Source organism: Psychrobacter sp. M4, from assembly GCF_055699795.1.
This window is the reverse complement of the sequence record NZ_CM146740.1, coordinates 1,960,834-2,018,504: the sequence shown is the minus strand read 5'-3', so window position 1 is coordinate 2,018,504 and position 57,671 is coordinate 1,960,834. Positions and strand designations below refer to the sequence as shown.

44 protein-coding genes and 1 tRNA gene (1 of these 45 running past the window's edge) are annotated in these 57,671 nt (G+C 43.3%); 22 read left to right on the top strand and 23 right to left on the bottom strand.

Going from position 1 to position 57,671, the window contains the following annotated elements; genetic code table 11:
• The 11 genes from ACR63N_RS08205 to ACR63N_RS08155 form a co-directional block, all read right to left on the bottom strand.
• Positions 1–1,012: the 5' portion of a sensor histidine kinase gene (locus tag ACR63N_RS08205; protein WP_472781828.1), read on the bottom strand. Its footprint begins 335 nt before the window's first position; only the first 1,012 of its 1,347 coding nucleotides appear in the window; it begins with the start codon at positions 1,010–1,012; the stop codon falls past the left edge of the window.
• 98 nt (positions 1,013–1,110) lie between these two features.
• On the bottom strand, positions 1,111–1,797 hold the full coding sequence (locus tag ACR63N_RS08200; RefSeq protein WP_367110122.1) for a response regulator transcription factor: 687 nt from the start codon (positions 1,795–1,797) through the stop codon (positions 1,111–1,113).
• Positions 1,798–1,840: 43 nt separating this feature from the next.
• Positions 1,841–3,538, bottom strand: a complete 1,698-nt coding sequence (locus tag ACR63N_RS08195; protein WP_472781827.1) for a phosphoethanolamine transferase — start codon at positions 3,536–3,538, stop codon at positions 1,841–1,843.
• A gap of 354 nt (positions 3,539–3,892) precedes the next feature.
• Positions 3,893–5,224 (bottom strand): alpha/beta hydrolase, encoded by a 1,332-nt coding sequence (locus ACR63N_RS08190; protein ID WP_367104331.1) that lies wholly within the window; start codon positions 5,222–5,224, stop codon positions 3,893–3,895.
• Between the two features lie 352 nt (positions 5,225–5,576).
• A tRNA-Ile gene (locus ACR63N_RS08185) sits at positions 5,577–5,653 on the bottom strand.
• Positions 5,654–5,731: 78 nt separating this feature from the next.
• Positions 5,732–6,550, bottom strand: a complete 819-nt coding sequence (locus ACR63N_RS08180) for a pteridine reductase (RefSeq protein ID WP_367104332.1) — start codon at positions 6,548–6,550, stop codon at positions 5,732–5,734.
• Between the two features lie 3 nt (positions 6,551–6,553).
• Positions 6,554–7,729 carry a tRNA nucleotidyltransferase gene (locus tag ACR63N_RS08175; RefSeq protein ID WP_472781826.1) on the bottom strand — a complete coding sequence of 392 codons (1,176 nt, stop codon included), beginning with the start codon at positions 7,727–7,729 and terminating at the stop codon, positions 6,554–6,556.
• Between the two features lie 149 nt (positions 7,730–7,878).
• On the bottom strand, positions 7,879–10,212 hold the full coding sequence (locus ACR63N_RS08170; RefSeq protein WP_472781825.1) for an NADP-dependent malic enzyme: 2,334 nt from the start codon (positions 10,210–10,212) through the stop codon (positions 7,879–7,881).
• A gap of 271 nt (positions 10,213–10,483) precedes the next feature.
• On the bottom strand, positions 10,484–11,950 hold the full coding sequence (locus ACR63N_RS08165; protein ID WP_367106919.1) for a protein adenylyltransferase SelO: 1,467 nt from the start codon (positions 11,948–11,950) through the stop codon (positions 10,484–10,486).
• 386 nt (positions 11,951–12,336) lie between these two features.
• Positions 12,337–13,740, bottom strand: coding sequence for an acyl-CoA desaturase (locus ACR63N_RS08160; RefSeq protein WP_367104336.1), 1,404 nt, complete (start codon positions 13,738–13,740; stop codon positions 12,337–12,339).
• Between the two features lie 255 nt (positions 13,741–13,995).
• Entirely contained in the window at positions 13,996–14,823 is an 828-nt protein-coding gene (locus tag ACR63N_RS08155) for a glycerophosphodiester phosphodiesterase (RefSeq protein WP_367104337.1), read from the bottom strand.
• A 356-nt stretch (positions 14,824–15,179) separates the two neighbouring features.
• Here ACR63N_RS08155 and ACR63N_RS08150 point away from each other — a divergent pair, with 356 nt between their 5' ends.
• Entirely contained in the window at positions 15,180–16,154 is a 975-nt protein-coding gene (locus ACR63N_RS08150; protein ID WP_367104338.1) for a hypothetical protein, read from the top strand.
• A gap of 134 nt (positions 16,155–16,288) precedes the next feature.
• On the opposite strand, the gene ACR63N_RS08145 is transcribed toward ACR63N_RS08150, so the two are convergent.
• Positions 16,289–16,915 (bottom strand): cob(I)yrinic acid a,c-diamide adenosyltransferase, encoded by a 627-nt coding sequence (locus ACR63N_RS08145; protein WP_367110062.1) that lies wholly within the window; start codon positions 16,913–16,915, stop codon positions 16,289–16,291.
• A gap of 159 nt (positions 16,916–17,074) precedes the next feature.
• Here ACR63N_RS08145 and cysS point away from each other — a divergent pair, with 159 nt between their 5' ends.
• From cysS to pdxH, 8 genes are all read left to right on the top strand, one after another.
• Complete coding sequence (gene cysS / locus ACR63N_RS08140; RefSeq protein ID WP_367109209.1) at positions 17,075–18,550, top strand: cysteine--tRNA ligase; 1,476 nt, start codon at positions 17,075–17,077, stop codon at positions 18,548–18,550.
• A 159-nt stretch (positions 18,551–18,709) separates the two neighbouring features.
• On the top strand, positions 18,710–20,623 hold the full coding sequence (locus ACR63N_RS08135) for a mechanosensitive ion channel family protein (RefSeq protein WP_367109210.1): 1,914 nt from the start codon (positions 18,710–18,712) through the stop codon (positions 20,621–20,623).
• A gap of 158 nt (positions 20,624–20,781) precedes the next feature.
• Positions 20,782–22,761, top strand: coding sequence for a mechanosensitive ion channel family protein (locus ACR63N_RS08130; RefSeq protein ID WP_472781824.1), 1,980 nt, complete (start codon positions 20,782–20,784; stop codon positions 22,759–22,761).
• Positions 22,762–22,916: 155 nt separating this feature from the next.
• Positions 22,917–24,389 (top strand): IMP dehydrogenase, encoded by a 1,473-nt coding sequence (guaB, locus tag ACR63N_RS08125; RefSeq protein ID WP_367106926.1) that lies wholly within the window; start codon positions 22,917–22,919, stop codon positions 24,387–24,389.
• Positions 24,390–24,594: 205 nt separating this feature from the next.
• Positions 24,595–25,956, top strand: a complete 1,362-nt coding sequence (gene glmM, locus ACR63N_RS08120) for a phosphoglucosamine mutase (RefSeq protein ID WP_367106927.1) — start codon at positions 24,595–24,597, stop codon at positions 25,954–25,956.
• Between the two features lie 135 nt (positions 25,957–26,091).
• Positions 26,092–26,796 carry a glycoside hydrolase family 19 protein gene (locus ACR63N_RS08115; protein WP_367106928.1) on the top strand — a complete coding sequence of 235 codons (705 nt, stop codon included), beginning with the start codon at positions 26,092–26,094 and terminating at the stop codon, positions 26,794–26,796.
• Complete coding sequence (locus tag ACR63N_RS08110) at positions 26,796–27,338, top strand: hypothetical protein (RefSeq protein ID WP_367109212.1); 543 nt, start codon at positions 26,796–26,798, stop codon at positions 27,336–27,338. Before ACR63N_RS08115 ends, ACR63N_RS08110 begins: the two co-directional genes overlap by 1 nt.
• Positions 27,339–27,485: 147 nt before the next feature.
• Positions 27,486–28,148, top strand: a complete 663-nt coding sequence (pdxH, locus tag ACR63N_RS08105) for a pyridoxamine 5'-phosphate oxidase (RefSeq protein WP_367109233.1) — start codon at positions 27,486–27,488, stop codon at positions 28,146–28,148.
• 111 nt (positions 28,149–28,259) lie between these two features.
• On the opposite strand, the gene ACR63N_RS08100 is transcribed toward pdxH, so the two are convergent.
• The 7 genes from ACR63N_RS08100 to ACR63N_RS08070 all read right to left on the bottom strand — a co-directional run bounded on the left by ACR63N_RS08100 (position 28,260) and on the right by ACR63N_RS08070 (position 36,007).
• Positions 28,260–29,465 (bottom strand): HlyD family secretion protein, encoded by a 1,206-nt coding sequence (locus ACR63N_RS08100; protein WP_367104347.1) that lies wholly within the window; start codon positions 29,463–29,465, stop codon positions 28,260–28,262.
• Between the two features lie 79 nt (positions 29,466–29,544).
• Entirely contained in the window at positions 29,545–31,236 is a 1,692-nt protein-coding gene (locus tag ACR63N_RS08095) for an efflux MFS transporter permease (protein ID WP_367104348.1), read from the bottom strand.
• 155 nt (positions 31,237–31,391) lie between these two features.
• Positions 31,392–32,027 carry a glutathione S-transferase family protein gene (locus ACR63N_RS08090; protein ID WP_367106930.1) on the bottom strand — a complete coding sequence of 212 codons (636 nt, stop codon included), beginning with the start codon at positions 32,025–32,027 and terminating at the stop codon, positions 31,392–31,394.
• A gap of 54 nt (positions 32,028–32,081) precedes the next feature.
• Complete coding sequence (locus ACR63N_RS08085; protein WP_472781823.1) at positions 32,082–32,759, bottom strand: type 1 glutamine amidotransferase domain-containing protein; 678 nt, start codon at positions 32,757–32,759, stop codon at positions 32,082–32,084.
• 104 nt (positions 32,760–32,863) lie between these two features.
• Positions 32,864–33,913: an NADP-dependent oxidoreductase gene (locus tag ACR63N_RS08080; protein WP_472781822.1), complete on the bottom strand. Its 1,050-nt coding sequence runs from the start codon at positions 33,911–33,913 to the stop codon at positions 32,864–32,866.
• 77 nt (positions 33,914–33,990) lie between these two features.
• Positions 33,991–35,214, bottom strand: coding sequence for an iron-containing alcohol dehydrogenase (locus tag ACR63N_RS08075; protein WP_367106933.1), 1,224 nt, complete (start codon positions 35,212–35,214; stop codon positions 33,991–33,993).
• 148 nt (positions 35,215–35,362) lie between these two features.
• Entirely contained in the window at positions 35,363–36,007 is a 645-nt protein-coding gene (locus ACR63N_RS08070; RefSeq protein ID WP_367107010.1) for a TetR/AcrR family transcriptional regulator, read from the bottom strand.
• Between the two features lie 312 nt (positions 36,008–36,319).
• Between ACR63N_RS08070 and ACR63N_RS08065 the strand changes: the two genes are divergently transcribed.
• The gene (locus ACR63N_RS08065) at positions 36,320–37,816 is read left to right on the top strand and encodes an aldehyde dehydrogenase family protein (protein WP_367106934.1); all 1,497 of its coding nucleotides are present in this window, start codon (positions 36,320–36,322) and stop codon (positions 37,814–37,816) included.
• 190 nt (positions 37,817–38,006) lie between these two features.
• Here ACR63N_RS08065 and ACR63N_RS08060 read toward each other — a convergent pair whose 3' ends face one another.
• Positions 38,007–38,237: a hypothetical protein gene (locus ACR63N_RS08060; protein WP_367106935.1), complete on the bottom strand. Its 231-nt coding sequence runs from the start codon at positions 38,235–38,237 to the stop codon at positions 38,007–38,009.
• Between the two features lie 218 nt (positions 38,238–38,455).
• Here ACR63N_RS08060 and ACR63N_RS08055 point away from each other — a divergent pair, with 218 nt between their 5' ends.
• The 4 genes from ACR63N_RS08055 to ACR63N_RS08040 all read left to right on the top strand — a co-directional run bounded on the left by ACR63N_RS08055 (position 38,456) and on the right by ACR63N_RS08040 (position 42,367).
• Positions 38,456–39,808 carry a DASH family cryptochrome gene (locus ACR63N_RS08055; RefSeq protein ID WP_472781821.1) on the top strand — a complete coding sequence of 451 codons (1,353 nt, stop codon included), beginning with the start codon at positions 38,456–38,458 and terminating at the stop codon, positions 39,806–39,808.
• A gap of 73 nt (positions 39,809–39,881) precedes the next feature.
• Positions 39,882–40,328 (top strand): DUF3429 domain-containing protein, encoded by a 447-nt coding sequence (locus ACR63N_RS08050; protein ID WP_367110055.1) that lies wholly within the window; start codon positions 39,882–39,884, stop codon positions 40,326–40,328.
• 179 nt (positions 40,329–40,507) lie between these two features.
• Entirely contained in the window at positions 40,508–41,752 is a 1,245-nt protein-coding gene (locus ACR63N_RS08045; RefSeq protein ID WP_367110054.1) for an NnrS family protein, read from the top strand.
• A gap of 60 nt (positions 41,753–41,812) precedes the next feature.
• Complete coding sequence (locus tag ACR63N_RS08040; RefSeq protein WP_367106939.1) at positions 41,813–42,367, top strand: Rrf2 family transcriptional regulator; 555 nt, start codon at positions 41,813–41,815, stop codon at positions 42,365–42,367.
• A 124-nt stretch (positions 42,368–42,491) separates the two neighbouring features.
• Here the strand turns inward: ACR63N_RS08040 and ACR63N_RS08035 are convergent, their stop codons facing one another.
• The 3 genes from ACR63N_RS08035 to ACR63N_RS08025 all read right to left on the bottom strand — a co-directional run bounded on the left by ACR63N_RS08035 (position 42,492) and on the right by ACR63N_RS08025 (position 45,202).
• Complete coding sequence (locus ACR63N_RS08035; RefSeq protein ID WP_367110053.1) at positions 42,492–43,319, bottom strand: carbonic anhydrase; 828 nt, start codon at positions 43,317–43,319, stop codon at positions 42,492–42,494.
• Between the two features lie 250 nt (positions 43,320–43,569).
• A complete protein-coding gene (locus ACR63N_RS08030; RefSeq protein ID WP_367110052.1) occupies positions 43,570–44,316 on the bottom strand; it encodes a hypothetical protein in 747 nt (248 codons plus the stop codon).
• Between the two features lie 139 nt (positions 44,317–44,455).
• Complete coding sequence (locus ACR63N_RS08025) at positions 44,456–45,202, bottom strand: hypothetical protein (protein WP_367104361.1); 747 nt, start codon at positions 45,200–45,202, stop codon at positions 44,456–44,458.
• Between the two features lie 246 nt (positions 45,203–45,448).
• Between ACR63N_RS08025 and ACR63N_RS08020 the strand changes: the two genes are divergently transcribed.
• The 8 genes from ACR63N_RS08020 to ACR63N_RS07985 all read left to right on the top strand — a co-directional run bounded on the left by ACR63N_RS08020 (position 45,449) and on the right by ACR63N_RS07985 (position 57,657).
• A complete protein-coding gene (locus ACR63N_RS08020; protein ID WP_367104362.1) occupies positions 45,449–46,531 on the top strand; it encodes a hypothetical protein in 1,083 nt (360 codons plus the stop codon).
• Between the two features lie 696 nt (positions 46,532–47,227).
• Positions 47,228–48,412: an MFS transporter gene (locus ACR63N_RS08015; RefSeq protein ID WP_472781820.1), complete on the top strand. Its 1,185-nt coding sequence runs from the start codon at positions 47,228–47,230 to the stop codon at positions 48,410–48,412.
• Between the two features lie 253 nt (positions 48,413–48,665).
• Positions 48,666–50,330, top strand: coding sequence for a fatty acid--CoA ligase (locus ACR63N_RS08010; RefSeq protein ID WP_472781819.1), 1,665 nt, complete (start codon positions 48,666–48,668; stop codon positions 50,328–50,330).
• Positions 50,331–50,591: 261 nt separating this feature from the next.
• Positions 50,592–52,619, top strand: a complete 2,028-nt coding sequence (locus tag ACR63N_RS08005) for a propionate--CoA ligase (RefSeq protein ID WP_472781818.1) — start codon at positions 50,592–50,594, stop codon at positions 52,617–52,619.
• A gap of 95 nt (positions 52,620–52,714) precedes the next feature.
• Entirely contained in the window at positions 52,715–54,202 is a 1,488-nt protein-coding gene (locus ACR63N_RS08000; RefSeq protein ID WP_367104374.1) for a CoA-acylating methylmalonate-semialdehyde dehydrogenase, read from the top strand.
• Between the two features lie 139 nt (positions 54,203–54,341).
• Entirely contained in the window at positions 54,342–55,502 is a 1,161-nt protein-coding gene (locus tag ACR63N_RS07995) for an acyl-CoA dehydrogenase family protein (protein WP_367109228.1), read from the top strand.
• A 65-nt stretch (positions 55,503–55,567) separates the two neighbouring features.
• Entirely contained in the window at positions 55,568–56,350 is a 783-nt protein-coding gene (locus tag ACR63N_RS07990) for an enoyl-CoA hydratase (protein ID WP_367110050.1), read from the top strand.
• A gap of 59 nt (positions 56,351–56,409) precedes the next feature.
• The gene (locus tag ACR63N_RS07985; protein ID WP_367110049.1) at positions 56,410–57,657 is read left to right on the top strand and encodes an enoyl-CoA hydratase/isomerase family protein; all 1,248 of its coding nucleotides are present in this window, start codon (positions 56,410–56,412) and stop codon (positions 57,655–57,657) included.
• Positions 57,658–57,671 lie beyond the last annotated feature (14 nt).

Sequence of the window (57,671 nt, the reverse complement as noted above, 5' to 3'; positions counted from 1 at the left end):
GTGCCATTTTTAGCAGTTCAGGCCGTACATAGGCGAAATACTCTTGTTCAGCGGCTACAATATAAGTCACCGTTTTATAACGCAGCAAATATTTCAAGCGCTCCACTTCATTGTTAGCAATGCTATTGATAGAGGTTTGCGGAGCGTCCAGTTTTTCAGGAGCACGCGAGAGTAGTAATAACGCGCTGATAATCTCAGAGGTTTCTTTGGCAGTAGTACTAATACGATTAGTAAACTCGCTCAAACGGCTATCGCCTTCTAACTGGGAAGCCAGTACTTCTGATGCACCCATGATAATCGTCAAAGGCGTGCGCAGCTCGTGGCTAACATCTCCAGTAAATAGCTGCTCACGTTTGAGATACTGCTCCAGCTTATGATTCTTCTCATCAATAGCGCGTGCTAATACGCCAACCTCGGAGGGTAAATGGGTCAATTCAGTTAAATTTTGATGATCGGTTTCTACTGCTTTTTTTAAGTCTAATAAAGGTTTAGTAATTTGCCTAGAGGATAGCTGAGAAAATATTGCGGCAATTAGTAAGCTTAAAATAACGGCAACTCTTAAGGCATTGGCAAAGATATCTTCTAGGTGCTCAAAGATGGCAAGGACAGGGTAGTTCCCCATTACCATCTCAGTGTCTTCTAAATAGGTTAAAACATAGCGTTGTTTATTTTGCTGATAGATGAAGAAATGTAGATTAGTTCTAACATCGCCATCTTTGGTGGGCACGGTTACGGGCATCTCTTGCACTGTCTCGGTTGCCAAAGCTTTTAAATTATCAGGTGCATGATTATAGCGATAAATTTTTATGCCCGGATCTGCAGTGTAGACAGGCTGATCGCCATCCTTTTCTTGACTAAGCTCTAGCTGTTGCAGTAAGCGAGCTTTGACCAACTCTTGCTCCATCCTTGTCTCAGCGTACATAAAAATACTGACGAAAGCAGCGCAAAGTAATATGGCAAATAAAAAATATGACAGTCGAAATTTATTAGCGATAGAGTCGAGGCTGAACATGGCATTTACTTCATAGTATAAGGTAGTAGAAAGAGGGTAGGAGGTATAACTAGGACGACTCTTAATCAGATTGAGTCTGTAAATCGTACTAAGATATTTTATACTTTATCGGGATCAATAATCTGATAACCCACTCCAGGCATGGTCATTATCATAGGTTTGGCAAATGGCTTATCGACTTGTACGCGCACACTATGCATATGAGTCCGTAGCGCATCGCTACTTGGAATATCCTCACCCCATACCTTTTCCTCAAGCTCACTTTTACTGACGACTCGTGGCGACGCATTCATTAATGTTTCTAAAATTTTAAACCCTGTTGGTGTCAGTTTTAGCGGTTGATTTTCGCGTGTAATAGTATGCTCATTAGCATTTAAGGATAATGGTCCGACAGCTAAGCTGTGCTCAAAATGCTCATCTTGGTGTCGACGGATAAGCGCTTTAATCCGTGATTCTAATTCAATGAGTGAGAAGGGTTTGACCAGATAATCATCAGCGCCACTATCGAAGCCTGCGACTTTATCCAAAATCGTATCACGAGCCGTCAGCATCAATACGGGGGTTTTATTATGTAGCTCTTCTCTCAGTTTTTTACATAGCTTGGTGCCGTCCATACCAGGTAGCATTACATCTAATAAAATAACGTCATAGCGATTATTCGCGGCTAGCGTCAAGCCGCTAATGCCATTATGAGCGTTGTCCAGCTCAAAACCTTTTGGTTCAAAAAAGGCATAAATATTGGCGACAATATCGGGATTGTCTTCGATGATGAGTATCTTGTACATAGTGGTCTCGTGCATAAATGCTAGCAGGGCTTAGATTTAAATCTTAATGAACAGACTTAAAAAAGGTTGGCGCTCCTTTTACTTCCTTAGTAGTAATACCGAAAAAGTTAAGTAAAGTTGGCGTAATAAAGTCATGTGATACGGGCTGATTTATCATGTTGACAAGGCTGCTTTTATTTACACTATTAGCATCAATATTGTTGCTAGTCGGTGACCAAATGATGACAGGCACCTGCTTTTGCGCATCAGGTGCGATAGCGTAGGGCATGCCATGCAAGTAAATATTATTCTCGCCTAAACTTTCGCCATGATCGCTAATATATACCATTACGACATCATAGTCCTGCTCATACTTTTTGAGCGTATTAATCACGTTATTTAAGAAATAATCTGTATAACGAATGGCATTGTCATAAGCATTGATGACGGACTGATCGTCACATTTGGACAGCTCATTCGTCATGCATACGGGCTTATATTCCTCAAATGCTTTGGGATAACGCTTAAAGTAAGCAGGACCATGATTACCCATTTGATGCAATAAAATAAGCGTATCTTTGGCAGGTGTATCTGACTTAACTAAAGCATCAAAACCATCAAGCATACCGATATCACGACACTCCTCATCACAATTTGGGTTAACATCAGCTGTCTTGTAATCCTCAAAGGTCACCCTATCAGCAACCCCTTTAGAGCTCGAATTATTATCACGCCAAATCACATTCACGCCTCGTTTATTCAATGTGTCTAATACGTTTTCATTATAGTCTGCCGTATTATTGTCATAACTCTCTCGATTGGAGTAGCTAAACATACAGGGAACGGAGTAAGCAGTAGAGGTGCCGCAAGAGGTGGCGTTTTTAAAGCTATAGATATCTGGCTGGCTAACAAGTAAAGGCGTAGTGTCGCGCTTGTAGCCATTAAGAGCGATATGATCGGCGCGAACCGTTTCACCAACGACAAATACCATAAGTTTAGGCTTTGCTTCACTAGTCCCAGCAGTAGGAGTTATACGTTTGGCGTCTGTCGCATGCAATATCAAAGTATCAGGACGACGGAGCTCCTCAACGTAATCGGTACCTAATTTGATGACAGAGTAGATAGGGGTAATAGGGTTTGCGTAACTGCGGACTATTTTGTGCTGACGAAAAAAGGTCGCGTATTGATCCCCAAAGGGTAGTAGGCAGACAGCTATTAAGGCGATAGATGAGGTTAAGGTTAACGCTTTTTGCCATAGCGCTCGACGTAAAGGTACTTTTTTTATGCGGATTTTAGCAATAATAACTGCGGGTATAACACCTAGCAGGAACACTCGTATAAAGAAGCTTAGCGACATCAGCCCCATCGCTTCACCTTGATCGGTTTGCATACTATTAATCAGCATATTAGTATCAAATATAGTGCCATAAGCGTCTGTAAAATAACTACATATGGCCGCTATCATAACCATAGCAATTAAAACTGGTTTGGCAATAGGGCGATAGCACAACAATTGGATGAGTAGCCACATCAAGCCGAACAATAAGCCTGTGATAGAAATTATGAAGCCAATATTAGTGCTAAAGGAATAAATGCTGAGCACTTGCGCAAAGAAACCAAAATTTGCAGTAGCGACTAAATAAAGCGCAACAATAATAATTGAAAAGTTAAGATTAATTTCATGATTAAAAATGCTGTTTAAATAGCTTTTTTTGGTAGGAGCTTTGGTGATTTTAGTGCTAAGTGCTTGAGAGGTTGACATAAAGGAGCTTCTCAACAGGATAGTAAGTAGTTTGATTCCTTACGATAACAAGTGTCCTGTTAAGAAGACGTTAAGATAATATATCCCCTTTTTTGTGGCTAGCTACTCGACGCTTTATCAGCCAACCAAGAATGATAACTATAGTAAGCAATAAAAAAATCCTTGAATAAGGTGCTAATGCTGTTTCTATAAACTCATAGTTTTTGCCAAAGTGATAACCTACAAGCATTAGTAAGATTGTCCAGACACTAGAACCTAGAGCAGTTAATGCTAGAGTGAAAAACGTTTTTGGCAAACATAGCAAAGACAATACCTAAACAATCGAATCTTGTCATAACGCCAAGCACTCATTTATTAATTTGGCTTATTGATTATCTGACGTACAAAGATAGCGAACTTGTCAATGATATTATATGTTTCGCGCCCAGCGCCTCGGTGTACACTCATTAAATCTATGAAGCCATGCGGTGCGCCAAGTACAGTATGAGTCTGTACATTTATACCATTATCTTGTAGCTGCTTGGCATAAGCCAGAGCTTCATCACGTAAAATGTCCAATTCAGCGGCGACGATATAGCTTGGACATACTTGTGTGTTATCACCATGTATGGGCGAAAGAAGAGCGTGCGGTTGCTTTAGGGAGCTATCTTGTAGATAAGCGGCATGAAACACTTTAATGTCGTTATAATCAAGTATTAAGCCTTGACCATATAATTTCCAGCTTGGATAGTCTTCTCCAATATCCGTGACAGGATATAATAATAGTTGGGCCAGTGGACGCGGTAGATTCTCTAGTTGCTGGAAAATATCAATAGTGAAGTCATCAAGCGTATTCATGTATTTTTGTCTATCAAAGGATCGGCTGATAGTGGCATTGCTTACCTGCTGCGCGACCAATGCTGCAAGACCACCGCCCGAGCTATCACCTGCTAAGATAATACGATCGGATGACGCGCCAAGAGTATGAGCATGTTTAGCCAACCAGCTATAAGCCTCAAGGCAGTCTCTAATAGCGGTAGGAGCAGGGTGTTCTGGTGCTAGTCGATAGTCGACACTGACAATCGCCCAGCCAGTGTGCGCACAAACGGCGTGACAAAACTCATGATCTGTATCGACATTGCCAAGACAGAATCCGCCACCATGAAAAAACAGTACAACTATTTTTTCATCGTTATTATAGCCATAATGATTCTGTTCATAGCTTTGGGCGGCACTAGACTTGGCATGATAACAACGAATAATCATCTCGCCACCATCAGCATTGGCAATAGTTTTATCTTGCCAGCTCACCAAATTACCGTTTTTTATATTATTACTGTCTTTACTTTTAATGTTGTCACCAGTATTTGGTTGTTGCCATACATTTGGAGACTGCATAGAGACCATCTCGGCGACAAATTTTTGCCGTAACTGTACTAAATTCGCAATTTGTATAGGCGGCTTAAGCTTGTGGTTCAAGCCGATAATTAGTCTCATATGCGCATCAGCGTAAGGATACTGCTCAGCTGTAGGAGCCCTTAGAGCGTGGTTGAGTTGCTCAAGGACTATCGTTGGTAGATCACCTAGTCCTTTGAGAAAGTAATGCAGTAGGTGTCGCTGATTAGCATGTTCAAACGCAGTAGTTTCTACTACTTTTATTACTTTTGTTAGTTGTGCATCTAGCGGTGGTATGGGCAATATTTTCATAGATCACCTCATTTTGTTAAGGCTAGCATTAGTTATTATCTGATTATAAAGTGAAGGCACTCAAACCTTAACTTTCACTAAGTTACCTGATAAAAATATATAAATAATAGTTATATTACAAGGCTGATACCTGTTGCCAAATCCATAGTATGAGTTAACGACGTGTTGGTATAATCTATACCAAAAAATATACCAATATTCTATACGGTTCGCCACATACTAGAATATTTTAAAACCTTGCAAAACCCCATAAGAAAAGGCTTGCCGCATCGCTGCAAACAAGCCTTCTTCTAAAACAACAAAAAACCCTTACAAGCCAATGCCTGCAAGGGTTTCTGTTGTTTCTGATATATGGTGGGCCCAGTAGGACTTGAACCTACGACCAAAGGATTATGAGTCCTCTGCTCTAACCAACTGAGCTATGGGCCCGGTAGACGCATTATAATACCTGAATTTTTTAAATTTTCAAGTAAAAGATAGTAGGTAAGTCATATTATTTATCTGTTCCTAATTATTATGACCAGCTAACGTCAAGCTACGACCGCCATCAACGCTAATAATTTGTCCGGTGACGTAGCTGACCTGCGCCAAATAAAGCACACTGTGCGCGATATCTTCAGGCGTACCGATGCGCTGCATAGGGATAGAATTGATAATACTTTGCTGCTGCGCGTCATCAAGTGCTTGGTCGCTATCCGCTTCTGGTAAAACATTAACTCCAGGTGCCACGCCGTTAACTCGTACCAGAGGCGCCAACTCCAAGGCTAAAGACTGTACCATCATCCGCTGCGCCGCCTTTGCCATATTATAGACCGTGTAGTGTTTAAAAGGTTTATCATGCGCATGAATATCAAGTAGGCTAATGATACAGCCTTGCCGTGCTTGCAAATAGGGTAGCAATGCTTGGCTTAACAATAATGGCACTTTAGCATTGGTCAGCATTAGCTCATCCCACTGCTCGTTTTCAATACTATTTATAGGGGTGGGGTAAAACCGGGAAGCATTGTGCACCAAGACGTCAAGCTGACCAAAAGCATCCATTACCTTTTGCGTAAATTGGGTTAATGCTTCATCGTCATTAATCAATGCTAAATCTGCTTTTATGACCGCAGCACTATTAGCACGGCTATTATTCAGACTAGCAGCTAAGGCATCGGCCTCCTCTTTACTGTGATGACAATGGATAATGACGCGGTAGCCGTCGTCATGAGCCGCTTTGATAATAGTGGCACCAATGCGCTTAGCGCTGCCAGTGACTAGCATTACTGGTGCACTATTAGTATGAATTTTGGGATAATCAATAAGGCTTTGCGTGATTGCACTCATAGACTAAAACTGACCTTCTTGAGCTTGCAGATGCTCAATGCGGGCCTCTCGCAGAGCCGTACCGATAGCTGCGCCTTTTAAATTGGCATCGATATCATCCATACCGATAGCGTGGAAGCTCTCTAGTGCAAGCATCATCTCACGGTGCTGGATTGCCAGTTTTAACACCTGACTGGTAACCAGTAGCTGCGAGAGTTTTTCGGGCTCCTTATGAGCGCTACAAGCTTGAATAAGGTCTATCTTTTCGGCGGCACTTAGTTTATTGATAGCACGTAGCTTATTAGCTTGGCTAACAAACAAACTGGCAAACTGAGTTTGCGCTTTGGGCACCTTAGCGCTATTACCTATCTCAATGATGTTTTTAGTAGCCGTTGTTTCATCTTCTTTTGAATTAAATAAAGAGAGATCAAGACTTGCCATAAGTAGCGCCCAGCGTTGGGAGAGGTTTAATTGCATTTGTCCAGCAAAGTACAGTGCGGTTTGGACAATCTCTCGAACATGATCGTTTTGCCAAGCACGATCCAAAGGCGCGAAGTGATCGTTTAATGCATCAATTTCAAACAGCTGCTGCCAATAAACATGTGGAGAGGTTTGCATCGTCGCACGGCTAGACTCTTGCCAAATGCGCTCGCTACTTAAATGCGTAAGCTCACCTGATTTTACTAATTGCCGCATGAGATCTATAGTCTCATTAGCGATGTTAAAGCCTAACTCGTAATAACGCCCATAGAATCGTGCGGTGCGCAGTACGCGTAGGGGGTCTTCACTAAAGGCAGGCGAGATGTGACGCAAGATTTTGCTGTCGATATCATCAAGACCATCATAATAGTCGATAATGTTGCCAGTAATAGGGGAGTCGTCAGTAAGGCTTTTGACTTCTATCGCCATAGCATTGATAGTCAAGTCACGACGCTGTAAATCATCCAGCAAAGTTACATCGGGACTGGCCTGCACGCTAAAACCTTGATAACCATGCCCTTGCTTGCGCTCAGTACGGGCAAGAGCGTATTCATCATGAGTGTCAGGGTGCAAAAATACAGGGAAGTCGGCACCCACTTGCTGAAAACCTGCTGCTAACATCTCATCAATGCTTGCACCCACTACCACAAAATCCTTATCTGTCACAGGACGTCCTAGCAGCTGATCACGGACAGCGCCGCCAACAAGATAGACTTGCATAGTAATCTCTCATATATTATTTATGGTTATAAAAAAACCAGTCGCTGCTGTTAAAGATAGCATGGACTGGTTTTTTATAAACGCCTGCTAATACTGATTATTAGCAGGCAGTAGCTCTAAACTTTTTTTATGATTTTTTACGGTTCAGTTTACTGCTGCTCTTCTTCTAAATCTTGCGCTTCTGTTACTGCAAGAGCTGTCATATTGACCACACGGCGCGCCGTTGCAGATGGCGTTAAGATATGCACAGGTTTATCAGCACCTAATAATATTGGACCGATAGAGGCACTATTGGTAGCAGTTTTAAGTAAATTAAAAGCGATATTTGCCGCATCAAGCGTTGGTAAAATAAGCAAGTTTGCCGCCCCTTTAAATTGACTTGAGGGCATATCTTCTAAACGAATACGTTCGTTTAGAGCTGCATCTCCTTGCATCTCACCATCAAAATCAAAGTCAACATTCATCTCAGATAATAATTGGTAGACTTTGCGCATTTTCTTTGCACTAACACTGTCAGAAGCCCCAAAGCTAGAGTGTGATACCAAGGCAACACGAGGGGTTATACTAAAGCGACATAGTTGTTCTGCAGCCAGTACAGTCATCTCAGCCAATTGCTCAGCTGTAGGGTCTTCATGAATGTAAGTATCAGCAATAAAGATATTACGATCTTGCATGAGTACAGCGTTCATAGCATAGAAGTCGTTAACCCCTTCTTTTTTACCAACGGTGTTTTTGACATACTTTAAGTGCATTTGGTAAGGACCGAAAGTACCGCAAATCATACCATCAGCATCACCATTATCCACTAATAGAGCACCGATAAGTGTGGTCTTGCGGCGCACATCACGACGAGCTAGCTCGACACTAACTCCGCGACGCTTGTTTTTTTCATAATAGCCTTGCCAGTATGCTTTGTAACGTGGGTCATCATCTGGATTGACGATAGTCATGTTAACGCCATCTTTTAAACGCAAACCAAGCTTTTCAATATTGGTTTCAATCACTGATGGTCGGCCTACCAAAATAGGCTGAGCCAGTTTTTCATCAACGACAACTTGTACGGCAAGTAAGACATTGTGGTCTTCACCTTCGCAGTAAGCAATACGTTTTGGATCGGTTTTGGCACGAGCGAAGATAGGCTTCATCACAAATGCTGAATTATAGACAAATTCAGATAAATGTTGACGATAGGTACTCATATCTTCAATAGGTAAGGTGGCTACCCCTGAGTCCATAGCAGCCTGAGCAACTGCAGAAGCTATCTCGATAATGAGATTGGGCTCAAGTGGTCCAGGAATCAGGTAGTCACGACCAAACCTACGCATGCTATCAACGTCTTTTACAACGTTAGTCGTTGGTGTTGCCTCTACATGTGCCATCGCAGCAATAGCCCGTACGCAAGCGATCTTCATCTCTTCGTTGACAGCGGTAGCACCGACATCTAAGGCACCACGGAAAATATAAGGGAAACACAAAGCATTGTTAACTTGGTTGGGATAATCTGAGCGACCTGTCGCCATGATCACGTCTGGGCGTACCGAATGCGCAAGCTCTGGCATGATCTCAGGCGTTGGATTAGCAAGTGCAAAAATAATAGGGTCTTTTGCCATGCGCTTGACCATATCAACGCTTAGGATACCAGGCATTGATAATCCTAAGAACATATCGACATCATCCATAACTTCATCAAGTGTAGTAGCATCGATATCACGGACATAGCGCAGTTTGCTTTCGTCAAGATGTTCACGCTTAGTATTGACCACACCGCGTGAATCTAGCATAACTACATTGTTTTTATTTACGCCAAGTGCGCAGATAATATCTAAACAAGATATAGCTGCCGCTCCAGCTCCTGAACAGACCACTTTAATATCTTCAATCTTTTTGCCTGTCAACAACAAAGCATTGAGCATCCCTGCGGCCACAATAATTGAAGTACCGTGCTGATCGTCATGAAAGACTGGGATGTTCATGCGCTCGCGCAGTTCACGCTCAATCTTAAAACACTCCGGCGCTTTAATATCTTCCAAGTTAATGCCACCAAAGGTAGGCTCAAGCGCGGCTACTGCTTCGATAAACTTATCAGGATCGTTTTGGGCCACTTCGATATCAAAAACATCAATACCAGCAAACTTTTTAAATAGTACCCCTTTACCTTCCATCACAGGCTTTGAGGCCAATGGACCAATATTACCCAAACCTAGTACAGCAGTACCATTAGTGATTACCCCAACTAGATTACTACGCGCCGTATATTTGGCAGCCAGTTTTGGGTCTTTTTCAATCTCAAGACAAGGGACAGCAACACCAGGTGAGTAAGCTAATGCCAAATCGCGTTGGTTGGCCAACTGCTTAATAGGGGTAACTGAGATTTTACCGGGTCTTGGAAACTCATGATAATGCAAGGCAGCTTTTTCAAACTGCTCTTTTTCATTGTAATCATTTTTATTTGCAGGGGTATCGTCATTCATAGTAATGGCCATGGTTAGAATAAATTAGATAAGAGAGATTGACGTTCTAAGTCTCAAACAAATGAAGACAGCAACAGATAGTCAATAACTAAGGCTTACAACTAAAAAGTAGCTAAACTACAGCGAGTTCTAATCAAAAACAGTGTGCTAAAAAAACAACTATTCTAACATCATTGTCAAGCAACTGACTAGTCAGAAGCTATGAAAAATGGAAGTGATATAATAAAATGATAACGAACATTTAGTTGCATGATAGAGTTTTAAGAGTATAAATCTTGCATGCCTATGAAGAGCAGCTGATCGGTAGCTGCGGTGCATCTGGAGCAGGGGGCATAGTATCAAGCCCAGTTGCGATATCCTGTACGTTATAAGGATTAGCAAGTAGATTATATAAGCGCTCCACTTCTGTAAACTGACCCTGCTCAGCGGCCACAATAGCCCGCTGCGCCATACTGTTACGCAGGACATAAACTGGATTATTATTCTGTAAACTATCAACAACTTCAGCTTTTGTTAAGGTAGCTGTTTTTGTCAAGTAACGCTCACGCCAGGCTTGATAAAGGGTTAGTGCTTCTGGTGGTAGCTCATTGATCATAGTGACTAGCAATTGCTTTTCATAAGGGTGCGTATCGGGGTCAATTAGACCTAATAACCCGCGAAAGCCGTTGGTATAATCGAGCAAGTTATCTTCTAACAAGGTCAAAAAATCAAAAGCCAGTTGTAAGCTATCGGTCTCATGAGTTAAACCAAGCTTACGGCAAAGCCCCTGCTGATAATGCTGCATAAAAGTAGCTTCATAAGGAGCTAGGCACTCTGCTAGAGCTTCGCGCGTGACATCTGGTAGGCGCATAAAATGTGGCAGCCAAACGTTAAGGTTCCAATAGCCAATAGCAGGCTGATTTTGATAAGCATAGCGTCCAGTATGGTCGGAGTGATTATTAATCCAAGCGGGATTGAAGCGCTCCATAAAACCAAACGGACCAAAGTCTAGCGTACTTCCTGTAATGGATAGGTTGTCAGTATTCATTACCCCATGAGCAAAACCAATCAATTGCCAATCGGCGATCATACGCGCCGTACGCTCAACTACCTTTTGTAAAAAGGATAAGATAGGGCTATCGCTATCACGGCACTCAGAATAATAAGTGTCGATCATATAGTCGGTAAACTCGCCCAGCAGGTCTGGTGCAAAGCTTGCAATCCATTCAATATGACCAAGCCTAACATGACTATCAGCCACACGCATCAATGCCGCACCAGCTTCCATCCGTTCGCGGCGTACTGGCGTATCAGACACCACAAAGCCCAGCGCATTGGATGAGGGAATCCCTAACGTGGTCAAAGCATGACCGCATAGGTATTCGCGTATAGTACTACGCAATACCGCTCGTCCATCACCCATACGCGAATAAGGGGTGAGGCCGATACCTTTAAGATGCAAATCTTGTAGTGTATCGCTATTATCTAATACTTGCGCCATAAGAAGGCCACGGCCATCTCCAAGCTGACCGGCCCACTGTCCAAATTGATGCCCAGCGTACGCCATAGCCAAGGGTTCAAACTCAGTGGGCACATATTGGCCGCCTAAGATATCCACCCAACGGCTCATTAAATCTTCATCCTCAGTCCAGCCAAGCTTTTCTGCTAGAGCCAAATTAAAGTGTCCGGCACGCGGGTTTTTCAGCGCTGTTGGTGGCTGCTTATGGTATAAACGTGGGTCTAGATTGGCATAAGTATTTTGATAGCGCATATATGCTGTCCTATTAAATAAGGTTTTAATCGCCTGCTTGTATCATTAGTGATACCAATTACAAATTACTAAGTTAAGTGGCATTTTAATAAGCGATATCTCAATGAATGACATTTTAAATCGTGTTAACAGTCAATAAGTCTACTATAGCATAGCTGTAGCACGTAGCTGTTAGACTGTGTTTTTATCCTGTAATGCACACTTGTTGTAAACGTTTGCAGGCGCACCTACGTTATTACTACTCTTATTGATAAACCAACTTTAATAACAAAAAAACCCTCCATCTATTTAAGATGAAGGGTAGATGTTTAAAGTAGTTATTAAAATCACAATGTTAAGAAAGTCACGATGTTAAATTGATGTTAAATCAACGTAAGTCGTACTTATTAAGCGGCCTTTTTAGAATGACCAATTGTGCGAAAAGCAATCTTTAAGTTGTCATTATGCTCAAAGATTTTTCGTTCAATCTTGGCATATTCGTGCTTAAGATTATCATCGACTTCATGCAAGCGATCTGCAAATTCTGTCTTTTTCATCTCAATGGCTTTAGCTTTTAGCGCTTGCCATTCTTCAACGGTTTTGGTAAAAGCATCATACTCAAACTTAATCCGGTCTTGGAAGCTCTTCATAACGTGAGGAAGATCAATACCGCTCGCGTTAACGTTATCAATCTGCTGCTGCGCCTGCTTAAATTGCATTTGCACCTCAGCGTGCTTGATCGTAGTATCGTCAATAGTACGCAAATCAGTAGTTAGGCCTACCTTTGATAGACCAGCGATCAACCATTTAGTTGGATCATACTGCCACCATTTCACCCCGTTGCGGTAGTCGTATTGGAAGAAATGATGATAGTTGTGGTAGCCTTCGCCCCAAGTAAAGATCGCTAAGATAAAGTTATCACGTGCTGTATTGGTATCGGTATAAGGACGAGTGCCAAACATATGGCATAGCGAATTGATAAAGAAAGTAAAATGATGAGTCAATACCAGACGCAATAAGCCAGCAAGTACCAAAGTACCCCAGACGTCACCAATTAACCAACCCACTGCAGCGACCAAACCTACGTTTGCAGCCAAAACCCAAAGACCATAATATTTATGCTGGATTTGGAGCACTTTGTCCTTAGTTAAGTCTGGAATATTCTTATAATCAAAGTTACCGCTAGGATAATTGCGCAGCATCCAACCGATATGACTAAAGAAAAAGCCACGTTTCGCTGAATACGGATCATCCATAGGATCGTCAACATGACGATGATGACTACGGTGACCGGAGACCCAATCAAAAGCTGAGCCCTGTACGGCAAGCGTCGAGCCTAGTAGTAAAAAGTTTTTGACCACGGGATGCGCTTTATAAGCACGGTGCGCCAGCAGGCGATGGTAGCCAGCAGTAATACTGATACCTGTCCACACCATAAACGCGCCAAATACACCCCAAACCGGTGCACTCACTTGATGAGTAAATAAATACCACGGCGTAATGATTGCAGCAGCAATTGGTGTTGCCACCAAAATAGTCGCTGGTATCCAGTTAATAGGCGCTTTTTTAAACTCAAGCTCACGTAAGTCGACTGGCTGACTCTTAGTAGAAACATCGCTTTGATCAACCAAGCTTGCACGACTAAGGTTCGTGGCTGGCTGCTCATTAAGCGCGCTCTTAGTTTTAGTACTATCAAACCATGTTTTAAAACGTGTCACTTGCGTAGTAGCATGACGCAGCACAGTGTCACCAGATCTGATAGCGAAACCTAAGCTCTTAAGCGGTAAGTCAATTGCTTTTTTTGCAATCATATAATATTCCTAACGGTATTAGTTTCAGGCTCTATATTACCCTAAAAGCTAAAGAAAGTGAACGTTTATACACTAGAAAAATAGTAAGAAATAACAATAACTTGTATGAGTTATATCTCACTATATTGTAAATACCCTGTTAGGTATCAGGAATTGAGGGAAAGTGTAAACAAAGCTACTATTATGTTAGTGTGTTAAATAATAGCTACATAATGTAAAGCGTTATTACAATGTTAATATTCAGCTCACTTGTAGTCATAGCATCTGTGTTGGAATATCTGTAATAATTACATCAACCTGCCACTGAGCTAGCTGTTTAGCTATTTCGATGTCATTTACGGTCCATGCGCTTACCAGTAAATTATAACGGTGGGCTTCTTGAATAATAGCCTGAGTAATTAGCGGGTGATATATTCCTAGCTGAACACAGCCCAACTGTAATGCAGTATTAGAAGCTGTAGCTAGCAGTTCTGGTAGACGTACTAACAACCCGCGCGGGATGGTTGCCAAAAACTTGTTATGTCGCAATTGGTTAAGGAGTTGCACGTCAAAAGTGGTCAAAACAATAGGGAGGCTGGCAAGAGGGGTATCAACAAAATAGTCTATCAGTGCTTGAATAAGCTTAGAATGAGGAGTGCGACTATGAGTTTTGATTTCTAATTCGATATGAGTAAATTTAGATAGGGGAGAATCAAAGCAAAGGTTCTTAAATAAGAAATAATTAGGAGCTACAAAGCCTTGACTCGATACTTCATGCTCTGGGAGCCATGATTGAGAAGAATCTGAGAGCTTTTGTGCTAGTTTATCTAAAGTGATAATCTGATGCCCTGATTGTAGATGGCGCTCAATCTCTGCAAGGCTAAGTTGGTCTACTCGTGATTGTACCCCGCATAAGCGCTGTAGGGTCTCATCATGGAACACTATTAAATGATTGTCAGCGGTTAGCTGCACATCAAACTCTACGCCAGCCAAGCCGCGTGCATGCAAACCATGAGCGTGCTGAAAAGCAGATAGTGTATTCTCCAACGCTTCGTTACGAGCGCCGCGATGACCTAAGATTCTAGTGTTGCCAAGTTTTACCATAAGTATTTACTACCCCATGGTTATTAATTATCAGTAGCATTTTGAGTCAATAGCTCATACAAGTTACTAATGATGAATAACTCATTTTAAGTACAAATTAGGAGCTTATACAAGGGTTTTGACAAGTTTTTGTTATTTTTTTGCAACTAAAGCGGATATTAAGCTGCTTGATAGGATTTATTTGTATATCAATGGTCTACAGTGGTGACCATCTTCTACAAACCTCGTATAATATCCTGATTTTGAGGTCTATCGTCCAAAATTATTGAGCCTTTGTGGCAACGCGGACGACAATTACAGCAATGCAGACGACAATGCTAGTTACAAATAGCAGAGTAAATGGGGAGCAAAAAAAGATGAGCGTAGTAAATAAAGAACGGTTCAAATGGCAGCAAGTAGCCGGTATTGGTGTGATATGCGGTTTGGCCGTTGTAGGTTGTGATCGCTCGGACAAAGAGGCAGAAACTGAAAGTGCTACTGAGACAGCACAGATCACTACTGAAGAGCCTACAGTGAGTGAAAAAGAAACGCCGCCAGCTGTTAGCTGCGATAATCCAATGGTACAGGAACGTCTCAAAACCGCTCTAAAAAGTACGCTTAATCAACAAGCTCAAACGTTGGCAGCCAATTATGCTAGCGCAGCTGAAGTCAGTATAGACAATAGTGTCATTAGTAGTAAGGTCAATGGTATCTTAATTGATATACAAAATACTGCGGTTTTGCAAGAAGCTAACGCTAATGGTATGACTACCTGTCAAGCTAGTGTCAGTATGACACTACCTAGTGAAGATCTGTATCAAGCCAGTCAAATAGGTGCTGCTAATAATCAGCCTAGTTTGCAAACACGCTTGGCTCAGCAAAACATTCGTATGAATAATAATATGTTAGTCGATGATGCCTTTGCTTATGTTGCAGGCACGCGCGGCGGTCAGATACAAGTGCGTATGGCCGGACAACCCGCCTTAGTCACTATCGTAGCCGATGTGGTGGCAAGCTCAACTGTCAAGTCAGCAGTGGATACACGTCAAGCTGCACGCCGAGCCCAAGAAGCCGAGCGTCAAGCTGAACAGGCAGCAAGACGTCGTGAAGCGGCGCGAATTGAGAGAGAGGAGCGCGCTCGTCAGCCCATTGTCGTGACTCCTATAGAGCCTACGCGTCCAGCTGAACCTGCTGCACCGCCAACACCACCTACTGTTAACGAAAATAATAGTCAAGCAGCGCTACCTAGTGTTGATGCGCAGGCACCTACAACACCGGAGATGCCTAAAGCTGCGCCCAATGATGACAGTATAGATATGGTCATTATCGAGGATGAAAGCGCGGTTTATTAACAACGTCTTTCGTTAAAACCGAAGAGATAAAAATGCTCGTGCTCCAAATGGATGGCGAGCATTTTGTTTTTCGATTAGCTTTTTAATTAGCTTTCTCAGATAGCTTGCTTAAATAGCTTTAGATGATTTCTCAATTATTGCTTATCAATCTTCAAATCCTGTAATACTTGATTGTTCCATAATACCTCAGAGACCTGTGCCGGGTCAGTGCAAAAACGCGCGGCCACAAACAACCAGTCAGACAAGCGATTAATAAAACTAACTGCGGTAGGGCGAATTGCCTGCGCGCGCTGCTGCTGCAACATAACAGCTTGGCGCTCGCTTCGGCGACACACGGTACGGGCTACATGGAGCTGACTGACAAGCACTGAGCCTGTTGGCAAAATAAAATCCTTGAGAGGCGGTAAGTGGTTATTCATGGCATCGATTTGCTGCTCAAGCCAACTGATATGGTCGGCATTGATACCTTCGTATTCTGGCATAGCAAGCTCGCCGCCGATATTGAATAACAAGTGCTGAATAATGATTAAGACTTGAGTAAAATCTATCTCTTTATGCTCTTGTAGGCGCTGCGGTAATCCTTGATCGTTAGCTATTTGTGCTAGATGCGCGCGTACTAAGCCTATGTGCGAGTTGAGCTCATCGATATCCCCCATAACGCTAAATAGACTGTCCGCTTTACTCACGCGGCTACCATCTGCCATCCCTGTACTACCATCATCTCCAGTACGAGTATATATCTTACTTAAACGATTACCCATAGATCGATCCTTTTTATAACTGAATGTTTATTGCTTGTGCGCCTCTTATAGTATTTCATAGTTATTTTCGCTAAGATACAAGGTTATAAAAATGAGCAGCGTTTTAACGCGGTTTATAACGATTAATTCTTCATACTGTAATCAAAAGGTTATTTTATTATGACTACCCCACTTGCCAAGGCGATGTCGCAGCTGTCTATTTACGACTCTTTGTCTGGACGTAAGCAATCATTCAAACCTATCAATGCTGGACAAGTAGGGATGTATGTGTGCGGTATGACGGTGTACGATTATTGTCACATTGGTCATGCTAGGCTGATGGTCGCTTTTGATATGGTCGTACGCTGGCTTACGCAGCTTGGGTACGACGTCAATTATGTGCGCAATATTACTGATATTGATGACAAAATCATTGCCCGAGCCAATGAAAATGGCGAGGCTATTGGGACTTTGACTCAGCGTTTTATCAAGGCCATGCATGAGGATTTTGCCGCTTTGGGATGTCTGGCGCCTGATAGCGAGCCGCGTGCCACTGACTATATTGATGAGATGCAGCAAATGATTGAGACGCTAGTCAATAGCGACTACGCTTATACTGGCAATAACGGTGATGTCTACTACGCTGTCGATAGCTTTGCTGATTATGGCAAACTATCTAAACGTAATCTTGAAGACTTGCAAGCAGGATCACGGGTTGACGTAGAGAGTGACAAGCGTAGTCCCTTTGATTTTGTATTGTGGAAAGCGGCCAAGCCTGATGAGCCGCAATGGGCATCGCCTTGGGGTCAGGGACGTCCAGGCTGGCATATTGAATGCTCAGCCATGTCCACCAAGTCTTTGGGTAATACCTTTGATATCCATGGCGGTGGCCACGACTTGCAGTTTCCGCATCACGAAAATGAGATTGCCCAGTCAGAGGCGGCCACGGGCTGTGAGTATGCCCGTTATTGGATGCATGCCGGCTTTATCAATGTCGATGGCGAAAAGATGTCCAAATCTTTGGGTAACTTCTCCACCATTCGCGAGGTAATCGCAAAGTATCATCCAGAAACCGTACGTTTTTTCTTATTATCCAGTCATTATCGCAGTCAAGTGAACTTCTCAGATAGTGCTTTAGATGAAGCTCATAATAGCCTAAGCAGATTATATCAAGCCCTTAAGTCTACTGAACAGCAATCTGCTGAACAACAACAAGATCAGACCCTAAAGCTTAACGATAACCTAATTAATGAAGCATATGAGAGCAAAGCCGGACAAGATTTTATTGCAGCGATGAATGATGATTTTAATAGCTCAGCGGCTATTAGTGTGCTATTTAAGCTGGCCCGCGACATCAATAAAGCTATCAAAGCTGAAGATACAGTTACAGCGCAGCAGTTAGCGCAGCAGCTCAAAGCCTTAGCCAAGCCGCTGAACATACTACAACAACCAGCCCAACATTTTTTACAGGCGATGGTTGGTGATAAGTCCCAAGACGGTTTGAGCGATGCTAGTATAGATGAGCTAATCCTTGAGCGCGCTAATGCCAAAATCAACAAAGACTTTGCTCGCGCTGATGAGATACGCGTACAATTAAAAGAGGCAGGCATTGAGCTTGAGGATAGTCAAAGCGGTACCACTTGGCGGCGTGCGTAACACTGCACTTAACACATATACTGTTATAAATAAACGCAAACTATAACATCACTACTGATATTAGTAGATAAAGTCAGCTTAACGCTGGCTTTTTTTATGTACTGACTTATTTTACGTACTAGCGCAGCTCACCCTTGGTTTTATAGACGGTATAATTCGATGCCCTTGATAAATTTCTTTTTGATGATCTTGCTTAGCCTTACTCTTAGTCTTCCTGCTTTTTCTAGGGTAGCAGCAGATGAGAGTAGTGTACCTGCAGATGTACAGGATCTAACTAGTGCTCAGCAACCAACACAGCAGCAAGCTTGGGAGCCTGAGGGCTTAATAGAATATATTGAGCAAGAGGTTGAGACGCTCAAAGAAGAGGGACCTGAACTGCTGGGCAATTTGAATGAGGCTTTGGAGATAAGCGAAGAGAGGGCGGCAGCAAAGCAAGCTGATAAGCTACAAGTAGAGACAGGGCTTACAGGTGATTATGATGCAAACTACTATGTTTTAGATGAGCTCAATACAGGCCTGCCAACTTTATCACCACCGCCAAATCTATTAACCCCAATGGCGACATTAGAGTTTTTTCAGACAGCTGCGACGATGGGGCGCTATGATCTGGCCGCTTATGCGCTAAATATGAACTTGTTTGACCCAAGTATTCAATCTAGTCGCGGTACTGAGCTGGCTAAACGTCTTGATTTTTTATTAAATAGAAGAAAGCTTTATAATTTTAATAAGATGCCAGATCGTCCAGATGGGCTGATAGAGCCTTCTCTTGGTGGCGGAACTAGCATTCAGGGCATCTCGCGCCGCTCAATTCGGCTTGGTAATATAGATTATCGCGGACATCGAATACCGATATTTGTGGAAAGGGTTAGGGTAGACGAAAGTGCTCCTGTTTGGGTGTTTTCAGCACAAACGGTTAGTCATATCGATAAGCTTTATGAGCAGTATAAACCGGCAGAGTTTGAAAGCTATTTGCCTGCACTTTTGACCTTACGAGTCTTTGGCATTGCGGTTTGGGAGTACTTTGCTCTACTTGTTTTCTTTATCATAACTTTAGGGCTGGGCTGGGTGGTCAGTAAACTGACAGGGCTAGTGATAAATCGCTATAGTAGTGACAAGAAAGACGGCTCTTATATTGGCCATAAAAAAAGCATTGCAGACTTGATCAATAAGTTTACCGTACCGCTGACCTTTACTATCAGCTTCTCCTTAGTATTTACCTTAGTCTCAGGTGGTTTTCCTTTTGTAGAAGCTATCGCTACTGCCACTCGGCCTATTATCTGGATAATTTTGGTACTGAGTACTATTTGGCTTGGGGTTCGAATTATTAACTTTTTTGCCAATCGTTACGAGGATATCCAAATCGACAGCTTAGGTGATGAAGATTATGACGAATATCGCAAACGCATCACTTATCTATCGGTATTCAGGCGCGTTTTTATCTTTGTTATGGTCATTGGCAGTGTTTGGATTGGCCTGAGCGAATTTGTCAATCTTGAAGGCTTTGGCAAAACCTTGTTGACCTCCGCTGGTATTTTGAGCGTGGTGATTGGTATTGCAGCGCAGCCAACGCTTGGCAATATTGTCGCAGGCTTACAGATAGCTATGACTCAGCCGATACGTATTGGCGATACGATTATGTATGATGGTAACTGGAGCACGGTTGAGGATTTAGGTTATACCTATGCCACTATCAAAACTTGGGACGAGCGCCGCTTGTTTGTACCAATGCGTTATTTTGTGACTGAAACTGTTGAGAACTGGTCACATCCTGACCCGCATCAAACGTTTACCGTATCGATGCTGGTGGACTACGGTATCAAAGTAGATGACGTTCGTAAAAAATACGTTGAAGTGGTGCAGGGTAGTGAGTACTGGGATGGCAAGACTGAGCCTATGCTACAAGTGTTGTCCGTAGATAGAGATACCATTGAGTTATATGGTACTCTAGCGGCTGACAATCCTGATGATGGTTGGATGCTGCAATGTGAGGTTCGCGAGCACCTGCTAGCTTATCTTTACGACGAGCAAAAACCATATCTACCTGCTGAGCGTATCACTTTCAAAGAAATTTGATAGAATCATGTAGATAACAAGTACGTATACTAATAAAAAAAGTCAGTTTAACGCTGGCTTTTTTTTGTCTTCTGCTTTAGTTTGTTACCAAACTAAAGCCAAGATTTTATGACGCAGACTTTTTATAATACAACTGCCAAAATATTGGTATCTTTGAGATGAGTACTTTTGAGATGGATACTTTTAAGAATATTGTTAATCATAGGCCGCTAGATAGTCTTAAATCTTACAATAGCAGGACTAAGCGCTATGAGGAAGGACATAACTTAGTACGTTTCATACTTAGTTTTTTAATAATCGCCTTCAGTGTCATCTCTACATCAGTACAAGCGGCTACAGACAGCACTCAACCTGATATTCAAGAGCAAGTAGCTGGTCAAGCTGATGATCTAATGGGATATATCGAGCAGGAGGTTGAGACTTTAAAAGAAGAAGGTATTAATTTGCCTGACAACGTAAGTGAGGCTATCAACTCAACCGAGCGTAATGCGGTGCAGCAGGCCGGTTATATGCAAGGAGATACGGCGCTCTCAGGCGACTATAACGCAAACTATCTTCTATTAGATGAGCTGAACACCGGTCTGCCGCCCTTATCCCCGCCGCCAAATCTAGCAACGCCGCTTGCGACATTAGAGTTTTTTCAATCAGCGGTCATGAAGCAGCAGTCTGACTTAGCCGCTCATGCGCTAAATATGAATTTGCTTGATCCTAAAACGCAGCCTAGCCGAGGTATTGAACTTGCCAAGCGTCTTGACTTTTTACTCGATAAAAAAGATCTTTATGTCTTTGACGATCTACCAGATCGTCCTGATGGGCTAGTCGAGCCGCCTATTGGCAGTAGTAGCAGTATTAGCGGTATCCCGCGCCGCTCTATTCAGCTTGGTTATATGGACTACCGCGAGCGTCAAGTGCCCATTACTATGCAGCGCGTACGAGTGGGCGACAGTGCGCCTATTTGGGTGTTCTCCGCACAAACTGTTGGCAACATCGACAATCTTTATGCACAGTATAAACCAGCCACGTTTGAGCGCTATTTGCCCTCTATATTAACGCTAAGGTTCTTTGACATCGCTGTTTGGGAGTTCTTAGCATTAATATTGTTCTTTTTGGCAACAATGGGACTTGGCTGGGTATTTAGTAAAATTACGGGCGCAATAATCAATTGGTATGTCGGCGAAGATGATGATCTCTCCAAAGTCGGCAGCAAAAAAAGCATAACCGATTTGGTAAACAAGCTGACCGTTCCTTTAACTTTTACTATCAGCTTGTCTTTAGTATTTACCTTGGTTTCAGGCGGTTTTCCTTTTATAGATGCTGTAGCAACGACTACCAGACCCATCGTATGGATCGCTTTAACGCTAAGCGCTATTTGGCTGGGTATTCGCATCATCAACTTTTTTGCTAATCGCTATCAAGATTTTCATATCGAAGGCTTGGATGAGGAAGAGTACGATAAATACCGTATTCGCAGCACTTATGTATCCGTGTTTCGCCGCATTTTTATCTTTGTTATGATCCTTGGCGGCATATGGATTGGCCTCAGCGAATTTGCCAACCTTGAAGGGTTAGGCAAAACCTTATTGACCTCAGCAGGCATCGCCGGCGTAGTTATTGGTATTGCCGCCCAACCTACACTGGGTAATATCGTCGCTGGTATGCAGATTGCGGTAACCCAGCCCATTCGTATCGGTGACACCGTTATGATTGATGGTACGTGGTGTACGGTCCATGATCTGCGTTACACTTATGCCATACTCAAAACTTGGGATGAGCGTCATCTGTTTATACCGATGCGCTACTTTGTCACTGAGATAGTAGAGAACTGGTCACACCCTGAGCTGCAGCAAATGCGTCCAATGTATCTATATCTAGATTATGGTATTGATATTGAGGAGGTGCGCCAAAAGTTCTTTGAGCTTGTGAAAGCACATGAGCTGTGGGATGGTGAAACGGATCCTGTAGTGCTGGCTGTATCCATGGATGAGGATACCATTAAACTGCGCTGCGCTATGTCCTCTGATGGTCCTGATAATGCGTGGGCTATGGAGTGTGATATACGCGAACAGATGCTAGCTTACTTATATGACGAACAAAAACCCTATCTACCTGCCGATCGTATTACTTTTAAAGAAGGTTAGGGCTTTATCAAGCAAAAGAGTATTCCTGATAAGCTGACAAATATATTATGCGAGCCGTGCGCTTATTTGTTATAATATGGCGTTATTTTTAAGGGATAAATGGTATTGCTGATACCATATCCCACCCATCAAAATAACCACTACTAGGGGTATGTATGTTGCGTATTGTCGATGAAGCTTTAACTTTTGATGACGTTTTATTGTTACCGGCCTATTCTGAAGTCCTACCAAAAGCTGCCGATCTCTCTACTCGCTTGACCAAAAACATCAATTTAAACCTGCCTTTAATCTCTGCTGCTATGGATACGGTTACTGAGTCTGAAATGGCTATTACCATGGCGCAGCTAGGGGGTATTGGTATTTTGCATAAAAGTATGGATATCGTTCAGCAAGCCACCCAAGTGCGCCGAGTCAAAAAGTTCGAAGCCGGTACGGTGGTTGATCCTATTACCGTACATCCAGAGATGACTATTGGCGACTTACTGCAGCTGACCCAAGATAATAATATCTCAGGGGTACCGGTGGTTGAGAAGGGCACTGATAAAGTGGTCGGTATTGTAACCCACCGTGACTGGCGCTTTGAGACCAATCTATCGCTGCCTGTCAGCAATATTATGACCCCAAAAGATCAGCTCGTTACCGTGCAAGAAGGTGAGAGCAATGAAAATATCAAAAAACTACTGCATGAACACCGTATCGAAAAGGTTATTGTGATTGACGATAGCTTTCGTCTACGCGGTCTCATCACAGTCAATGATTTTACTAAAGCTGAAAACAACCCCAATGCTTGTAAAGATGAAAAAGGTCGTCTACGAGTCGGCGGCGCTGTAGGCACAGGCGCTGATGCTGAGGCACGGGTAGAAGCATTAATTGCTGCTGATATCGATGTCATCGTGGTAGATACAGCGCATGGTCATTCAAAAGGCGTGATTGATAAGGTCTCTTGGATCAAAAAGAATTACCCAAATATTCAAGTCATCGGCGGTAATATTGCTACTGGCGATGCTGCAAAAGCGTTACGTGATGCAGGCGCTGACGCAGTAAAGGTTGGTATCGGTCCAGGTTCTATCTGTACTACGCGTATTATCGCTGGTATCGGTGTGCCACAAATCTCCGCTATCGATAACGTGGCAAGCGCCTTACAAGATAGTATCCCTTTGATCGCCGATGGTGGTATTCGCTACTCAGGTGATATGGCAAAGGCTATCGCTGCGGGTGCATCTTGTATCATGGTAGGTTCGCTGATGGCAGGTACCGAAGAGGCACCTGGTGAGGTTGAGCTATTCCAAGGTCGTTATTACAAAGCGTACCGCGGTATGGGTAGTCTTGGCGCGATGTCAGGCCAGCATGGTTCCTCAGATCGCTACTTTCAAGATGCAAAAGATGGCGTGGAGAAGTTAGTACCTGAAGGTATTGAGGGCCGTGTTCCATATAAAGGCCCCGTTGCTGGCATCGTAAATCAACTGATTGGTGGTCTGCGCTCATCAATGGGCTATACTGGCTGCGCTACGATTGAGGAGATGCGTAGCAAGCCTCAGTTTATCAAAGTAACTTCAGCAGGCATGAAAGAGTCACACGTTCATGATGTACAGATCACCAAAGAAGCACCTAACTACCGTGTTGGCTAAATAATTTTGACTAAATTTCTGTTAACTAAATTATTGCTTTAAATATTCATTCATTGATATATAATGCTATCAGAATACAAAAAGTCGACAATGCTCGTGTGTTGTCGGCTATTTTATTTTGTAAAATAAAATAACAGATAGACTGTACTAGCGATAGTATATTTAGTCTGTCATTCTTAATTGCTAGCATAAGGATATAATTATAATGAGCTATTTTGGTACTGATGGTATTCGTGGAAAATTCGGTGAACTGCCTATTACTCCTGATTTTATTTTAAAATTAGGTTACGTGACTGGACTGGTACTGGTAGAAAACAACGACAATCCTAACCGTAAGCCCAGCGTGCTGATCGGTAAAGATACTCGCCTCTCAGGTTATGTGATCGAAGGAGCTTTACAAGCAGGGTTTAACGCAGCAGGTGTTGATGTGCATATGCTAGGCCCGCTACCAACTCCCGCTATTGCCCATCTAACACGTAGCTTTCACGCTGACGCAGGCGTAGTTATCTCAGCCTCGCACAATCCTTATTATGATAACGGTATTAAGTTTTTCTCCGGTGACGGCAAAAAGCTTACTGATGAGGTGCAAAATGCTATCAATGATAAAATGAAAGCTATCATGGATACTAATGATGAAGTGCCAATGCCAATTCATGATCCAGCCAAACTAGGTAAGAATCGACGTATCAATGATGCTAAAGGTCGCTACATTGAGTTTTGTAAAGGCAGCTTTCCTTATCAATATGATCTGAGCCATTTGACTGTGGTAGTAGATTGCGCCAATGGTGCCGGTTATAGTGTCGCACCCAGAGTCATGCGCGAGCTAGGTGCTACGGTAATTGCTATCAACAACACCCCTGATGGGGTTAATATTAATGCTGATTGCGGCTCCACACATCCTGAGGGCTTACAGCAGGCGGTATTAGACCATAGCGCTGATGTCGGTATTGCCCTTGATGGCGATGGAGATCGCATCGTAATGGTCGATGAAACGGGCAGATTGGTCGATGGTGATGGTATTTTGTACGTACTTGCTACGCAAGATCAAGACCGTGTTGCTGGAGTTGTGGGTACTTTGATGACCAATATGGGTTTAGAGCTGGCATTGAAGGCAGCCAATGTCGAATTTACTCGTGCAAAAGTAGGCGATCGTTATGTTATGCAAGAGCTTGAGGCCAATGATTGGATTCTGGGCGGGGAGCCGTCAGGACACATTTTGTGTTTGGATAAAAGTCGTACAGGTGATGCAATTATCGCAGGCCTACAAGTGTTGGCTGTAATGCAAGCTCAAGGCAAGTCTTTGAGCGAGCTGACCCGCGGTTTTGAAGAATTACCACAAAAGCTTGTCAATGTGCGCTTGTCTAAAATGCAAGACCCATTCGAGCACGAAGAGTTGGTCGCCGCTTTTGATAAAGCCCGTGCCACTTTAGAAGGTCGTGGTCGTCTTCTGATTCGTCAGTCCGGCACCGAGCCTATGATTCGAGTGATGGTAGAGTCGGATGATGAGATAGAATGTGATGTTATGGCGAATGAATTAGCCGATAAAGTTAAGGCAGTACTGGGCTAGTATATAGTTACAGAATATAGCCTTACAGTACAGTATTTTTAGAAATCTATAGCAGACTTAAGAAGCACTTGAGTCTGCTATTTTTTTGGATGTCCTTTTGTTATGCTAGAATCAAAGTCCAGCTAAGATATGGTTATGCCTAATCCGCCAAGTTTTATAACACCTGCGCAACTAAAACAGATGTTCCCCGATTCTTCGATTTTAGATAGATATATCATTGCCAGAGAAGTCAATGCTAAGGCCGACGAATTTAAGCTTGATACTGCGCTTAGACAGCGGCACTTTTTTGCACAGATTAAAGGTGAGACGGGTAGCTTACTTGAGGGTCAGACCGAAGGCTGGAACTATTCTCCTGAAGCGTTAAAAAGGTTTAGCCTTTACTATAAACAAAACCCTAAAGAGGCAGAGCAAGATGGTTACTTAAAAGATCCGGTAACCGGAGGGTTTATCAGACGAGCCGATGAGCGCGCAGTTGGCCGTAAACACTTTCAGCGTCTAAATGGTAACCGCGCCAGCAACCCAGAAGATGGCCATAACTTTCGCGGCCGTGGATTGATTCAAATTACCGGTTATGAAAAATATGATGGCTTTATGCAAAACTACGCTAAATATTGGGATGATGAGGTTCCCGATACTGTCACTAATCCTGAGCTGATCAACAAGATGCCTTATGCTATACGCAGCGCTATGTATTTTTGGCTGCACTATAGAATTTATCTAGCAGCCGATTCAGGCAAAGGCTACGCTGATGTCAGAGCAGTGACCCGCCGCGTCAATGGTGGCAATGAAGGCTTAGATAGAAGACAGGCGGCTTATCTAGAAGCCGAAGGAATATTTTAGTGAGCTATAAAAACTACCTTTTACTATTAGCTTCGGTGCTCGCCTCTTGCGTGCATAGTGCTGACACTCATGATCAGCCTCTGTCAAGCTTTGAGGCCTCATCTTTGTGTCAAAAAACGGAAGTAGCCCTTGTTTCTTGCCAAATGGATGAGCCACAACAGCGTATGCTGGCTATTTGTCATGCAAAAGACTTACCAGAGGTTTATTATAGACTGGGGACTCACGATAAAGTGGATCAAGGGGTAACATTTACCGTTCAAAATCCGCTACTGAGATGGATAGATAGCAGCGCTTATACTACTTACTTTGGCTTTAAAGATAGTGATCAGTATTATAATATTGGCGTGCCGCAAGAGACTCATGGCGCCAAAGTTTTTATGGATATCTTTGATCAACAAGGTCAGGAAGTCGCTAATTTATCTTGCATAAACAACTCCTTTGTAGACAAAACTTTAGCGTCTCCTGCTATCATAGATCTGGACGATAAAGAAATCTATAAACACGGGGTTAATTTTCCCTATGATTATTATACCAATGAGTAGTCAAGGCTCAGGATTAAACACTTGTAATACATTAAGCTGATAAAGTGGCGATTGAAATTCAAATCAGTAGATAGAGTATTACCTCTAATTTGTCATTTTGATGAAAATACTATAACTAAAGAAAGAAAATAAGGAAACAGTATGAGTATGGATTTTTCCGATCAGCGTTTGTCATACGAAAAAGGCGAGCTTGATCAGCAGTTAGTACCTAGGTCGCCATTTGAGCTCTTTAAAAGCTGGATAAGTGAGGCACTTGAGCAACAGGTACAAGAACCCTATGCCATGAGTTTAGCAACTTGCGGTGCGGATAAAAAGCCAAGCGTACGTATCGTATTGATGCGCGAGATTACTGATAGTGGTATCATATTTTATACCAACTATGAGAGCGCCAAAGGACAAGATATCGCGGAGAATCCTAATGCTGAGGTATTGTTTTTTTGGCATGAGCTTGAGCGTCAGGTGCGTATTAGCGGTCATATTGCTAAAATAAATTCTGATAAATCTGATACCTACTTTCAAAAGCGTCCGCACGATAGTCAAGTTGGCGCATGGGTGAGCCAGCCGCAAAGCGGTCAAATTGCCAATCGTGAGATTATGGAGCAAACTTTTGAGCAGTTAAAGACCGACTACCCAGAGGATAAAAAAGTGCCAACGCCTGATTTTTGGGGCGGTTATGAGATTACTATCGAAGAGATTGAGTTTTGGCAAGGACGCGCCAACCGGATGCACGACCGGATTGTTTATAGTCTTGATAAGAGTTATAAGAATGAAGATGGTGCAAGCTGGGTAACCAAACGTTTATTGCCCTAATATTAACGTATCGGTTTTAAAGTGAATCAACTATATTACTTTAAAAAGCTAAGCTATTTCTCTTGAATATTAGCCTTTAAAGGCTAGCTTAGCTTTTATAGCGCTCTGTTTTTAATAAAATTTAGTATCGACATCGACAGCAACTGACATCCCAGGACGTAACTGTTCAAGAGCAGACTGGTTGTCATCTAAATCAATACGTACCGGAATACGCTGAGCTATTTTAATATAATTGCCCGTAGCAGGATTGGCGGCTCCAGCACTAAATTCACTGCCAGTCGCAGGTGAGATATTGCTGACGTGGCCACTAAATTTAGCACCATTAAGAGCGTCAACATGGATAATAGCAGGCTCACCAATCTGAATATTAGCCACTTGAGTCTCTTTAAAATTAGCAATAACCCAGACACCTTTAGGGACGATATACATAAGCTGCGTGCCAGCATTCACATATTGTCCTAATTTGACGCTCACTTGACTAAGCTGCCCTGATTCTGGTGCGGTAATAACGGTATTATCAAGATTGATTTGAGCTTGTTTGGCTTTAGCTTCAACATTTCTAATATTGGCCTCTAAAGAGGCGCGGCTATTACTGGTTTTGGTACGCGCTTGTAGCGCTGCTTGCAGGTTAGCCTCGCCCTGCTGAACCTGAGCTTGAGCCTGAGCAAGCCTTGCTTGAGCATGGGCAACCTCGGCGCTTGATACCGCCCCGATGGCATCTAATCCCCGATAACGCTCAACATCTTCGCGTGCACTATCGACACTAACTTTGGCGCTATGTAAATCTGCTTTACGCGCTTCAATCTCTGCTTGGCTAGACTCGACATCTTGAGCATTGCTTAAGCGATTGGTGGTAGCTATTTCAATATCAGCTTGTGCTTGCTCTAGTTGCTGCTGAAAGCTGCGATTATCTATTTTTACGAGTAAGTCACCTTCTTTGACGTTTTCAAAATCCTCTACGGCTACCTCGGTAACATAACCAGAAACTTGCGGACTGATAATAGTGGTTTGACCTTTCACAAAAGCATTATTGGTTTGCTGCACAGTTGACGTAAAGGGGGGCAGTTTCCATGCATATAAGATAATAGCTATTCCAATCAGGATTAGGGCAATCAATACCCCTAAATTAATCAGCGATTTCTTTTTCGGTGACCAGCCAGAAGGAGCGGGTATTGGCTCTTTTGGTGGCATTGAAGGGTCTTGTTCATGAGCCTCGGTAGCAGGCGCATCTGTCGCTGTCGCAGAGGTTTGCGATGTGGTTTGATAGTCTGGCGTCTGAGTATTTTGCTTAGAATCATTAGTTTTGTCTTGGCTCACGACGCGCTCCTAAAAGTTTTTATGAAGAATTAATCATGTATTAAGGATCGTTTTATCGATCTTTAGTAATTCGGTTGAATCACTTCTGCTCACGCATCTTAGCAATAGCGGCCAGCTCTTTACCTAAAGGGTTAATTTTATGATAACGATAATAGAGATAGTTAATTAATAAAATAACAGCAGTTACTGTGGCAATGCTGCCCATTATAAAAAACAAATCATCATAAGCTGCAATGGCGGCTTGCTGTTGAATACTTTGTAGCACTTGCTGCATAGCCGCGATATTTGTTTGCGCTGGATCTGAGACTTGAGTAGATATGGCATTACGCGTTCCCGCAATCTGTCCTGACAATGCAGGATTACCTAAGTTAACGGAGCTGACCATATCTGCATAATGCATTTTGGTGCGTATAGTAGTGAATGCTTGGATAGCTGCTGCCCCAGCAAGACCACCGATAGTTTGAGAGATACTAAAAATCACCGAAAAGCTGATAATGTAAGCGGGACCATTAGCAATAGCGCGGAACATGCCTTCAAAGACCATCGGCCCCATAAAGTATATAGCTGCAAAAGCAATCAAAAATTGACTGCCGTAGAACATATAAGGCGCAGAATTTATTGAGACACCAGTGTCTATCCAAGCTCCTAAGGCGATCAGCGCTACCGCAAAAATAACCGGTCGCCGCAGCTCCATTGCATTAGTACGAAAGATACTAATAACTAACGCCAGTATACTTGCAATCAATATAACCGCATAAAATATCACCATTTGATCATTACCATAGCCAAGAGTAGCTAATAATCCTGCTGTACCTACACTTTGCTCAGAGAGCAAAATACGCATAGCCGCTCCGGTAATCATAAAAGCAATAATCATGCGACTACGCATCCAGCGTACTTGCAACATTGGGTTTTTGCGATGCGTTTCAATCCACAAAGCGATAGAGATAGTAGCAACAGCAATGATCAAAGGGAAACTTAGCCAAGGCGTCGTCCACCACTGAATCCTACCTTGCACCAAAAACACTGATAATGCGGCAAGTCCACTGGCAAAAAAGCTAAAACTAATGATATCAAGCTTCTCAAATACCTTTTCAGTATTACCAGGGGGCAGCTCAAGCAGATTAATGAGTCCAAAGCAAATTAAAGTCAGACCAAACTCAAAGAGAAATAGGTTTTCTAACTGGCCATCAACCGCGAGATAAGGCGAGATAATACGTGATAGTGGAATACCTAGCTGTACTAGACCAAAGCCTAGAATCAAACCACTGATACGTTTTGCTGCTGGCATGCCTTGCAGACAATAAAAAATAGCCAGTACGGTCATAGCGCTAGCAACTATACCACTAAAGCTGCGTGCAATAATCTCTAAATAATAGGGGTCTAACCATTCGCCAATGGATGTAGTCACTAGACCGCTACTGACCAGCCACTGCATACTAGTAGCAAGCAGTAGAAAAAACAGAGTAATTTTGCTAAACAATGACATACCAAACTGTTGACGTATTTTGTATAGTAATACTGTGATACAGACATTGGTCATATTATAAGCAACCGATATCCAGCCCCCTTCGATAGGAGTTAAGCCCAGCTCACCTTGAATTTGGCTCAGGTTGGCAACCAACAAGCCATTTTGAAAACTGGCGGTTAGACCAATAAAAATACCAATAAGCAAGTAGAATACTTTACGATAGGTAGGGTGATCAGGGTTGGCAGGGGAGCCAACCATAAAAGGCTTTTCATGCGGTTTGAAACGGTACTCAGTACTCATAGGCAGATAGTAATTTAGGTGAAAAGTAACGAGCTGATAGTCAATAAGATAAATGGGTATGACTGTTTGATAAGTTGCTATGAGCAATAAAAAATAGTCCAAGATAGACTTGGACTATTTTATCATTTTCAATACAGGCGTCTAGATAAATTTATCTAAGCAGATTCATTTTCATCATACTTAGCTTCAAGATCCATCGCGCGCTGATAGCTATCAATTTTACTAAGCTTTGAGGCATACTCTTTGATGTTAGGGTAGTTTTCTAACGCCCCGCGCTTGGCTAGCATAATAAGATCAAAAGACAGCATAAAATCAGCTCCGCTAAGCTTATCGCCTACGATATAAGACTTACCATTCAATGTGTCGTCCAAATAGCTAAGTAAATTGTTTTTTTCTTGCGCAATATAGCCATTTAAAAACTCGTTATCGCTAACACCAGCTTTATTGACAAACAGCTCTAGTAATAGTGGTACCATTAAGGAGCTTTCAGCGAAATCAATCCACTCTAAATAGTGACCGTAATCAGTGCTATCAAAAGCAGGACGTAGGCGCTCTGGTGCAAAACGTTCAATCAACAGCTGGGTTATGGCACCTGATTCTGCGTAGACCTCGCCATCAATCTCAATAACGGGCGACTTGCCGAGTGGATGAGCTTCTTTTAGGCTTTTGGGTGCCAAATTGGTTTTGGCATCACGTTGATAGCTGGTAACTTCATACGGCTCACCGAGCTCCTCTAACAGCCATAGAATACGTAGCGAGCGTGATTGATTAAGATGGTGTAAGCGAATCATAGTATTATCCTTTTTATTAAATGGTTTTATATCCATATCTTTTAGCAGCAGCTTTTAACCATTAAGTCTTTTTAGTAAAAGCTTAGCCGCATCTTCTGAGGAAGCTGGGTTTTGACCGGTGATAAGTAGGCCATCTTCAACGACATACGACTCCCAATCCGCGCCTTTTTCATAGTTGCCGCCATTGGCTTTTAGGACATCTTCTACTAAAAACGGCACTACGTCTGTTAGGCCAACGCCTTCTTCTTCGGTATTGGTAAAGCCAGTAACCGTTTTACCTTTTACCAAGTATTCACCATCAACTTTAACATTTTTAAGCGCTGCTGGCGCGTGACAAACAAAACTAACAGGCTTATCTTGTTTAACAAAGTTTTCTATTAAATTGATAGAGTTTTCGCTGACTGCTAAGTCCCACAATGGACCGTGGCCACCTGGATAGAATACCGCATCAAAATCTTCAGCTTTTACATCCGCAAGCTTTTTAGTAGTAGCAAGATGTTTTTGAGCCTCTTTATCGTCTTTGAAGCGTTTGGTATCTTTAGTTTGCGTATCCTCAGTATCGCTACTGGGATCAAGCGGCGGCTGACCACCAGCAGGAGAGGCAAGGGTTACTTCAGCGCCTACGTCAATAAAAGCGTAGTAAGGGGCGGCAAATTCTTCGAGCCAAAAGCCCGTTTTTTTGCCCGTATCGCCCAATTTGTCATGTGAAGTTAGTACCATTAAAATTTTCATAATTATCCTTAGTTGTTGATTATATTAGTTATTATTAATTATTGTTTGCTGTTACTTAAAACATATTTAGCGCCAATTATCTGACGCTAAATACTTATCTCAAGTTATTCAACATCAGAGACTTTTACGACCGTCTTACCAAAGTTATCACCATTTAGCATATTAACAAAAGCGTTTGGTGCTTCGTTTAAGCCCTCAGCAACGTACTCTTTGGTTTTCACCTCGCCTGATTCTACCCATTTGCTCATGGTTTTGAGGAATTCAGGGAAGTGATTACCGTACTCTTCGTGGATAATAAACCCTTTAATCGTTAAACGATTACTTAGGACATTGCGGAACAATAGACCCAAACGGTCTTTACCATCAGGCAGCTCAGTCGCGTTATACTGAGACACGAGACCGCAAACCGGAATACGCGCATGTGCATTTAGGAGTGGTAACACCGCGTCAAATACTTTACCGCCCACGTTTTCGTAGTAGATGTCGATACCATCTGGACAAGCTTGCTTTAATTGCTCAGCGAAGTTGTCAGCTTTATGATCAATACAAACATCAAACCCCAGCTCATTTACCGCAAAGTCGCATTTCTCTTTACCGCCAGCAATACCGACACTACGCACGCCGAACTGATTACCCACTTGACCGACCGTTGCACCGACTGGGCCTGTTGCTGCGGCAACGACTAAGGTTTCGCCTTTTTGAGGTTTACCGATATCAGTTAGCCCCATGTATCCGGTAAATCCTGGCATACCAAGCACGCCTAAACCATAAGAGGGATGCGCCATATCTTTGTCAAGTTTTAGAACGCCTTCGCCATTACTGACGCTATAATCCTGCCAGCCAGAGTTTGAGACCACAAGATCGCCTTTAGCAAATTTATCGATATTAGATTCTACGACTTGAGCGACCGTACCACCTACAATCACATCACCAACTTCCATAGGCTCAGCGTAGCTTTTAGCATCGCTCATACGCCCGCGCATGTAGGGATCTAATGACAGATAAACGGTACGTAGTAACATCTCGTTGTCTTTGGGTTTTGGGATATCGCTAGTGGTTAGCTCAAAGTTATCTGGTTTAGGCTGACCATGAGGACGGCTGGCCAGTTTAATTTGACGGTTTTGTTGTTGATTCTGTGCTTTATCAAAACTCATAATTATTTTCCTTATCTATTGTTATGTTAAGTAAATGTCTGTGCTGATCATCTTATTTTGTAGTAACTACAAAAGTTTTATGAGGCTTTACTGGTTACTGCACGCTCCAAAATCCGGCGCGATACTGCTAAATCATTGGTTTGATGTTCGCCCAGCTTCACCATATTGTGTGCTTCTAACTGATTAACAATAGGTTCAATCACTGAAGCATCTAGTTTTGCATCGGCTAAACTTACTGGCAGATCCAGCTCACGGAAAAAGTTTTCGGTATAGACGATAGCCATCTCGATAATGGTGTCCTCATCTAATTCTTGACCTTGTTCTGTACCGCTAATGCTCCAAACATTACGCGCGTACTGAAGTAATTTTTCTTTTTTGCTGTCTTTGAGCTCACGCAAGGTCGACGGTAATAAAATAGTCAGTGTTCGCGCGTGATCAATACCATGCAGTGAAGTCAGCTCATGGCCGATCATATGTGTCGTCCAATCCTGCGGCACGCCTGCGCCAAGTGTGCCATTCAATGCCATCGTTGCGGTCCACATGATGTTTTTACGCGTGTCCAAATTATCTGGGTCATTTTTGACAGCTAAACCTTCACTGATAAGTATTTTAAGTAAACTTTCAGCAAAAGCGTCTTGGACTTTAGCATCGACCGGATAAGTGAGATACTGCTCTATCACATGAACAAAAGCATCTGCGACACCGTTCATGACTTGGCGTTCCGGCAATGTTAAAGTTTTAGTTGGATCTAAAATTGAGAATTTAGGAAACGCTAAAGGATTGTTAAACGGCAACTTCGCTTGACGTTCGCTATAGTTGACCACACCGCCTGAGTTCATCTCTGAACCCGTTGCTGGAATAGTTAAAACTGCTCCTAAATCAACAGCAGAATCTATATTTTTACAGTAGCTGGTTAAAGCCTCCCATGCCTTATCACGTGATACCGTACCATCTGACTCAGTTAACGAAGAAACCAGCGCCACAAACTTCGTACCATCAATGACCGAACCGCCACCAACTGCTAATAGAAAGTCAATATCGTGCTCATTAACCATATCCGCTGCTTTTAATAGCGTACTAAATTCTGGATTTGGTTCAATACCACCAAATTCAAACACGCTGCGGTTATCATTAGCAGTCAGCGCTGCTCTCACTTCATCTAAAGTACCAGTACGCTCCGCTGAACCGCCACCATAGGTGATGAGCACTCGCGCCTCATTGGGGATTAGATCTGATAATTGTTCGATTTGACCTTCGCCGAAGACGATACGTACCGGATTGTAATATTGGAAGTTTTTCATATTATTCCTAACATTTCTTAAATTTTTAATAGCTAAAAAGAATCATACGAGACATTAGCATTCGTCAGTATTGTACATTAATTAGACCGGTCGTCTAGTCAATTTTTAAAATAGTTACAAAACTCTCCTATTGCTCTTGCTTATAAATTTAGCGTCCTAACTGAGTCGTCGTCATTTGCCAAACTTCGGCAAGTGGGGTATTGGTTTGGCTAATCTTAGCAATGAGGCTAGCACCAAGCCAAGCAAAGTACCAACGCTTAGCGATACTCTCAGCGCCAATATTGTCTTGAGGAGGAATAGAATTATCTACCCATCCCGCCTTAATCTGCTCTGAGATCCAGTCGATAGTCTGTGCACGTCCGTTATCAAGCGCAATACGCATAGGCTCTGACATATCAGCGACTTCAGCGCTCAATTTTACTACCAAGCACTTTTCATGGTTGCAGCCATTTTGCTGGGTGTCATACCAGTTCTGAAAGTAATTGTAGAGTTTTTGCTGAGCGTTAATGTTCTGCGAATTGCCAATAGCATCAAGTCGTTTCTTATAGTTGGTAAAGTAGTGCTTTATGATGGCTTCGCCAAAGGTTTCTTTTGAAGCAAAGTAGTGATAAAACGAGCCTTTAGGTACGCCAGCGGTATCTAATATCTGTTTAATGCCGACAGCGGTAAAGCCTTTTTGGGCAATAAGCTGATAACCAATCGCTAGTAAGTGCGTTTTAGTATTATTGGGTTCGTTATGAGTTAAGCTCTCAGGTGTAGGCTGAATCACTGGAACTGATGTAGTAGTGGACATAGATGTAGTAACGGACATAAAAGTCACATTCTCCCTAAGTTTTTTCTATATATATGTATAAAAAATATTTGTATAAAAAACAAGTTGTTATTTAAAACTGTCTGTGCCGATTTCTCTATTAAAAGTTACTCTATTAACAAAGTTTATAATTAAGAATTTACAGTTTCCGTTGTTTCTGTGATGGTCTCTATGGTAGCATTAGACCAGTCGTCTAGCAAGTTAACGTTACAGATCTTAAATTTAGACCAGTAAGCAAACTTTAAAGTAGACAATATATTTTTTGATCATGATATCTAAATAAAAGGAAGAGTTATGTCTGATAATACTAATAAAGCTGTCAATGCTAATGAAGCCTACAGCGACTTTCACTTACAATACATTGCAGGCAAGTGGCAAAAAGGCCAAGACGATAGTATTAATACCAATACTAACCCTTACAGTGGTGAGACGCTGGTTGAGATTCAGCAAGCGACAGATAAGCAGCTTGATGAGGCTTATGAGGCAGCTAAAGAGGCGCAAAAAGAGTGGGCAAAAAAGTTACCAGCAGAACGTGCTGGGCTACTGTATAGAGTTATAGAGATTTTAGATCAGCGCCAAGATGAGATTGTTGAGTGGCTGATTAAAGAGTCGGGTAGTACCCGTATCAAAGCGATGACTGAATTTAGTATCGCACGGGCGATGACGCTTGAAGCAGCAACGTTCCCAAACCGTGTACACGGCGAGATTCGTCCTTCTAATATTCCGGGTAAACAAAACTTCGTTTACCGTGAGCCTGTTGGTGTCGTCGCTGTCATTAGCCCATGGAATTTCCCATTCCATTTAACCCAGCGCTCTGTTGGTCCAGCCTTGGTACTTGGTAACGCCGTAGTACTCAAGCCTGCAAGTGATACTCCTATTACGGGCGGTTTATTATTAGCCAAGATATATGAAGAGGCGGGACTGCCAAAAGGTCTGCTCAATGTGGTGGTTGGCGCAGGCAGCGAGATTGGAGATGCTATCGTCACGCACGATATTCCAAGCTTTGTATCTTTTACTGGTTCAACGCCAGTAGGCAAACATATCGGTGAGCTGGCTCATAGCGGCAACTACATCAAGCAATTAGCTTTGGAGCTAGGTGGAAATAATCCATTTGTGGTACTAAAAGATGCTGATCTTGACAATGCAGTAAAGGCAGCCGTCTTTGGTAAGTTCCTTCACCAAGGTCAAATTTGTATCGCTATTAACCGTATTATCGTTGAAGATGAGGTTTATGATGATTTCGTTGAGCGCTTCCATACTCACGTAAAGACCTTAAAATTTGGTGATCCTAGCAAAGAGGATACCGTCGTTGGTCCTATCGTTAATGAAAATCAGCTTGAATCATTAAAAGATAAGATTGCCAAAGCACAGGAAGAAGGCGCAACAATGCTGCTCGGCGGCGATATTGAAGGTCAAGTGGTGCCGCCGCATATTTTCACAGACGTTACCGCTGATATGGAGTTATTCCGTAATGAGATCTTTGGGCCACTCGTCGGTATCGTGCGCGCAAAAGATGAAGCTGAAGCGCTCAAGCTTGCCAATGATACTGAATATGGTCTGTCAAGCTCAGTGTTCACGACGGATATGGAAAAGGGCTTGCGCTTCGCTCGTGGTATTAGGGCGGGCATGACTCATATCAACGATATTACGGTCAACGATGAAAGTAACGTGCCCTTTGGTGGTGAGAAAAACTCAGGGATTGGCCGCTTCAACGGCGAGTGGGTACTAGAGGAGATGACGCGTACGCATTGGATCTCATATCAGCATAAGCCGCGCGACTATCCGTTTTAAATGCTGACCGTTTTATAAGCTGGCCGTACTAAAAATCAGGCATAAACTGATAAGTATTTGGTTTGACTATGAGAGCAAAAAGACCGTCCATTGTGGCGGTCTTTTTGTATGTATTATTTTATGGGCGCTCGTAGATGACAAGGCATGAAAGTATATAATGCTATTTGACTTTATTACTTAACTTTAAAAATTACTTAGCTTTAAAACCCAATATAGACTGAATCTCTTCAACGGTTATCCCTCTAACCAGCGCCTGCTCTTCCACCGATAAGCGATTGGTATGCTCTTTAATCATCGTATGAATACTACGTGAAATCTCTGAGGTAGAAGCGTAATACATTTGCGGCTCTTCTTTAGTAAGCTTTACTAAAAACCTATTAACAATTTTGCGCTTTTCACTCGGTGCATTCTCTTCTGTCATAATATTCTCCTAAGTAGCAATCATTTAATCAGTCAGCTCAACGAGAGTCAATGCTTGCCGTGGTAGTAACGATAATAAAAGCTGATATCCAAAGTTTAACAAGCCTTATACTGTGCAGGGTAACGTAAAATACTATAGTTTAAGAGCAGTTTAAAAAACAGTTTAAAAAACAGTTCAAATCCGCGCCTTTAATACCTAAACTCATTGAGAACTCAGTTATGTCGAATCAACCTGTCGAAAAAAGAGTCGTATTGGTATTATTTCATAATGACTTACGCGTACACGACAACGCCACTTTGACAATGGCGACTCAATTGGCTAGTGAGAGTAGTGATGCGCGATTGCTGCTGGTTTATGCCGCCTTCTTAGCCGATACACTGAACCAAAAAAACTGGGGGCAGTCTTATCACTTTGAGGAGATGGGTCAAGCTCGCACCCGCTTTTTAGAAGAAAGTTTAAGCGATTTAGATGAGTCGCTACAAAGTCTGGGTAATAAATTATTATACTTAAAAGGGACTGATTCTACAGATACATTGAGCTTAGCGGTGCAGTTATGTCAGCTGATTGATGAGCAAGGGGTTACTGATATTTGCGTTAGCCAAACGGCAGATTATGCGCAAAACCTAGCTTATGAAACCTTGCAAAATAAATATCCACAAATAAGTTGGCATAGTCAGTCAACGGCTACTTTATTTGCTACTATGCCAACTAAAGAGTTGCCCAACAGCTTTACTCAGTTTCGCAAAAAGGTAGAATACAGTCACAACTTATTAAATGCCCAAAAAGGCGTCGATATTAGCCCCATGCCCAAAAGACTGCCGCCGATACCTGAGAGCTTGGCACAAAACACAGAATGTTTTTTTGCAGCGCAAGCATCTGACGAGCGAGCGCAGTTGGAACCACGCTTTAAAGGCGGGGAGACCCAAGCGCTTGCTCATTTAGAGCGCTACTTTGACTCCAGAGCGCCAAGTATTTATAAGAGCACCCGCAATGCGCTAGATACTTGGTCCCATACTACTAAGTTCTCGCCATGGCTTGCTAATGGCTCATTGTCTGTACAGACTTTACTCAATCGTCTGCGTTGCTATGAGCGTCAAGTTATTGCCAATGATTCTACTTATTGGATATGGTTTGAGCTACTTTGGCGCGAGTATTTTTATTGGTATGCCATGACTCATCAAAAAGACTTATTCTTGTTTAAAGGTATTAGCACTCAGCCGCCGTCAACTGGCTATGATAAACAGCGCCTTGAGCAGTGGCAAAATGGCGCAACGCCATATCCCATTGTCAATGCTTGTATGCGCCAGCTAAATAATACTGGCTACATGTCCAATCGGGGTCGGCAACTGGTCGCCAGCGCCTTCATCCATGAATTAGAGCTAGATTGGCGTTATGGAGCCACTTATTTTGAGCAGCAGCTGATTGATTACGATGTCGCTAGCAACTGGGGCAATTGGCAATATTTAGCGGGTGTCGGCGCTGACCCTAGAGGCTGCCGACAATTTAATCTCAAAAAGCAAACGCAGCAACATGATCCCGATGGCGACTTCAGAGATAAATGGTTGGTATGATAATAAGCTGGTTTTTAAGCAGCTTTGTACAAAAGCTGATTTAGATTTACTAATAGGAGGTATATTTTACTTTATGAAAAAACCAAGTCCTTATCTGACCTTTGCTGGCACTATACCCTTTATCGTTTGTGCTGTCTTCATTACTTTAGGCATTGAAGCGGTGCGTGTATTAGGGGATACAGAAGACATCTTATCTGTGTACGGTCTAGTTATCGCCTCATTTATGGCAGGCGCACAGTGGGGCAATCATTTAACCTTGGACAATAACAATCCGTGGGCAATCAGACTACCTATCTTGAGTAATATCGTCGCTATTCTCTTATGGCTTGGATTTTTAAGTTTATCAGTTGTAGGGTTTATCTGGCTGCTAATCATAGGTTTTCTGAGCTTGCTGGCAATTGACTATGGTTTGCATCTGGCTGATATCATCAACACTAAGTATTTTAAGGTAAGAGTATACGTGACGCTAATAGTGATCCTCTCTTTGTTGGCTGTAGCAGTACAACTGCCATTATACTAAAATTGAAAAGTAATAGGATAGAAAAGCGCGCTATACAACAAGCAGGTGTCTAAATATGATACTTCTAGAGATTGACTATCAGAATAGACGTTGTATAACTTATAACATTCATTTAAAATATATGTTAAGTACCATCTCTTGATATATGTCTTTCACAAATAAATGTTAAGAAGATCGCTATGCACGCTATTGATCTACCCAGTCATCCGCCAACCTCACCGCATCCTATTCTTAATTTAGCTTTTCGTGTCTTTTTTAGCGCAGCCGCCATCTTTGCGGTGGTAGCAATGGTACTGTGGTCGTTTATATTTACCGGACATACTCATATCGACGCACAAACACTTAACCCATTGTATTGGCACGGCCATGAGATGGTTTATGGTTATGCATTAGCGGTTGTGGCCGGATTTTTATTAACTGCGGTCAAGACTTGGACGGGGGTCATGATGCCGCACGGCTACAAGCTGCTGGCTATCTTTATGTGCTGGCTGGTAGCGCGTTTGGGCTGGCTGGCCTTTGGTTTGGGTTGGGGTTTTGGGTTTGAGCAAAGCGCTTGGCCGTTATATATAGCAGCTGTTTTTGATTTGTTGTTTATTGGCTCTACCGCTTTTGTAATAAGCCGTGCAGTGTTACAAGTCAAGCAATACAAACAGATGGGGATTTTATCCAAGCTGGCTTTATTAACCCTCGGCAATGGGCTGTGCTATTGGGGAGTGGCTAGTGCGGACATGAATTTGACCCGTATAGGGATGTATCTAGGCTTTTACTTAATTATCGGTCTGGTATTAACCATTGGTCGGCGTGTGGTACCGTTTTTTATTGAGCGCGGACTGAGTAGCGATAAAAACAAGAGCATTACAGTTAGAAACAGTAAAGTACAAGACATAGCCAGCCTAGCTTTTTTCTTAGCTTTTTTTATCGTCGATGTGTTTTATCCTAACAAGTATTTGCTAACCATTACCGCGCTTGGCGTAGCGGGGGTCAACACTATACGCTTAGCAGGCTGGTATCATCGTGATATCTGGCAAAAACCGCTGCTGTGGTCGCTCTATATTGCGTTTTTGGGGATGTGCTTAAGTTTTTTACTGTATGCTTTGCAGCCATGGTTTGGTTATACTCATAGTATTGCTATGCATGGATTGGCGATTGCAGGCGTTGGTATGATGACCGTCTCGATGATGTCGCGAGTAGCGCTTGGGCATACCGGACGCAGTATTCATCAGCCGCCCAAAACAGTAAACATTATGTTTATACTAATGGTGCTGGTATTTATTAGCCGGGTATTATTGCCCTTAGTCGATACCAGTCATTATCTGCTGTGGATCATGATTACTCAAGGCGCGTGGATAGCTTGCTTTATACTTTATTGCAGTAGTTATTTGCCGATGCTGGCACGGCCAAGGCCTGACGGCTTATTTGGCTAACTGAGTTTGGCTAACTGAGTTTGTGTAATGAAATGATAAAATAAAAAGGAGCGTAAACCCATGCGGCTAACCAATTATAGTGATTACGCACTGCGCTCGCTTATGTACTTAGCAGTGAAACCAGAACCGCAAACACTGGCCAATATCAGCGATATTGCTGACAGCTACGATATCTCCAAAAGTCATTTAACCAAGATTATTCATCAATTGGCAAAGCTTGGCTATATCGAAAGTATACGCGGTAAAAATGGCGGTATTCGATTGAAACGTGCGCCCAAAGATATTAATTTAGGAATACTGATCAAACAAATTGAGCCTGATTTTGAATTGGTTGAATGCTTTGCTACAACGTTACTTGATAAAGACAACGTTGATAGTCAGGTTAAGAAAAAAAGTCTACCTACTATGTCTATTGATGAGTTAGACTTTATTAATCAATCAGCAGATGACAAATCAGTAAAAACATCATCACAGGGCTGCGTGATCAGTCCAGTTTGTCAACTAAAGAGCGTATTTTTTGAAGCGCTTACTGCCTTTATTAGTGTACTTGAGCGTTATACATTGGCAGATATTATCGATAATGAAGAAGAGCTTGTAACCTTATTATTTAATTAAGTCTATTGTACTAGCTGGTTTTGCAAGCCATAAAAAAGCTCAAAACTAGCATAATTTATCACTAATTTTGAGCTCTAAGTACCTAGCGTTCTATTTTTTTATCAGCTGATGTTAATTACTAACTTTAATTACTAAGCTGCTCAACGACACGCGAGCCTTGAGGTTGGATAGGACGATTATTGCCTTCATACAATTGGCTCATAATAGCTAACTGCTCACCAGCCAGCTCTAGTGGTTCTTTGGTCACATACCACTGCACTTGTTCTGAACAAGGCGGTGTAGTCAGTGAACCTTGATAATGATAAAAGGTAGGCATAGCTGGAATCAGTGCCGACAAATCGATATTGTCTGCTGTATATTCAGCATTATTATTGCTACTTAGCTGGGTGCCATCGAGCAGCGTACGCATGACACTATTTGGCTGTCCTTGTTGTAGCATCACACCGACAACTGCCAAATTACCATCACTATTAGCATGCACAAAATGAACTTCAGCTGGGTACTTTTGGCTGCCAAGTTGATGTTCACTTGGCGTATGATAATGGAACTGTTTAAGCTCAAAGCGCTCATTATTAATATTAATTGTATTCTCAGCGGTGCTCGGAGTATAGACGATAGTATGACCGTCATCATCGATGCTCAGACTTGCTGATTTGCCATAATTGATCGTAGGCGCGTCCATAGCACTAGCAGTAACCCGAGTGATATCAATAGGAGACTGCTCCTGACCGATCTTACAGGCGCTAGCGCCTTCGACATCCCCCCAGTATTCAGGCCCAGTGCTACCACTGTATGACCAGCTGGCATGCTCGTCTATGCTGCTATCATCCGATGCCACTACCACAGGGCTTGTGTTTGCGGGCATATCATCAGCTTGATAACTGTTTGAGCAAGCAGTAACCCCGATCAGGCTCACTGCCATGATAGCGGTCGTTAGGTAATGTCGATTCATAAGATAATCCTTTGTCTAATCAGGGTAATAAAAGTGAGTATAGTAATACTTACCCTATAAGCTTTAATATGTTTGGATACAAGAATATGCATAACAAGAACGTTTTATAACAAAGCGTCATTGCTCTTATAAACTGCTATTTGAAGTAAAAATGAATAATTAAGACGTAAAAAAACTACCAGTTTTGGTAGCCTTTTTATGTACTCTGCTTTATGTGATAAAAACTATTTTCTAGCAACTACTTAAAAGCTTAAGACGCTTCAAGTTTAGGGCGGGCTTTTTTTACTGCTTTTAATAAAGCTTTTTCAAAGCCGCCAATTTCAAACTTAACCATTTCTGAATGCGCGGCACAAAAGTTATGAGTATCGCGCCAGTCATGGGCAAGCTGGATGACCCAGTCGCAATATTGTTCACCAGCGTTGGGTTCATCTTTAAGTGCTTTTTTGGTCGTTGGATGTAACATCAGCTCAGGCAGCACGGCTTTAAGTATCTTAAATGGCGGACTCATAAAGGTGTCATCAATGTGCACGCTTTTACTAGCGGGATGACGCACGAGTAGCGAGCCTGCATGTACGCTATCGTTAGGCGCTATATAGTGAATACCTTCTGGCAAGGAGAATTCAAGCTCAGAATAGCGCTCGGCTACCGCGTCACTCTCTACCAGATCGTCGCTCCAGTCAACCTCTGGCACTTCTGTGCGATGGCGGCTACTGCCATAAAAAGTAGCGTGCGGGAAGTCTTTTGCCATCTGCGCGCAGTGCACAGTGTGAAAAGGATGCACGTTGAGTACCGCCTCAACGTCCTGACCATCGTTAGTCAACTCCATCACATGCTTACGTACCTCATCAGTTAGCTCATAGCTGTCCAAAAAAACGAACTTTCCAGACTCAAGTTGTACCAGCGAGCACTGCGTACCTATATCCACAACGCCGCCTAGTTTAAATGTACCTTGTATATTCCAGAATCCTGCACCTAAATCATAAATCTTATCTGACATTTTTATTCCTTAATTAAATAATGACTGGTTTATAGTTGTTTTTAATGTGACTTAAAACCTGCAATAAAAAACAAGTCAACCTTAGCACAAGCTGATAACTATGTAAGTTTATCAATGTAAGTCTGATAAACTTGCAAGGTTATGAGTTTTCGAGCTCAGGACGCGCGCTATCAATAGTTGCCAGTAGTGCTGACTCAAACTTACCTTCTTCAAAGACAACCAAACCTGAATGCGCGCCGCAAAAATTACGTATCTCCCGCCACTTATGTGCCAAATCGGTCGCCCAGTCGCAGTAGTTTTTACCTGCATCAGGTTCATCTTTGAGTGCTTTTAGAGTAGTGGCATGCAAGTTTATACCGGCTTGTATTTCATTGAACAGCTTTGAAGGGGGGATCTCAAAAGTATCATCGACATATAGGCTTTGGCTGGCGGGATGAAAGACTAAGAGCGATCCTGAATGTACAGAATCATCGGGTGCAATGTAATAGATACCTTTGGGCACAGAGAATTCAAGTTCAGGATAACGCTGCGCTACCGCTTCACTCTCAACATAATCATCGCTCCAGTCAACTTCTGGCACTTCCTTGTGATGACGCGCACTGCCATAAAAGGTAGCGTGCGGAAAATCTTTGGCTACGCGCGCGCAGTGCACAGTATGAAAAGGATGTACATTAAGCACCGCCTCGATATCTTGACCATTATTGGTGAGCGCCATAACTTGCTCGCGTACCTCGCCTGTAAGGGTATAGCTATCCAAAAGAATAAATTTCCCTGACTGCAATTTTATTAGTGCTGATTGGTTGCCTATATCTATCATACCGTTTCTCACAAATGAGCCACGAATACTCCAAAAACCGGCACCCAAATCGTAAATTTTATCACTCATTATTTTATCCTTAATAGGTAGTTATAATTAAGACTCAACTCTAAAGATAGTACTACTAAAACCTGTTATAAAAGAGAAGGAGTATGTTATATATAGTTAGCTTCTGTTATTGCTTATTGAAGACTTCGAATATTTACAGACATTCGTTATAAACATTATTTAAGCCTTTTATCCAACAATGCTTGACAGTGTACATACGCTATTGGTATAAAGCATCTATCTACTTATATGAATATAGTTGAAATCATGCCTACAGAGATAAATGTTGAAGATTATAGATCCCCTCAAGCGGCCATAAATCATGCTAAGTCTATCGGCGGCGCTCGAATTATATTCCCTAGAGGAGATTATCCTTGTGAGCTGGTAATTGATAGCCCTAATATTGAGCTGTTCACTAATAGTGATACTATTTTGCGTGCTGCAGGATCGTCACCTGTCGTTGATGTAAAATCAGGAGGTGTCGATTTTGTTTTAGACGGTTTTGATGTACGTGGTCAAACTCAGCGCAACGAGATAACGTCAAATAGAAATGGCACGCGAAAAAATACCAGAGCGCTGCATTGTATTCGTATTCAAGAGCGCGGCGCACGTCTGCGTAACTTTAAGACCAGCGGCGCCCGCTACGATAGTCTGTATTTAAAGTATGACGGACGGATTGATTTTGAGGCTGAGGACTTCTTAGTCGACTCAAGTGCTAGAAACCCGGTGACTCTTGTCTCAGGACAAGGGTTTAGATTTACTCGCGGCAAATTTCGTCTTGATAATAGGTTTACCTCAAAGCAGGGCGAGCTTATAAGTGGTCTGTATTTATTTGACTGTGAGCCTAATAGTCTTAATGATAAGTACCGTGACATTATCTTTAAAAGAGTCACTTTTGAGAATGCCGGCAATAATTACGGCAACAACCAAGTCATCTTTCAAGATACTCATATAGGTAACGCTAATGATCTTAGCGTGTTCTTTGAGGACTGCGAATTTATCAAATCTGGTAATGCTGAAGGGTCTGCTTATATACGTCTAAAAGCAGATCGAAAGCTAAAAGAGTTTAGCAACATGCATCTCAAAAGAACGCGCCATCAGTTTCGAGCGATGGGTGTCGCTAGCGGCGGTGAATTGTTACTTAAAAACTCTTCCTTTGATGATGTCGTTATTAGTGAGCAAAGTTTAACCTTTGCCATCAAATTATCAACTGGCACGGTAGTGAATAATGTAAGGACGACAGCGGGTAGTTCAGGATTATTTGGTTTAAGAGCTGCTTCTAGTAAGCCAGTTAAGCTACTGTTAGACAAAAGCAGTAATGTCAAAGTAACTAATGTTCCAGGTTATTGATTTTATATTCTACTCATGTTTTAAAATGCTAAATTATAATTACTATAGGCCGCTTTGAGCGGCTTTTTTATGGGTGCAAGATATAGGGACAAAGTAGTGAAATCGGTGCAGCGCAAGGAAAATTCAGTGACGATAAAGGTTGGAAAGCAAAATACTCTATTTTATCCTCTGTTTTTAGCCACATCGTAATTGTCTGTTTTTAATCGGGTTTTCAAACAGCTTAAAAAAGGGTTTTTCCTAATTTTTGGGTCATTCATCATTATTTGAAATATAACATAATCGATTTTATGCAAAATAGCCTTTATATAATTGATTTATTGCGTTGAAAATCGTTTTTATGCACAATTTGGTATGCAAGTTTTTAATGCTGCTCATAACTCGCTTATGCGCTAATAGATGCAGCTTTGGGCGGGGTCACACTACCAAGCGTTTTTTAAGTTATTTTTCTGCATAAAACATGCCAGTACGTCAGCTGATGTCGTGAAAGATAGCTTTAAGCTCATGACTAAATTTACACAACATTTTCAATCTAGATTTCCAATTTGGTGTGCTACCATAATGCGCTTATTGATCAACATTATAAGCGCAGACATTTAGCGTTCTGTCTTTTTGCCCACGCCGATATTACTCGTGCCTAACATAGCCAGTAGCCCATTGAATAATACGAAAAATAATACTCAGAATTCCGCGAACCTTATGTCACCACAAAATGACTCGCCCTCATGGGTTCTTAAATTAACCATTGGCCTCATCGGTATGTTTGCCTTTTTGCAGGTGTATTCGGTGCAGGCGATATTGCCAGTATTGATGGTCGACTTATCAGCAACCGAGGTACAAGCAGGGATGGTCGTAGGTGCAACGGTAATGGCTATTGCGATTATGTCGCCATTTTTGGGTATGCTCTCAGATGCCGTTGGACGCAAGTCTTTCATCGTTGGTGCTTTATTGTTTCTAGCTATTCCTACCGCTTTAATTGCACAAAGTCCTAGTGTTGAGTGGATGGGGCTGTGGCGTTTTATGCAAGGCTTGTCGGTGCCTGGCATAACGGTAGTAGCGATCGCTTATGTTGGAGAGGAGTTTGAAGGACGCGCCGTCACCGAGCTGATGTCTTTTTATGTCTCAGGCGCTGTATTTGGCGGCTTTATGGGACGTTTTTTACTTGGCCATTTGCATGAGTTTATAGGCTGGCGACACGGTTACTACGTGATGGCAGTGATGACGCTTATCGGTGCGATATGGGTAGGTAAAACGCTACCGGCATCGCGCCATTTTGAGGCCAATCCCAATTTTCGTTCAGCCATGCAGACCTTAGGCGAGCATTTGACCAATCGTTATGTAGTGACCGCCTGCTTGCTTGGAGCTTGCGTGCTGTTCTCTTTGGTTGGCTGTTTTACTTTTATTAACTTACATCTAGCCAAATCGCCCTACAACCTAGGAACTGGTGCACTGGCTAACATCTTTGCCGTATATCTAATTGGGGTAATTATTACCCCTTTATCGACAAACTTACTACGCCGTTTTGGCTCAGCGCGAACAGTACGAGTCGCGGTAATCGTCTCCATGTTTGGTGTGCTATTGACCTTGGTAGCGCCGCTATGGGGCGTTATTGCTGGGCTAGCGATTATGTCATCAGGCGTGTTTGTCACCCAAGCGGCGACCATCAGTTACATTGCAGTCAATGTTAAAAAGGGGCGCTCGCTGGCTTCTGGATTGTATTATATGGCTTATTATGCAGGCGGAACCATGGGCGCGTGGCTGTGCGGATTAGCTTATGCTAGGGGGCAGTGGACGTCGACGGTTTGGCTACTATTATTTATGCAAGTATTAGCATTACTGATAGCCAGCTTTGGCATGATTAAAACCAAAACCCAAGCCGCTTAAAACAGATCGCTCAAAAATTAAAAGTGATAGGCACTAACACAATGCGCGTACTGGTGAAACTATTATCCTCGAACGCCTAGTGCTATCTGCTTACGCGTGTATACTTTACATAGCTATCGTTTTTTCTTACTATCGATAAGTGTATGTATTATTAATGATATAACGACAGCGGTTTAAAAAAATCAATTGCCAGTGTTGTTGATTTTTAATAGCAACCAAAACAATAATGAATTTACCACAAGGAAGTTACCCAATGCCTAACGCTTATAGTAGTGCTCCCTCCGCTTATGATTATCCTTTGTTAATTAAGCAGCTTCTAAATCGTGCCAAGACGGTTTCGCTCGAGCAAGAGATCGTTTACGCTGACAAAAAGCGCTTTACTTACAAAGACCTATTTACCCGCATCAACCGCTTAGCCAATGTGTTAGCAGATTTGAATCTTAATGCCGGCGATGTGGTCGCTGTGATGGATTGGGACTCGCATCGCTATCTTGAATCTTATTTTGCCGTGCCGATGTCTGAGTATATCTTACAAACGGTCAATATCCGCCTGTCACCAGAAAAGGTGCTCTATACCATTAATCACGCCAAACCCAAAGTGCTCATGCTCAATTCTGAATTTGCGCCTATGGTCAAAGATTATCAGTTTGAAAACTCCAGTATCGAGCATATCATTTGGCTGGACGATGATGGCGTGACGGTCGAAGGGGTATTTGGTGATAGTCAAGACCGCGTAGTAGGCGAGTATGAAGCGCTGCTAGAGGCAGCTGATGACAGTTTTAAGTTTCCTGACTTTGATGAAAACACCATTGCAACCACCTTTTATACCTCAGGTACGACAGGCGATCCAAAAGGGGTCTTCTTTAGCCATCGTCAGCTGGTATTGCACAGCCTAGCAGAAGCGGCGTCATTGGGTATGCTGCCGACCAAGCAAGGCGTCAGCTATGGTGATGTGTATATGCCAATGACGCCGATGTTCCATGTCCATGCTTGGGGTTTCCCGTTTACCGCCACTATGGCCGGTCTTAAACAAGTCTATCCTGGCCGCTATGCTCCTGATACCTTGTTTGATTTAATCATCAATGAAAAGGTCAGTATTACCCACTGTGTACCAACCATTTTACAAATGGTACTCGGCGAGGCGCAAAGTCGTGATGCCAGCTTTAACGGCCTAAAGATGATTATTGGCGGCTCAAAGTTGACCGAGGGCTTAGCCAAAGCGGCATTAGCACAAGGTATCGAGGTCTATACCGGCTATGGTATGTCGGAGACCGCGCCACTTATTAGCTTAACTGATTTTAGTGTGGGCGAGCCTGAGATGACAGAAGAGGATGAGGTGACCCGCCGCTGTATGACAGGTAAACCTGTACTCATGGTGGATGCCCAAGTCTGGGGTGAGGATAATAGACCAGTTGGCATGGGCAAAGAGCATACTGGCGAGCTGGTACTACGCGCCCCTTGGCTCACCCAAAGCTATCTAAAGAATGATGATGCAGGCAAGGAGCTTTGGGAGCATGGCTATATGCATACCCAAGATATTGCTTATATACGAGAAGATGGCTATATCAAGATTACCGATCGCCTAAAAGACGTGATTAAATCAGGCGGCGAGTGGATCTCATCGCTTGAGATTGAGACCATTTTATCCCTGCATCCAGCAGTCTCTGATGTCTCTGTCATCGGTATCCCAGATAAGCAATGGGGCGAGCGTCCGCTAGCTTTGGTGGTACTCAAGCCTGATTGCCAAGATACCAGTAGCGATGATATCAAGGCCGTTGCCGAGCAGGCAGTAAGCAAAGGCATTATTCCTAAATACGGGATACCCAGCGACTTTAAGTTCGTTGATGATCTGCCCAAAACTTCAGTCGGCAAACACGACAAAAAAGTGATGCGTGAGATGTACATCGATCAAGCTTAAGTTTAAGGTCTCATAGGTTAAATGCTTAAATTAAACGTTTAAGTTTAAAAACTTAGACATTGACCTTTATCAATAGCTCTGCTACATTTTAACCGATACCTATCAAACCGATACACTACGTATCAGTTTGTCAGGTATCGGTTTTTTAATTTTGGCAAGGATAGCCAGTACTGTTTGTTTAAACATTGGCTAATTTAATGCCTTATCTTATATAACTGTACTTTATTACAATATATTTTGTTTACGCTAAGGATAGCCATTATGAACAAACAAGCCACCGAGCACCCTTCTAACGACAATACCGACTCCGCTTCTCCTACCTTTGCTGATATCTATCAGTCCTCAATCAATGATCGCGAGCAGTTCTGGGCAAAGCAGGCCGAGCGCATTTACTGGCACAAGCAGCCGGAGCAAATCCTTGATGACAGCAATCTACCTTTCGCTAAATGGTTCGTCGGCGGCGAGACCAACTTATGCTACAACTGCGTGGATCGTCACCTGCCGGAGCGCGCTGAGCAAGATGCCTTTATTTGGCTATCCTCAGAGATTAACCAAGAGTTAACTGAGACGTTTACCGGTATTACGGATGCCTTTAAAGAGTTAGATAACAACGTTGAGTTTTATACCGACTACACCAAACGCCGCTTGACCTACAATGCTTTGTATAAAGAGGTCAATTATTTTGCAGATGTATTGCAGCGCCGCGGTGTTGGCAAAGGTGATCGCGTGATCATTTATATGCCAATGATTTTGGAGGCCGCCTATGCCATGCTCGCCTGCGCGCGAATTGGCGCGATACATTCGGTGGTGTTTGGTGGATTCGCCGCGCACAACCTAGCCATTCGTATGGATGATGCCGAGGCCAAAATGGTGATCACTGTTGACGCTGGTCTGCGCGGCGGCAAAGTAATTAATTATAAAAACTTGGTCAATCAAGGCGTCGAGCAAGCGACTAACAAGCCTGAAACCGTGTTAGTCGTCAACCGCGGTATTTTGCCCTTTAAAGCGCAAACCATAGATGTCGATTATGCCACCGAGCGCCGTCAAAGCTGTGATGCCAACGCTGTGGTCGAGCCGGTGTGGCTAGAATCAAACGAGCCTTCATACTTGCTTTATACCTCGGGCACGACTGGCACGCCAAAAGGCGTCCAGCGTGATGTCGGTGGTCACGCCGTCGCTCTTACCACCTCGATGGACTACGTTTACAACGGCAAAGCGGGCGAGACCTTTTGGGCGATATCGGATATCGGCTGGGCAGTAGGGCACTCCTACACTATCTACGCGCCGCTACTGGCTGGCATGACCAGCGTCATGTATGAAGGGCTACCGCACCGTCCTAACCCCGGTATCTGGTGGCGAATTGTGGAAGCCAATAAAGTCAATATTTTATTTACTGCGCCTACGGGCGTGCGTATGCTCAAAAAACAAGATGAGACGTGGATGACACGCTACGATGTCTCAAGCCTTAAAACCTTTTTCTTAGCCGGTGAGCCGCTTGATGAATCCACTGCCAACTGGTTGACCAAATATTTAGGCGTACCGATCTTGGATCATTATTGGCAGACCGAAACTGGCTGGCCGATTTTAAGTAATACGCCCAAGTTTGATCACAAAGCACACAAACAAGGCTCGCCGGGCTACCCGATGTATGGTTATGAGGCGCATGTTCTTAATGAAGAAACAGGAGAGCCGTGTGCTGCTGGCGAAAAGGGGTTACTGGCAATTAAGGCACCTCTGCCGCCCGGCTGTTTGACGACCGTATGGCGCAATGATGAGCGTTTTATGAGTAGCTATTTTAAACTGTTTGATAATAAGCAGTACTCGACCTCAGACTATGCCGTGATGGACGAAGATGGTTACTTTTATATTCTCGGCCGCACCGATGATGTGATCAATGTCGCAGGTCATAGATTGGGTACCCAAGAAATTGAAGAGGCTATCAGCACTCATCCAGAGATGGCAGAGTGCGCGGTTGTTGGCATTAAGGACGAGCTAAAAGGCGAGCTGCCTATCGCGTTTTGTGTGCTGCGCGATCATGCGCAGGTAGCAGACACGGAAAACCGCTTTCGCCTTGAGCAGCAAATCATCGGTGCGGTGGTCAAATCGCTTGGCGGTATCGCGCGCCCTGCAGCTGTGTATTTTCCGCAGGCCCTGCCAAAGACGCGCTCAGGCAAGATCTTGCGCCGCGCTATTCGTGCTTTGGCAGAAAACCAGCCCACCGGCGATATGTCAACCTTGGATAATCCGACGGCGATTGATGCGGTTAAACAGTCTATGAAAGACTACTAATAAAGTCTTGACCCCAAAATCACATTATTGCTATAGTCAATAACAATACGAAATAAATCATTTTAAATAATCTTAAAGCAAGATAAGGACATCTCATGCACCACGTTCAGCAGCTTATCAATGGTCAATTTAGCGACTCCAACACTAGCGAATGGATTGATCTTACTGATCCTGCTACCCAAGAAGTCATTGCTAAAGTGCCACAAACTACCGATGATGAAATCAATCAAGCAGTTGCCGCAGCACAAACCGCCTTTCAGACTTGGCGTAAAACGCCCATCACCACGCGCGCGCGTATTTTCTTGAAGTATCAAGCGCTCATCCGCGAGCATATGGACGAGCTGGCAGAGATCTTAACCGCTGAGCAAGGCAAAACCATCGCTGATGCGCGCGGTGATGTGTTTCGCGGCTTAGAGGTGGTCGAGCACGCCGCTGGTATTGCCAATTTGCAAATGGGCGATTTTGTCGAAAACGTCGCCACCGATGTCGACACCTACAGTGTCTGGCAGCCGCTTGGGGTTTGCGCCGGTATCACCCCATTTAACTTCCCGGCGATGATTCCTTTATGGATGTTCCCGATGGCGATTGCGACGGGTAATACCTTTATTTTAAAACCCTCTGAGCAAGATCCTATGGTCACTATGCGTTTGGTCGAGTTGGCGGTTGAGGCAGGTATTCCTGAGGGCGTACTCAACGTCGTTCACGGCGGCAAAGCGACGGTCGATGCCATCTGTGATCATCCCGATATCAAGGCGGTGTCTTTTGTTGGTTCTACCAAGGTCGGCCAGCACGTCTATGAGCGCGCCAGCCAATCTGGCAAACGCGCTCAGTGTATGATGGGCGCTAAAAACCACGCGGTTATTTTGCCTGATGCCAACAAAGAGCAAACGCTTAATCAATTGGCAGGAGCAGCCTTTGGGGCGGCAGGTCAGCGCTGTATGGCGCTATCGGTAGTGATATTGGTTGGCGAAGCAGGGGACTGGATTGAAGATATAAAAGCCAAAGCAGAAGGATTGGTCGTTTCTGCTGGCAAAAATGATAAAGATTTGGGGCCACTTATCTCTCCGGCAGCTAAAGCGCGCGTTGAGCATCTAATCGGTACTGGCGTCGATGAGGGCGCAAGCTTGCTACTCGATGGCCGCGGTCTTACCGTTGAAGGGTTTGAGCAAGGCAATTTTGTCGGTCCAACTATCTTTGATAACGTCACAAGTGACATGCAAATCTATCAGCAAGAGATCTTTGGCCCGGTGCTATGTATCATGCGCGCGGAGAGCTTAGGAGAGGCAATCGATATTATCAATGCCAATCCAAATGGTAATGGCACCGCTATATTTACCCAGTCGGGAGCGGCGGCGCATAAATTTCAGCAAGATATTATGGTCGGTCAAATCGGTATTAACCTGCCTATTCCGGTGCCATTACCAATGTTTTCATTCTCCGGATCACGCGCGAGCAAACTTGGCGCTCTTGGTCCTTATGGCAAACAAGCGGTACAGTTTTATACGCAATCCAAAACCGTTACCGCACGCTGGTTTGATGATGAGGCGAGCCGTGGTAAGGTAAATACTACCATTTCGATGTAAAATTCATAGTACGTCGGTTGGCTTAAAAAGAGTATATTAAGGCTGGTGGTAATTTCCACATTCTTACGTAATCAGAGATATTTTAAACCAACTGACTTTGAATTAACTATAGCCGCTTTATAAGCACAAGGATGACCCCATGGACTTCTCATTAACAGACGACCAACTTGCTTTTAGGCAAACCGCCAAACAGTTTGCGCAAAAAGAGCTTAAACCGAACGCTGCTGAATGGGATCGCACCTCCCACTTTCCAGTTGATGTGATCAAAAAGTCAGGCGAGCTTGGCTTTTTAGGACTGTATACCAATCCTGGATATGAGGGTTTGGGGCTGCCGCGATTAGATTCAGCCATGGTGTTTGAAGAGCTGGCGTGGGGCGATACTTCCATAGCAGCTTATATGAGCATTCACAATATGGTCGCTTGGATGATTGGTGAATACGGTAGCGATACTCTATGCCAGCAGTATCTGCCGAATATGGTTAGTGGCGAATGGCTAGGCAGTTATTGCTTAACTGAGCCTAATGCTGGCTCTGATGCTGCCTCCTTGCGTACTAAAGCCGATAAGCAAAGCGACTATTATGTACTAAATGGCGAGAAAGTATTTATCTCAGGGGCGGGCTCGACTGACGTACTGGTAGTGATGGCGCGTACAGGAAACGCTGGCCCCAAAGGCGTCTCAGCCTTTGTCATTGACGCCCACAGCGATGGTATTGAATACGGTAAAAACGAGCACAAAATGGGCTGGAAAGCGCAGCCCACGCGCACGATAAGTTTTAAAGATGTCAAAGTTCCGGTTGCCAATCGCTTAGGCGAGGAAGGGCAGGGCTTTAGTATGGCGATGAAAGGACTTGATGGCGGAAGGATCAATATCGGTATCTGCTCGGTTGGTACCGCGCAAGCAGCACTTGAAACGGCGGCCAATTATGTCAAAGAGCGTAGCCAATTTGGCAGTCCCATTGCCAGCTTTCAGTCGGTACAGTTTAAGCTTGCTGACATGCTCACGCAGACAGTTGCCGCGCGGCAGATGCTTTATCTAGCGGCGAGTAAAGTGGATCAGAATGATCCGCAAGCTGCCGTGTATTGCGCGATGGCCAAGCGCTTATCGACTGATCTTAGCTTTGATATTGCTAACGAAGCTTTGCAATTGCATGGCGGTTATGGCTACCTAAATGAGTATCCTCTTGAGCGTCATGTGCGTGATCTGCGCGTACATCAAATACTAGAGGGTACTAATGAGATCATGCGAGTGATTGTCTCTCGTCAAGTTTTGCAAGATGAAGGGCTCAGCCAATTACGTTAATTGTGCTTTTTGAAGTTGATTGTACTTTTTAAAGCTAACTGTATTTATTAAGACAAGGATGTTTTATGAGCGATTATACCAACCTTAAACTGACCATTGATGGTCATATCGCAACCGTAACCTTACAAAACCCACCTGCGCATACTTGGACAATGGAGAGCTTGCCAGCGCTTAAACAGCTGATAACAGATCTTAATGCTAATGATGAAGTGTATGCACTGATTATCCACGGTGATGGCGAAAAGTTTTTTTCAGCAGGTGCCGATCTCAATAATTTTGCTGATGGCGATAAAGGTCAAGCGGTTAGCATGGCCATTGCTTTTAGCGAAGCTTTTGAGGCGTTATCGAACTATCGCGGCGTGAGCATTGCCGTCATCAATGGTTATGCGATGGGCGGCGGGTTAGAGTGCGCGCTGGCGTGCGACATTCGTATTGCAGAGGGTCATGCGCAGATGGCGCTACCAGAGACCGGCGTAGGTTTATTACCTTGCGCTGGTGGTACCCAAAACCTCCCTTGGCTGGTTGGTGAAGGCTGGGCGAAGCGTATGATACTGTGCGGTGAGCGCGTCGATGCCGCAACCGCGCTACAGATTGGTTTGGTCGAAGAAGTGGTAGATAAAGGCAAGGGTTTAGAAACAGCTCAATCTCTGGCGCAAAAAGTTGCCAAACAATCGCCAGTCGCGGTCAGCTATTCCAAACAGCTTATTCAAGCAGCCAGAACCTCGCCCCCTGCACAAAACTTGATTCATGAGCGCGAAGCCTTTGTGAAGCTTTTTGATACCAGCGATCAGCGTGAGGGCGTACAGGCGTTTTTAGAGAAGCGCGCGCCCACTTGGCAAAATAAATAGACGCTACCTAATGGGCTACAATTATAATTACCTGCCTTTTCTACTTTAGAGGTTTTTGTATGACAACAATAAAATATCCCGATGACAAAAAAACTGAGCTAAAAGAAGCTCCCGTCCTTTTTAATACCGAGCCGACGGATTGCGGACATAGCATTGGTATAATGACCTTAAATACCCCAAAGTCTCTAAACGCGCTTAGCGTTGAGATGTGTCAGCTGCTATCAAAACAATTAGAACAGTGGCAAGCCAACCCTGATGTGGTAGCAATAATACTAAAGGGCGCAGGCGATAAAGCGTTTTGTGCAGGCGGTGATATTCGTAAGCTTTATGACAGTATGAATGCTGATGCGCCAAGACCAAACCCTTATGCTACTGAATTCTTTAGTCATGAGTACCGCCTGTATCGGCAGATGCACTTTTATCCCAAACCGCTCATACTTTGGGGTGACGGCATTATCATGGGCGGCGGTATGGGCCTAATGGCAGGGTGCAGTCATCGTATCGTCACCGAGCGTACCCGTTTTGCTATGCCTGAGATTACTATTGGACTGTTCCCTGATGCCTCTGGCAGCTGGTTTTTACAGCGTATGCCCGCCAGAATCGGTCTATTTTTAGGGCTGACAGGTGCCCAGTGTAACGCAAGCGATGCGCTACTGACCAATCTTGCAGAATACGCGCTAGCAAGTAATGATTACGAAGCCGTTTTACAGAGTCTGGTACAAAGCGATTGGCAAGTGATGTTTGACAACAGTTATGCTGATAGTGCGTATAGTATTACCAGCCGCGCGCTGGCGTCATTGCCTATGGCGACCGAAGATAAGCTCGCTACAAGTAAGCTTGCCTTATACTGGCGAGCTATTCAACAGCTAATGACCACTGGCGGTCTGGGCGACATTGATACGCTGCTGCGCAGTGACGAAGCGCTTAAAAAGCTTGATAGCGATTTTGCTGAGGACAGCTGGACCCAGCGCGCTATAGCTACTTATCGTCAAGGTTGTCCGGTAAGTGCTGCTTTAACCTATGGGCTTTATCATAGAGTAGCTGATTTATCGCTTGAGCAAGTATTATATTTAGAGACCAATGTGGCGGTAAACTGTGCTGCCAATCCTGATTTCAAAGAAGGCGTACGGGCGCTACTTATTGATAAAGACAGAAATCCGCAGTGGTCGCGTTCTTTAGCCGACTGCTTGACGCCTGAGGGCCGGAATTATATCGAACAGCATTTTGAAAACCCTTATAGCGCGGATATGCATCCCTTAAAAGACTGGTTGGGCGAGGATGCTCTCGCCACCCAGCAGGTGCGCTAAACAGCTATAGCAAA

Bases quoted from the DNA above. Each gene is read 5' to 3' on its own strand.
- ACR63N_RS08020 (WP_367104362.1), top strand. From the start codon at position 45,449: ATGCCTACAGAGATAAATGTTGAAGATTATAGATCCCCTCAAGCGGCC.
- ACR63N_RS08160 (WP_367104336.1), bottom strand. From the start codon at position 13,740: ATGATTGCAAAAAAAGCAATTGACTTACCGCTTAAGAGCTTAGGTTTC.
- ACR63N_RS08015 (WP_472781820.1), top strand. From the start codon at position 47,228: ATGTCACCACAAAATGACTCGCCCTCATGGGTTCTTAAATTAACCATT.
- ACR63N_RS08065 (WP_367106934.1), top strand. From the start codon at position 36,320: ATGTCTGATAATACTAATAAAGCTGTCAATGCTAATGAAGCCTACAGC.
- ACR63N_RS08025 (WP_367104361.1), bottom strand. From the start codon at position 45,202: ATGAGTGATAAAATTTACGATTTGGGTGCCGGTTTTTGGAGTATTCGT.
- ACR63N_RS08155 (WP_367104337.1), bottom strand. From the start codon at position 14,823: ATGGTAAAACTTGGCAACACTAGAATCTTAGGTCATCGCGGCGCTCGT.
- ACR63N_RS08165 (WP_367106919.1), bottom strand. From the start codon at position 11,950: ATGCGCTATCAAAATACTTATGCCAATCTAGACCCACGTTTATACCAT.
- ACR63N_RS08190 (WP_367104331.1), bottom strand. From the start codon at position 5,224: ATGAAAATATTGCCCATACCACCGCTAGATGCACAACTAACAAAAGTA.
- ACR63N_RS08200 (WP_367110122.1), bottom strand. From the start codon at position 1,797: ATGTACAAGATACTCATCATCGAAGACAATCCCGATATTGTCGCCAAT.
- ACR63N_RS08170 (WP_472781825.1), bottom strand. From the start codon at position 10,212: ATGGCCATTACTATGAATGACGATACCCCTGCAAATAAAAATGATTAC.
- ACR63N_RS08180 (WP_367104332.1), bottom strand. From the start codon at position 6,550: ATGAGTGCAATCACGCAAAGCCTTATTGATTATCCCAAAATTCATACT.
- ACR63N_RS08040 (WP_367106939.1), top strand. From the start codon at position 41,813: ATGCGGCTAACCAATTATAGTGATTACGCACTGCGCTCGCTTATGTAC.
- cysS (WP_367109209.1), top strand. From the start codon at position 17,075: ATGACTACCCCACTTGCCAAGGCGATGTCGCAGCTGTCTATTTACGAC.
- ACR63N_RS08055 (WP_472781821.1), top strand. From the start codon at position 38,456: ATGTCGAATCAACCTGTCGAAAAAAGAGTCGTATTGGTATTATTTCAT.
- pdxH (WP_367109233.1), top strand. From the start codon at position 27,486: ATGGATTTTTCCGATCAGCGTTTGTCATACGAAAAAGGCGAGCTTGAT.
- ACR63N_RS08030 (WP_367110052.1), bottom strand. From the start codon at position 44,316: ATGTCAGATAAGATTTATGATTTAGGTGCAGGATTCTGGAATATACAA.
- ACR63N_RS08195 (WP_472781827.1), bottom strand. From the start codon at position 3,538: ATGTCAACCTCTCAAGCACTTAGCACTAAAATCACCAAAGCTCCTACC.
- ACR63N_RS08035 (WP_367110053.1), bottom strand. From the start codon at position 43,319: ATGAATCGACATTACCTAACGACCGCTATCATGGCAGTGAGCCTGATC.
- glmM (WP_367106927.1), top strand. From the start codon at position 24,595: ATGAGCTATTTTGGTACTGATGGTATTCGTGGAAAATTCGGTGAACTG.
- ACR63N_RS08050 (WP_367110055.1), top strand. From the start codon at position 39,882: ATGAAAAAACCAAGTCCTTATCTGACCTTTGCTGGCACTATACCCTTT.
- ACR63N_RS07990 (WP_367110050.1), top strand. From the start codon at position 55,568: ATGAGCGATTATACCAACCTTAAACTGACCATTGATGGTCATATCGCA.
- ACR63N_RS08175 (WP_472781826.1), bottom strand. From the start codon at position 7,729: ATGCAAGTCTATCTTGTTGGCGGCGCTGTCCGTGATCAGCTGCTAGGA.
- ACR63N_RS07995 (WP_367109228.1), top strand. From the start codon at position 54,342: ATGGACTTCTCATTAACAGACGACCAACTTGCTTTTAGGCAAACCGCC.
- ACR63N_RS08005 (WP_472781818.1), top strand. From the start codon at position 50,592: ATGAACAAACAAGCCACCGAGCACCCTTCTAACGACAATACCGACTCC.
- ACR63N_RS08080 (WP_472781822.1), bottom strand. From the start codon at position 33,913: ATGAGTTTTGATAAAGCACAGAATCAACAACAAAACCGTCAAATTAAA.
- guaB (WP_367106926.1), top strand. From the start codon at position 22,917: ATGTTGCGTATTGTCGATGAAGCTTTAACTTTTGATGACGTTTTATTG.
- ACR63N_RS08090 (WP_367106930.1), bottom strand. From the start codon at position 32,027: ATGATTCGCTTACACCATCTTAATCAATCACGCTCGCTACGTATTCTA.
- ACR63N_RS08045 (WP_367110054.1), top strand. From the start codon at position 40,508: ATGCACGCTATTGATCTACCCAGTCATCCGCCAACCTCACCGCATCCT.
- ACR63N_RS08085 (WP_472781823.1), bottom strand. From the start codon at position 32,759: ATGAAAATTTTAATGGTACTAACTTCACATGACAAATTGGGCGATACG.
- ACR63N_RS08000 (WP_367104374.1), top strand. From the start codon at position 52,715: ATGCACCACGTTCAGCAGCTTATCAATGGTCAATTTAGCGACTCCAAC.
- ACR63N_RS08010 (WP_472781819.1), top strand. From the start codon at position 48,666: ATGCCTAACGCTTATAGTAGTGCTCCCTCCGCTTATGATTATCCTTTG.
- ACR63N_RS08095 (WP_367104348.1), bottom strand. From the start codon at position 31,236: ATGAGTACTGAGTACCGTTTCAAACCGCATGAAAAGCCTTTTATGGTT.
- ACR63N_RS08075 (WP_367106933.1), bottom strand. From the start codon at position 35,214: ATGAAAAACTTCCAATATTACAATCCGGTACGTATCGTCTTCGGCGAA.
- ACR63N_RS08115 (WP_367106928.1), top strand. From the start codon at position 26,092: ATGCCTAATCCGCCAAGTTTTATAACACCTGCGCAACTAAAACAGATG.
- ACR63N_RS08150 (WP_367104338.1), top strand. From the start codon at position 15,180: ATGAGCGTAGTAAATAAAGAACGGTTCAAATGGCAGCAAGTAGCCGGT.
- ACR63N_RS08130 (WP_472781824.1), top strand. From the start codon at position 20,782: ATGAGTACTTTTGAGATGGATACTTTTAAGAATATTGTTAATCATAGG.
- ACR63N_RS08060 (WP_367106935.1), bottom strand. From the start codon at position 38,237: ATGACAGAAGAGAATGCACCGAGTGAAAAGCGCAAAATTGTTAATAGG.
- ACR63N_RS08070 (WP_367107010.1), bottom strand. From the start codon at position 36,007: ATGTCCACTACTACATCAGTTCCAGTGATTCAGCCTACACCTGAGAGC.
- ACR63N_RS08145 (WP_367110062.1), bottom strand. From the start codon at position 16,915: ATGGGTAATCGTTTAAGTAAGATATATACTCGTACTGGAGATGATGGT.
- ACR63N_RS07985 (WP_367110049.1), top strand. From the start codon at position 56,410: ATGACAACAATAAAATATCCCGATGACAAAAAAACTGAGCTAAAAGAA.
- ACR63N_RS08135 (WP_367109210.1), top strand. From the start codon at position 18,710: ATGCCCTTGATAAATTTCTTTTTGATGATCTTGCTTAGCCTTACTCTT.